Below are 57,671 nucleotides of genomic sequence, written 5' to 3' on the forward strand. Positions count from 1 at the left end.
CCCCCAAACAACACCGCCCGCACAATATCCCCAGCTCCCAAACAATACCGCTTACGTAACAGCCCTAGCATCCAAACAACACCGCTTACGCCACAGCCCCCGCCCCAAACAACACCACGCACACAATATCCCCAGCCTCAAGCAACATCGCCCAAGCAACAGCCCCTACCCTGCATCGGATCGACCCGCATTTTGTAGATAGCACAGAAAATAGTGTTTGAAGGCATAATCAATGTTCGAAGAATACAAAATTTACTTTGCATGGAAACAAATGTTCGATATAATATAAATATAGGAACTAACGTTCGTTCGCGTTTGGGGGTATATCCGTGAATTTATATGTTTTTGAATCTGTGGTGGACTCTTTCGTAACTGAGGAAGATTGTGAGCGATTTTTGATGAAAAAACGTTGGGAAGATGGCTTTTGCTGTCCGAAATGCGACCATCATTTATTTTATAAAGTAAAAACTCGAAATTTATTGGAGTGTAAAGAATGCCGTACTCAAATATCTCTAACGGCTGGGACCGTTATGCACAAGTCCAAATTGCCCTTGATGCTGTGGTTTAAAGCTATACGAGCACTAATTCAAGCAGAAGAGACTTATACTATTGGATCGTTTGCGAGCCTGTTGAACGTAAATTATCGGACTGCTAAGTTAATGTTGGAGAAAATCCATCAAGCATTAACTAAGGAGTATAGACGTATAAGTACAGTTCAAGAAAGTTCGAGCAAAAAAATCACGAGTTTCTGCAAATTTATTTTCGTAAATTCGAAGAACATCAAGTATGATGAGGAAATTTTGTTTAGGAAGTGGATGAATGCTTTCTTATCCGTATATTTATATCCCGTATATTTAAGGTACTACCAATTGTTCTAGTACAGATTTAAAAATGCCTTACCGCGGGATTGCGCGATAAGGCATTGAATGAAAGTTTTCGTTACTCAACAATCAAAGTTGATTTCATATTTGCATGGCCACTTCCGCACATGATTGAGCATGTAATAGGAAATGAGCCCGTTTTGTCTGGGGTAAAAGTAAACGTTTTGTTGCTGTTATCCAGCTTTACATTGAATTCTTTGATCGATGCACCGTGAACGCCTTGAGAGTTATCAAGTGTAATTGTAACAGGCTGACCTTTTTTAACGCGGTATTCAGCTTGATCAAATTTGAAGTTAGTTGCTTTCAAAGCAATATTTTGACCATCGGCAGCTTGTGTTGTTGTGGCAGGAGCCGTTGTTTCTGCGGGTTTTGCTTCTTTGCTTCCGCATGCTGTAATCGCAATGACTATGGCAACTCCCATTAATAGAATGAGTAGTTTTCTCATGCTTAGGATACCCTCCGATATATAAAATGTATTTGTTTTCCTCTTAATTGTACATTACTCATTTAGAAAAATCAGTGACAAACTAGTGAAAGAGGTTTCAATGTTGCGAACAAAGAAAAGATCGGCCCGGCGAATGGATACGCAGCAGACCGATCTTTTTTGGGCTTTATCATGGATATCAGGGGGAAGACTGATAAGGTTATCGACGTTCTTCTCTTCCTGTGATCCCTTGTTCAAAAGGGGTTTTCACAGGGATGAACAAGTCGATTATTCCAATGACTAAAGCGGCTAAAATCGCACCTATAACACTCGTCGATACATTGCTTACGACAAACTGGGCCGCCCAAATAACTAGTGCGCTTACCAGAAAGCCTACGATTCCTCTGCCAAAGGGAGTGATCTGTTTGCCGAAAACTCCTTCGATGATCCAAGCAGCAACGGCAATGACCAATGCAAGGAAAAACGCACTCCAGAATCCTCCGACCCGAAAGCCTGGAACTAACCAGCTCACAAACATTAATACCAAAGCAGATACAATAAACCTAACCAGATGTCCTAGAAGATGCATTCAAGAACCTCCTTTTTCTGCTATGAGAATAGTTCTCTCACAACTAGAAAGATGATTTTTTGTTGAATTTTGCTTGGTGTGTTATACATTTATTTCGATTCCTTTGGCAGAAGGAACAGGTGCACAACTTAGTGTATCCACCTGTCGAACAGATTATGGTAGGTAGCATCTTCCATATAACAATTGTCTCCGTAGCTAATCATACCTGATTTGGTTTATAATAAGGGGTAGAAATGAGGTTGGGACAGTTGAACAAGAAAATAATTAAAACTCTAGAATACGAAAAGATTTTACATAAACTAGCTCATCATGCGGCTACTTCCCTTGGCAAGGATGCTGCTCAGAAGCTTGAACCAAACGGCGACTTTGAACTTGTTAAGCTTCGTCTCCAAGCAACCGATGAAGCAGTCAATGTGGAACGTTTAAAGGGTAACGCACCATTTGGCGGTATAAGGGATATAAGAGCAGCTTTGCACCGTGCCAGAATTGGAGGCATGTTAAATCCGACGGAATTGTTGGATATTTCCACGACGATGTTTGGAACCCGCAGGCTCAAACGATTTGTTTTAGCCGTTCACGAAGAGTATTCGATTCCGATGCTCAAGGAACAGGTTGAATTGCTTACAGAGAATAAGCCATTAGAAGATAGAATTAATAGCTGCATCGATGAGAATGCAGTTGTAATTGACAGCGCCAGCCCTGAACTTGGACGTGTGCGCAGCGAACTGCGTACAGGTGAAAGCAGGGTGCGCGAGCGTCTCGAGCAAATGCTCCGCAATTCGTCCGTGCAGAAAATGCTTCAGGATGTGTTGATCACTATTCGCAACGACCGGTATGTAATTCCTGTTAAAGCCGAATACCGGTCGAATTTTGGCGGGATGATTCATGACCAATCGGCTTCGGGTGCTACGCTGTATATTGAACCGGATGCCATTGTACAACTGAATAATAAGATTCGTGAGCTTAAGTTTAAGGAAGAAGCTGAAATTGAGAAGATTTTGCGTGCTCTCACCGAGCTTGTCGCTGAGCAGGTAGATGTTCTTGTTTATGATGTGGATCAGTTGGCTGACTTGGATTTTACGTTTGCCAAAGCAGGGCTGGCCAGGGAACTGAAAGCTACAATGCCTAGGCTGAATGACCGCGGATTCATTAAAATTAAACGAGGCCGGCATCCGCTTATCGCGGCGGATATTGTTGTGCCGCTGGATTTGGAATTAGGTAATGATTTCTCGCAAATCATTGTGACGGGACCGAATACGGGAGGCAAAACAGTGTCTCTCAAAACGGTAGGTCTTTTAAGTTTGATGGCCATGTCAGGCTTGTTTGTTCCCGCGGAAGAAGGCAGTCAGCTATGTGTATTTGATGCCATTTATGCGGATATTGGGGATGAGCAGAGCATTGAGCAAAATTTAAGTACGTTTTCAAGTCATATGACGAATATCATCAGCATATTACGGGATATGACGCCTAAGAGCTTAGTTCTGCTTGATGAACTCGGTGCAGGTACGGATCCTGCCGAAGGATCAGCTTTGGCGATCTCCATACTGGACTATATCCATCAAATAGGTTGCCGAATCATTGCAACAACCCATTATTCAGAACTCAAGGCTTATGCATACCAAACGCGAGGCACAATTAACGCGAGTATGGAATTTGATATACAAACGCTAAGTCCCACCTACCGTTTGCTTGTTGGTGTACCCGGACGAAGCAATGCATTTGCTATTGCGGAAAGACTTGGTCTGTCACGCCGCATTATTGAGCATGCGCGCACGCAAGTAGGCGAAGAAGAAAAACGCGTGGAATCGATGATCGCGTCTCTCGAAGAGAACCGATTGGTCGCCGAAGCGGAACGCGAGAGCGCCGAGAGGCTGCGGCGCGAGGCGGAAGCGATGCGCAAAGCCCTGGAGGCGCAGCAACTCAAGTTCGACGAGCAGCGCGATAAGCTGCTCGAGAAAGCCGAGCGCGACGCGCGCGAGGCTGTCACCAAGGCGCGGCGCGAGGCGGACGAAGTCATCGCTGAATTGCGGCGCATGGCGCAGGAAGAAGCCGGCGGGGTCAAGGACCACCGGCTGGTTGAAGCGAAGCGCCGCCTCGATCAGGCGGCGCCTGAACTGCGCGAGAAGCAGGTTCGCGCAGCGAAGAAACGGCCAGAGCGAATCGAGGCCGGGGATGAAGTGCGTGTCGTGAGCCTTGGTCAGAAGGGTCACGTTGTTGAGATCGTTAGCTCCACGGAAGCAACCGTGCAGCTTGGGATTATGAAAATGAAGGTCGAGTTGTCCAATCTCGAGAAAATCGGCAGCCCTGCTCAGAAAAAGTCTGTCCATCAAGTGGCGACTACCGTCAAACGGACAAGGGATGACAGCGTTCGGATGGAACTGGATATGCGCGGGCTGAACATGGAGGAAGCGTTAGTTGAGGCAGACCGCTTCCTTGACGAATCTTTCCTGAGCAATTTGGGCCAAGTGTATTTGATTCATGGCAAAGGAACAGGTGTGCTGCGCACAGGCATGCAGGAATATTTGCGCCGTCACAAACACGTGAAAAGTTACCGGATGGGGAACTACAACGAAGGCGGAGCCGGGGTTACCGTTGTCGAATTGAAATGACTTCTAATTTTTTTTCAAAATTTTTGAAACTCAAGCTTGGGGTTTGCGTATTTAATGAGTGTAAGCACCGGTGATTAGAAAAGAAAACGCAACACCAATTATAAAAAAAAGTTAAATTTTGGGAGGATTTCAAAATGGGAATTTTTAAAAGACTTCGTGACATGACAATGGCTTCGATTAATGATCTGCTGGACAAAGCGGAAGACCCGGTTAAAATGTTAAATCAGTTTTTGCGTGACATGGAAGAAGATATTTTGGAAGCAGAATCTGCCGTAGCTAAGCAAATTGCCATCGAGAAGAAATTCAAGCTTCAGGTTGAAGAAGCGGAAGAAATGGTGACCAAACGCACAGAGCAAGCGATGAAAGCTCTTGAAGCAGGCAATGAAGATTTGGCCCGCCGCGCGTTGGAAGATAAGAAAGAGCACCAAGGCCGTTATGATGAATTGAAACGCCAATATGATCTTGCCAAAACAAATGCGGATCAGCTTCGCGGTCAATTGTCCGAGATGAAAGACGAATTCAACAAAATGAAAAACAAGAAAGATTTGTTGATTGCGCGCGCGGAAACGGCGAAAGCACAAAAGCAAATCAATCAAGCGATGTCTGGTTTTGGTACGGACAATGCAGCTAAGGGCTTTGACCGCATGAGCGAGAAAGTGCTTCAAATGGAAGCAGAAGCGCAAGCAAGCGGTGAGATTCGCGCTAAGAACCGCAGCTTGGACGACGAACTTGACGGACTTGGTGCTGGTAAAAGCGCCATTGACGATGAATTGGCAGCGATGAAAGCAAAGCTTGCTGAAAAAAAACAATCTTAATGATATACTAATAGCACCTGCGAGAGACTGAGCCAACTCAGTCTCTTCTACCGTATATAGGGATCTTTAAACGATGTTTAATTTCTCTGAATGGAAGGAAGGCAGGAGACGATATGAATGAAGAGGTGGATGTGTTGCTGAGTAATCCGTATTTATCGACGCTTGCTTTTTTTGCCGTTGCGGTCATCGCGCTTGTGGTCTTTTTAACGATTTTTGAAATGGTCACTAAATATGATGATTGGGCTGAGATCAAAAAAGGCAACCTCTCTGTCGCCATGGCGACAGGCGGGAAGATTTTTGGGATTTGTAACTTGTTCCGGTTTGCTATTTTGAACAATGACACCATGATTCATTCTCTCATTTGGGCAGGCTTCGGATTTTTGTTGCTGCTGGTTGCCTACTTTATTTTTGAGTTTTTGACGCCTTATTTTAAAATTGATGATGAAATCAAAAAAGATAACCGCGCTGTAGGTTTCCTGTCCATGATGCTATCCGGCTCCCTTTCTTATGTAGTGGGCGCTTGTGTAACTTAGAATCATACATATTTCTTGGAGGCTTGAACATGAAATACCTGTGGGGCACCTTGTTTGCCATTGCATTTGTATTTATGGCGGCAGGGATATATTATTTAATGAAATTTGCTTGAATGCGATAGATGGAGGATTATGTAATGAGTGCGAACGAAGAAGTTGTTTGTCCTTGGTGTCAAACGGAAATTGTATGGGATCCTGAGATTGGACCTGAGGATGAATGTCCACATTGCTTTAACGAGTTGAATGATTATCGCAGTATTGACTTGAAGGTGAAGCTGACAGGTCAGCCGCTGCGCTTCCAAGACCAGGAATATCCCGATGCCGATGAAGATCTGTCTTTAGCATGGGATGACTCGGATGAGCCGCTTGATAAGTACGGGGAAAAGGTGCAGCATATCACTGACGAGCAGGAAGAAGCGCCTGAGTGTTCCAGCTGTCATGAATTGCTGCTGCTTGCCGGGAATGAGGTCGTGAGCGAGAGCTCCTTCACGCCGAAAATCCCCAAAACGTTGGGAAGTGCCTTCCTGACAGGCCCTTTCACGGTGAATGTGTATGTTTGTCCTTCCTGTTTTAAAGTTGAGAAAATCTTATCGGATACAGACCGTTTACTTATGGTCGAACGCATTAAATCGGAGTAAGCAGACAACCGAGTCCTTAAGGGATTCGGTTTTTTGTATGGAAAAACCTCATATTTTCACTCGATTGGGGAAGCTTAACTAGAGCTATTTCTTATCCACGGGGAAAGGCGAGGAGAAGTATGCAAAACGATCATCATATGCAGGGAACGCATCCCGGTAAAGCAAGTGAGAGCAAGAGAAGCAATTATTTTGAAGGCCGCGGTAAACAACCTGTTCAGGACAGCAAGTCGCATAAAAAAGGCCGTTTGGATGCACAGGCGATTCTTTTGCTTATCGTTCATACGCTATTTGGCAGCGCTAATGCCTTATCGGGGACTTTCGTCGGGGTTTATTTGTGGAAGGCGAAAAATGACTACGCTTTAATCGGGTGGTTTACATTAGCAACCCATTTAACGATGGCCGTCACCTTCTGGTTAGCAGGGAAATGGGTGAAGGAGCATAATAAAATGAATTGTCTGCGCATAGGTGTCGCCGTTTCGGCACTTTTTTATATGCTGGTTTTGTGGCTGGGCGCAAATAGTTTTCATTATTTCGTTTGGCTGGGCATCGTGCAAGGAATTTCTGCAGGGTTGTTCTGGGTTGCCTTTAATGTTGTTTATTTTGAAGTTACGGACCCTGACAATCGCGATCGATTCAACGGCTCTGTAGGACTGCTCGGATCAGGCGCAGGCATCATCGCCCCATGGATTTCGGGGCTGCTTATCGTTAGCTTGGGGGATGTTGCAGGCTACCGATTGATCTTTTCAATCTCGCTAGGGATCTTTCTGTTAGGTGTTATCATAAGCTTTTTTTTGAAAAAGAGAAAAGTTCAAGGGAAGTACGAGTGGATGTTCCCCATTCGAAGCCTTCGGCAAGCGGAAACACCATGGAAGCGCGTAAGCTTGGCTTTGGTCTTTCAAGGAGTACGGGAAGGCGTCTTCGGCTTTATGATTGCGCTGCTCGTCTATATTTCCACTTCGAGCGAAGCGAGCTTAGGAAATTTTGTGCTGATGACCTCGGCCGTGTCGCTTGTCAGTTTTTGGGCAGCAGGCCGGTTTATTAAGCCGCGTTTTCGCAATGTTAGTATGTTGATCGGTGCGGCTATGGTGGTGGCGATTATTGTTCCTTTTTTCTGGAAGATGAGTTACAGCACTTTGCTTATTTTTGGTTTAGGGTCTGCACTCTTCTTCCCGATGTACTCCGTGCCTATGGTTTCAGCCGTATTCGATCTGATTGGCTCGACGGAAGAAAGCGCCAAGCAAAGGGAGGAGTATATCGTGCTCCGTGAGCTTGCTTTGAATGTTGGCAGGGTCTGCGGCGTTCTTTTGTTTATTATTGTGATTTCTTGGAGCAAGGCGCCATGGGTTATTAATATGCTTTTGTTGTTGATTGGCAGCTCCACGCTTTTTAGTTGGTATTTTATGAAAAGGCAGCTCTCCGTATTTAAATCTTGACATCTCAGGATCTTCCCGATAAAAATGTGAATAGAGTTTGTAATGGGAAGAGGAGGGGGCAACCCTTGATGCATAAAAAAATGGTGAACAGCATCACAGAGCTGATCGGCGATACGCCTGCGGTACGTATTAACCGCCTGGTTGAGCCTGGCGATGCGGAATTGTATGTGAAGCTTGAGTATTTTAACCCAAGCGGCAGTGTGAAAGACCGTGCAGCATTTAATTTAATCGAGCAGGCGGAGAAAGACGGGCAGCTCCGCCCCGGGGCGACGATTATTGAGCCGACGAGCGGCAATACAGGGATTGGCTTGGCGATGAATGCCGCAGCCAAAGGCTATAAAGCGATTCTCATCATGCCGGATAATATGACGAAAGAACGAATCAATCTGCTCAAGGCTTATGGGGCAGAGGTCGTGCTTACTCCAGCCGCACTGCGGATGCCTGGCGCTATCGCCAAAGCGAAAGAGCTGAGGGATCAAATCCCGAACAGCTATATCCCTCAGCAGTTCGAGAATCCGGCGAATCCGAGCATTCACCGGGTCACGACGGCTCCTGAGATTTTGGAGCAAATGGAAGGTCGTCTGGATGCCTTCGTCGCAACCTCAGGCACCGGCGGAACGATCACCGGAACGGGCGAGGCGCTCCGTGAGAAGCTGCCGGATATTCAGATTTATGTGGTGGAGCCTAAAGGTTCTCCTGTATTATCCGGAGGAAGTCCAGGCCCTCACAAGCTTGTGGGGACGAGCCCGGGCTTCGTGCCGGCTATTTTGAACACAAGTGTCTACGATCATATCGTTCAGGTGGCCGATGACGATGCCATTCGAACAATGAGGGACTTGGCCAGCAAAGAAGGCATCCTCGTGGGCCCTTCTGCCGGCGCGTCGGTTTGGACGGGGCTGCAGGTTGCCCGCAAGCTGGGAGCGGGGAAAAGGGTGCTCTGCATCGCACCGGATACAGGTGAAAGATATTTGAGTATGGACCTTTTTGAGTAATTGACATGCTGGAAATACGGCCAATGGGATGTAATCATCCTTGATGCCGTATTTTTTTCTGTTTTACAAGAAAAATGTTGAATAAAAATTCATGGTTGAGTATAATTATAGAAGTAATAACACGTGTTTAGAAAGGTGGATTATCTTGAAATTAGCTTATATTAATGCATATCCGGAAAATGAACAATTACATGAGTTTATACAAACATATACAAATGAATGCATAAAAACCGGAGCGAAAAACCAAGTGAACTGGGACAGTCTCCAAACCCAATATGTGATTTCAGTTTACGATGAAGATACGCTCGTCGGAATCGGCTGCTTGGCCATGGAGCCCAGCATTCATGTGCGTCCTGCGTATGAACATCGTGAAATCGAGCATATGGTGTCCAAATTGTTGAAAGCCGAATCCAAGTTTGGTATCGTTCACGCGCAATCCTAACCCGTTACATTTATGAAGCTGCCTCGTCTCAGGCGGCTTTTTTGGTTTTTTCGCGGGAAACTTCGATTATACACAAATTATCTGAAAATTAGGTGAGCGGAGTAATTGAATTAGGACAGCAATTCATTGTAAGATTAAAGGATGAACGAATACGATTACAGAAAGGTTGGTTAACCATGGATGCTTTGAAGCTTAAAATTCTCGAACTACTGAAAGAAGACGCCCGCCGGAGTGCGGAACTCATCGCCACAATGCTAGGAACGGCGGAGGACGAGGTGGCGCGAGCGATAAGCGAGATGGAAGCGGATAAGGTCATCGTCAAGTACGCCACAGTCGTAAATTGGAGCAAAGTGGATGACGAAAAGGTTACTGCCCTGATTGAAGTGCAAATTACGCCTGAACGCGGACGCGGGTTCGACGCAATTGCGGAACGGATTTACTTATATCCAGAGGTCAAGTCCGTGTATCTTATGTCGGGCGCATATGATTTACTTGTTGAAGTGGAAGGCCATTCCCTTAAACAAGTCGCTTCTTTCGTATCTAACAAACTATCGCCGATTGATCGCGTGCTTTCAACCAAAACGAATTTTATCTTAAAAAAATACAAACAAGACGGCATCATTTTCGAGGATCAAGCAGATGATCATCGGATGCTGGTCTCTCCGTAAGGAAGAGGTATCGCCATGATCAAAAATGAGACAATTATAGAGCCGAGCAAAGTAAAATCGATGCAGGAGTATCTTGCACCTGCCGTACGTGAAATGAAGCCTTCAGGCATTCGGAAGTTTTTTGATTTGGTAAACAACAGCAAGGATGATATTATTTCTCTCGGCGTTGGCGAACCGGACTTCTCTACCCCGTGGCACGTCCGTGAGGCTGCGGTGTATTCCTTGGAGCGTGGCAGAACCAAATATACGCCAAACTCAGGTATTCCTGAGCTTCGTGAAGCCATTGCCGAATATTTGCATACGTCATTTAAGGTGAAATATGAGCCGTCGAACGAAGTCTTAGTGACCGTCGGGGGCAGCGAAGCGATTGACTTGGCCCTGCGTGCCTTGGTCACTCAGGGAGACGAGATTTTGATTCCGGAGCCTTGCTATATTTCATACTCGCCAATTACAAGTATTAGCGGAGGTGTTCCCGTCGGAATCGAAACCTTCGCTAAGGATCAATTCAAGCTAACGGAGAAGGCGCTTCGCGATGCGATTACGCCGCGTTCCAAAATTTTAATTCTGTGCTATCCGAGCAATCCGACAGGCGGTATCATGACTTATGAGGACTGGCTGCCGATTGCTAAAGTGGTGGAAGAGAACGATCTTATCGTCATTTCGGATGAAATTTATGCGGAATTGACTTATGGCCAGAAACATGTGAGCTTTGCGGCTGTTCCCGGTATGAAGGACCGTACGATTTTGGTTAGCGGGTTCTCCAAAGCTTTTGCGATGACAGGCTGGAGAATGGGCTATGCCTGCGGTCATCAAGAAATTATTTCGGCTATGACCAAAATCCATCAATATACCGTCATGTGCGCACCGGTTATGGGTCAGGTTGCCGCGCATGAAGCTTTGACGAATGGTTTGGAAGAGAAAGACCGCATGATAGAGTCTTATAATCAACGGAGACGTTTGGTGGTCAAGGGTTTTCGCGACATCGGACTTGAGTGTCATGAACCACAAGGAGCTTTCTATGCATTCCCAAGTATTAGCGCTACAGGGCTAACTTCAGATGAATTTGCCCAGAGGCTTTTGTTCGAAGCTAAAGTCGCTGCCGTACCGGGAGATGTCTTTGGATTAGGCGGAGAAGGCTTCCTGCGCTGCTCTTATGCCTACAGCGTTTCTCAACTGAATGAAGCACTGGAGAGAATCGGAAAATTTCTGAGAAAATTGTAATTCTACTCTAAAAATCTATGTTCATTATGGCTGAAAGCTGGTATTCTTGTAGTAAGGAGGGATGAGCATGGCTTTTTTGGAATACCAACTATCTACCTATCGAAAACATATGCAAATTAATGAACAAGATTTCGGACAACGTTGGTTGACTAAGCATGCTAAGAGACGTAACTCCCTGAACTTACTGGAAGAAGAGATACATTCTCTGCGGCGCAGGCTGGAGCAGATGGTTCTTGACGGGGAAGAAATGACATCGGATTCCGTCGTAGAACTCAGTACGATACTTGATCTCAAAATAAATGAATATATGAATGATGGAAAGAAAAGTCGGTGAAAACCGGCTTTTCTCGCGACTATCGATATATTTAGATCATACGGAGGTACTTTTACAACATGAAATTGAAATTGCTGTTGGTAATGCTGATGTCGACGCTTATGGTGCTGCTGGCGGGGTGCGGCGGACCGAAGCCGGATGTGTCTATATTTGTTATGGGTCAAAATGGTTTCCCGAGCGACGCAGGAGAGAAGCTTGAGGCGTCGTTAAAATCGAAGATCGGTGAGACTCCTACCATCAAGCTGAATACATCGCCTATTTTCTCTATGGAGAAAATGATCGTCGAGCTGGCGGCAGGAGGCAACGGCATCTTTATTTTGGCGGACGAGCAGTTCAAGGGATTGAGCAGCCAAGCTGGATTCGTTTCTTTGGACGAAACGATCAAGCCTGAGGATTACCCGGACGGGGTCATCGAAATTGCAGAAGAGGGCAAGCCTGCAGAGAAGCATCTGTATGGAATTCCGCTCGCAGGAAACAAGTGGATGAAGGAACAAGGCTTTGAAGGCAAAGGGCTTGTTGCTTTCATTCCTGTCAATGCGCCGAAGCTGGAAGAAGCAAAGCAAGTGCTTAAAGTGATTGCACAAAAGTAGCAAGACGTCTATAATCGACAAATAGATTGAGTGTCCAATATACAGCCATTGGTGCCGGCAAACGAATTCAGCAAACGCGCGAGTGTTTCGAACCATTTGCCGCTTAAAAGGGAAGCCGGTTAAAGTCCGGCGCGGTCCCGCCACTGTAATCCGGAAGGTCAAATTTTGCCGGAAAGTCAGGATACCTGCCATGGTGCCGTTACGACATCCTTCGAGGAAAAGGATCGCGTTAAATCAGGAAGTGACCGGCAGGTTGCTGAACGCCGCGATTTATCGTCCCCTTTGTTCCTTAGGAGCAGAGGGGCTTTTTATTAGGATCAATCGAAATAAAATACGGTGAGAGAGAGGCTGCATCATGCAAATGCAAAAAAAATGGATGAAGAAAGCACTAATCCTGACGGTCGCCTTAACAACAGCCGTCAGCTTAGCGGCATGCGGTAAGAAAGAAGCGGAGATTACGAATCCGTCCAAGCTTGGCGGAGAGGGGACGAAAGCGCCTAGCGCAACAACAGCGCCTGCTCCTGCAAAAAAGACGGCCTATCCGTTGAAAGTTAAGGATGCAACAGGCAAAGAGTTCACTTTTGACAAAGCGCCAGAGCGGATTGCGTCTGTTTCCCCGGCAGAAACGGAAGCTTTGTTTGCCCTTGGATTAGATGCTAATATCGTAGGCGTATCTGATTTTGACGATTATCCCGAAGCAGCGAAGTCGAAGCCGAAACTAGGCAGTATCACAAAGCCTAACCAGGAAGCTTTAATCGCCACCAATGCAAGTATCGTATTCACAGGTGTCTCGATGAAAGCTGACACGGTGGAGAAGCTGCGTCAAATGAATATCAACGTGTTTAAAGTGGAGCCCAAAACGTTGGATGACGCAATGGCGAACATTGAAACGTACGGTTTAATTACAGATCGTCAGGAACAAGCGGAGAAAGTGGTCGCTAAGATGAAGGCGGACCGCCAGAAAGTTGTTAATGCGGTGAAAGACGTGAGGCAGGAAAATAAGAAAAAAGTTTATATTGAATTCAGCCCGGGCTGGACGGTCGGCAGCGGCGAATTCATGGATGAGTTGATCAAGTTATCCGGGGGCATTAATGTAGCAGGCGACGGAAAAGGCTGGTACCAAATCAGCGAAGAGAAAATCATTGCGCAAAACCCGGCTGTCATTCTGTTCGCGAACGGAGTTGTCGATAGCAAAAGCAAGAAGCCGCTGGATGAAATCATTCGTACAAGAAGCGGTTGGGATGCTATTGATGCTGTGAAAAATAAGCAGGTGGTCGGCTTAGATCAGAACATGCTCAGCCGTCCTGGACCGAGACTGACGGATGGACTGCTGGAAATGGCGAAAGGCATTTATCCCGAACTGGTGAAATAAATGAAAAGAAAACTAATGCTGTGGGGAGGAGTAGGAGGTATACTCCTTCTTCTTTCTATTTTGGCAAGTTTATCGGTGGGGACAGCCAATCTCCCAGTTCTTCAAATTGCGGGCATTCTGGGTAAACATATACCATGGATAGGTGACTATATCGATGCCAGTTGGCAGCAATCGGCGGAGCAGATCATCAATAAAGTGCGTTTCCCGCGCGTGCTGCTCGGAATTCTCGTAGGGGCGTCCCTCTCTGTGGCGGGTGCTGCCTTCCAGGGCGTTCTGCGGAATCCGCTTGCTGATCCTTATGCACTCGGTGTTTCTTCCGGCGCATCGGTTGGAGCGGCATTTTTAATCTATTTCGGACTGCAGATGGCTTGGTTTGGCCAGTGGTCTATTCCGATTGTTGCGTTTGTCACGGGACTCCTGTCACTGTTCTTGGTTCTTAGGCTGGCTCAAATCGACGGAAAGTTGAAGATGGAGACGCTTATTTTGTCAGGTGTCGTCATGCAGGCTTTTCTTGGCGCGATCGTATCCTTCATGGTGTCCATTTCCAAACAAGTCATCAATGAAATTATTTTTTGGCTAATGGGCAGCTTGGCCATGCGGGGATGGCCGTACATCACGATTATTTCGCCTTACTTGATTATAGGCTTAGTTGTACTGCTTAGTTATGCACGATCTTTGAATTTACTGGCGCTGGGAGAGCGGCAGGCCGCCCATCTTGGGGTGAATGTAGAACGAACAAAGTTGATAGTGCTCATTGTCGCTACCTTCATCACGGCAGCAGCTGTATCCGTAGCCGGGGTCATCGGTTTTGTCGGACTTATCGTTCCGCATTTGGTGCGTCTGCTGGTGGGTCCGGATTATCGTCTTATTATTCCGTTATCTGCGATTGGCGGCGGTATCTATGTTTTGTGGGCGGATACGCTTGCTCGTACGCTGCTTAGTCCGACGGAGATTCCCCTCGGTGTCATAACGGCGTTTTTGGGCGCTCCGTTCTTTGCTTATTTGCTTCATAAGGATAAGAAAACGTTAAGAGGTTGAACAAGATGATTAAAGTGGAGCAGCTTTCTCAAAGTTTTCATGAACGTCAAGTACTTGATAATTTGAGCTTTGAGGTCAAACACGGTGAGTTTTTTGGCATTATAGGGCCTAATGGAAGCGGGAAATCGACGCTGCTTCGCCTTCTTTCCGGGATTGATGCGGTAAAAAGAGGATCGGTCCTGCTGGATGACCGGCCTGCATCTTCCTATTCGCGAAAAGAACTGGCTAGATGGCTGGCTGTTCTGCAGCAAGATGCTTTGCCGCCAGTTGGCTTTACCATTCGTGAAGTTGTGGAAATGGGCCGCTACCCCTTCCAGAATTGGCTTGGCGAGGATACGGCCGAGGCTGAGCAATTAATTGAGGGGATCATCCGGAAGCTGCATTTGGAACCGCTCGTGGAACGTACGATTGAGCGTCTCAGCGGCGGAGAGCGGCAGCGGGTAGCGCTTGCTAAAGTGATGGCTCAGCAGCCGCGCTTGCTGATGCTGGATGAGCCTACGACTTTTCTGGACATCGGATATCAAGTGCAAATGATGGACTACATTCGGGAATGGCAGCGCGAATCGCAGCTAACGGTTGTAGCTGTCCTGCACGATTTGAATTTGGCAGCCCAATATTGCACCAGACTGATGGTGGTACATAACGGTATGCTGGCAGCGATAGGAACGCCCCATGAGATCATTACCAGCAAGCTGATTACAGAGGTCTACGGAACAGAGCCTATTGTTCTGCAACACCCTGTCAACCAAGCGCCACAAATTTTATTGCAGCCTGAAAAGTACGAATAAGCAATGGAGGAATGAAATGTGAGCAACTTGCAAGCTATAATTGACGCTATCGAACCCATTCATGCAGAGAAGGTAAATGAAGCGAACCATCATTTGAATCAATTAACCAAACCTCAGGGCAGCCTAGGGAAATTGGAAGATATTGCGCGTCAAGTTGCCGGGATTACCGGAGAGGTCAAGCCTGTTTTTGATAAAAAAGCGGTCATTGTGATGGCTGGCGACCATGGCGTTTGCGAAGAAGGCATCAGCGCGTTCCCGGCGGAAGTTACGCCGCAGATGGTGCTGAACTTCCTTCATGGCGGTGCGGCGGTTAACGTACTTGCCAGACACGCGGGAGCAGACGTAGTATGCGTGGACATGGGAGTCAATGCAGATTTGGAACACACGCATCTGGTGTCGCGCAAGGTCAGGAAAGGATCTCGCAACATGGCGCGTGAAGCGGCATTGACGCTGGAAGAAGCGGTACAAGCCATAGAAACGGGCGTGCAAATTGTGGATGAGCTGGCGGAGAAGGGGTACCGTCTCTTCGCTACCGGCGAGATGGGGATTGGCAATACAACGGCCAGCGCAGCCATGTTATGCGCGCTGGCAGGCGTAGACGCCGAAATATCCGTAGGCCGCGGAACAGGCATTGACGATGCCAAGATGCTGCACAAGCAAGCGGTCGTCAACAGGGCATTGGACGTGAACGGGCTGCGCCCGGCGAAGGACAATGCGGCGGACCGCTCAAGCGGAGACTACGCGCTTGAGGTATTGAGCAAAGTCGGCGGATTGGAGATCGCCGGACTGGTAGGCGTGATTCTTGGCGCAGCGAAGAATCGTTGCCCGGTTGTCGTCGACGGCTACATCTCGTCGGCGGCGGCGCTCGTGGCGAGCCGGTTGGCGCCGCTAAGCGCGCCGTACATGCTCGCCTCGCACTTATCGCAGGAGCAGGGGCATGTGAAGATGCTCGAGGCTGTCGGCCTCTCTGCGATGCTGCAGATGGATATGCGCCTGGGCGAAGGAACAGGCGCGGTGCTTGTCTTTAACTTGATCGAGGCCGCAGGCAAGATCATGAGAGAGATGGCGACATTCGAAAGCGCAGGCGTGTCGCGAGAGTAGGCAGCAGGGAAGGAGGCGAAGGCGCCATGGCGGTTTTGGTAACGGGCGGCGCGCGCAGCGGCAAAAGTTCGTTCGCCGAGAAGCTTGCGATGCAGAGCAGCGAGCGGGGGATTTATATCGCGACCTCCCACATCTACGATGAGGAAATGAGGGAGCGGGTTGGTCTGCACCGGCAGACGAGGCTCAACTCCGGGTATCCGTGGGATACCCGGGAGGAGCCGTTCCGGCTGTGCGGGCTCTTGAACCAACTGGACGAGAGCGGCGAGGAGGCCGTTGTGTTGGTCGATTGCTTAACGCTCTGGTTAAGCAACTGGCTGCTCCGGTATGAAGGAGAAGAGAATGCTTCAGCGCTGGTTATGGATTGTGTCGAGGAGCTGGTAGATACCGTCTCCCGCTACCGCGGACAGCTCATTCTGGTGACGAATGAGGTCGGAGACGGCATTGTGCCGGAATATCCGCTTGGCCGCAGGTTCCGCGACTTGGCGGGGCGGATGAATCAGCGTTTAGCCGAAGTGTGCGAGAGAGTGTTTCTCGTAACGGTCGGTATCCCCATCGAGTTAAAAAGCATTGCATACCGGCTCGGTGAAGGCAAAGGCGAAGGCAAAGTCGGAGGCAAGCAGTCTTAGAAGCATGGAACGGTGATGACTATGTGGATTTATTCCTGGCAGGAGATCGTCAGTATGACGGCTGCTGCCATTGTATTAGATTGGATCATTGGCGATCCGAAATGGCCGACACATCCGGTTATTCTCGTCGGCCGCTGGATACGCTGGATGGAAGGCGCGCTGCGCAAAGAAGGCGATAGCCCGAAAAGGTTGAAGATAAAAGGCGTTCTGCTTGCAACTACTACTGTGATGGTAAGCTTCTGCTGTGTGCTTGTCATCATTCTGGCAGCGCGTGCGGTCAACGAATGGTTGGGCTACGCGGTCAGTACGTGGCTGATTTCAACGACGATTGCCATTAAGGGACTGAAGGATGCCGCTTATCTCGTGTACAATCCGCTGCGCAAAGGCGAACTTGCCGATGCCCGGAAGTACACGGGCTACATCGTTGGCCGTGATACGGATGCGCTCGGCGAAGAAGAACTGACACGCGCGGTCGTCGAGACCGTGGCGGAGAATATCGTGGACGCGGTGATTTCGCCGCTCTTCTACGCGCTGATCGGCGGAGCTCCGCTCGCTATGCTGTACCGGGCATCGAATACGCTGGATTCGATGGTCGGCTACCGAAATGACCGTTACCGTCATTTCGGTTGGGCGTCGGCCCGCTGGGACGACGCTATGAACTGGATTCCGGCCCGGCTGACCGGCCTCCTGCTGATCCTCGTCGCCCTGCTGCAGCGGGGCCTCTCGGCGAAGCGCGCAGCGGCGGCGATTCGCCGCTTCGCGCACCTGCACCCCAGCCCGAACAGCGGAATTCCGGAGTCGGCGGTCGCCGGGGCACTCGGAATTGAGCTTGGCGGGCTGAACGTCTATGGCGGCGTCGCAAGCGAACGCGCCCGTCTGGGCTGGCCGCTGCGTCCGCGGACGCAGCAGGATATCGTCTACGCCGTCAGGATGCTCTACGGCGTCAGCTTTGTAGTGATGGGAGGATTGCTGTGCCTACTGCTCGTATTGTTCTAGATTGGCTGCGTGCTTGCATCGCAGCCTTTCAATTTCTAACCCGTTTGCCGATTCCCGTGCAAATTAATTATACAAACCTAGTCTTCCGGCGCAGCGTGATTTTCTACCCGTTAGCCGGCAGCGTGATCGGTCTTCTGCTGCTCCTGGCAGGAGAAGGGCTGAGCCTGTTTCTGCCCGCACTGCCGGCAGCGGTGCTGCTTCTTGGGCTTTGGATCGTTGCAACAGGCGGCCTGCATCTGGATGGGCTCATGGATACGGCTGACGGTATTCTTAGCCACCGGTCCCGCGAACAAATGCTTGAAATTATGAAGGACAGCCGAGTAGGAGCGATGGGCGTCATCATTGCTGTCCTTCACCTGCTGCTCAAGTTTTCGCTCCTTTATACCTTATTGGAGTTGAAGAACACGGGTGAATCCGATAACGGTCTTATTTTGTTAGCCATCGTTCCGATCTGGAGCCGGTGGTTTATGACAGCGGCTATTCAGCGCTGGCCCTATGCCCGGAAAGAATCGGGGCTGGGCAGCTTTTTCCAAGGCGTGAGCAGAGGACATGTGATCACTTCATTTTTAGTCGCCCTGTTTACAACTACTATTTTCGCTGGATTCGCTTTTACAGGGATCGGCTCGGTTATTTGGCCTGTACTGATCTGTTTTTCCAGCATCACATGGATAGCAGGTTGGTTCATGGCGGCTTACATGAGCCGCAAATTAGGGGGACTTACCGGCGATACGTACGGCGCTTTGAATGAGCTGCTGGAAGCTGTGCTGCTGCTCGGCGTCGTTGTGTTTGCAACACATTTTGCAACTTAGTAAAGAAGGGAGAGGAATTCATGCTAGAACGCTATGGACATGGAGGCGATCTCTGGACCGCAGAAGAAGCATTCGGCCGGCCCAAGGACGAATTTCTCGATTTTAGCTCGAATATGAACCCGCTGGGTCCTCCTTCTGCTGTTCAGCAAATCTTGACGGACGCATGGCGGGATATCGTCAAATATCCAGACCCAGCTGTGCGCGAATTGCGCAGCAAGCTTGCGCGCAAATATGATATCCCGATGGAGAGCATATTGGTTGGCAACGGGGCGGCAGAGTTGATCGATTTGACTGCGAGAGTGCTGAGACCTTCCATGACTGGATTAGTGAGACCGTCTTTTAGCGAGTACGAGGAAGCGATTCATAAATCAGGCGGCGGCATTTACAATATCCCGCTGCGATCCGCTTGCCAATTTGAGCTGCAGCAGCACGATGTAGAAGCCGCTTTGCCGGCTGTGGATCTCTTTTTTCTGGGACATCCGAATAATCCGACAGGCAAGCTGATTCCCCGTCATATCGTGGATCAACTTGTGAAGAGCGGGCGCAAATGCGTGATCGACGAGGCTTTCATGGATTTTGTGCCAAATGAGCAGGAGCACTCGCTCTTGAAATTGGCTTCGACGAGCCGGCAGCTTTTCGTTATTCGCTCGATGACGAAATTTTACTCCATCCCGGGGATTCGGTTAGGTTTTATGGTGGCGCATCCGGATGCGATTCGGGAGATAAGCCGGCAGCAAGTGCAGTGGAGCGTTAATTATTTGGCTCAACGCATCGGTGCGGCTGTGCTGGAGGACGAAGCGTTTGAGCGAAACAGCCGGCTTTGGCTGCAGGAAGAGAAAGCCTGGCTCATCGGACAGCTGAGGCAATTGGGCTTGGATGCGGTGACCACCGAAGTGAATTTTGCGCTATTTTCCTTTCCTGAGGGGATGGGCATAACCGTGAAGCAGGCGCAAAAGCATATGGGGCAGCAGGGCATTTTGATCAGGGACGCCTCCCTCTTTGAGGGCTTGAATGAACGATACTGCCGTGTTGCCATTCGGCTTCGCGGGGATAATGAGCGGTTAATCGAGGGGCTGCGTCTCATGCTGGCAGCTCTGGCGCAGAATCGAGGACAATATGAGGACTAGAACGGCGGCACGGGCAGCAACGCTGATGATTCAAGGGACAGCTTCGGATGTCGGTAAAAGTATTCTAACGGCAGCGCTATGCCGTATTCTCGTTCAGGACGGCTGGCATACTGCGCCATTCAAGTCGCAAAATATGTCTCTCAATTCTTACGTTACCTTCGACGGCAAGGAGATCGGACGGGCGCAAGGGGTTCAGGCGGACGCCTGCCGGATTTTAGCGACAACGGATATGAATCCGATTTTGCTGAAGCCCAAACAGGACATGGTCGCCCAGGTTGTCGTACACGGCAAGCCATACTCCGATTTAGATGCAAGAACCTACCGGGAATCGTACCTGCCGCAGGCGGAAGTCATTGTTAAAGACGCGTTAGGCCGGCTGCGCAGCGAATATGAGATTGTGGTGCTGGAGGGCGCAGGGAGCCCGGCGGAGGTGAATCTCAAGGATCGCGACATCGTGAATATGCGCTTAGCCGGATGGGCGGAGGCGCCTGTTATTCTCGTGGCTGATATTGATAAAGGCGGCGTGTTTGCTTCGATCGTCGGGACGCTGGAAATTTTGACGCCGGAGGAAAGAGACCGGGTGCAGGGTTTCATTATCAACAAGTTCCGTGGCGACGTTAGTCTGCTGCAGCCGGGCCTAGACTGGCTGGAGGAGCGGACAGGGAAGCCCGTACTAGGGGTTATTCCTTATTTGCCTCAGCTGGGCATTGAAGATGAAGACTCCGCTTCCTTAGATTCAAAACGCATGCAGAAAAGGGCGCAGAGTGCGCCCGAGAAATCAAAAGACCAATTGGATGTTGCGGTGATTCGCTTGCCACGCCTGTCTAACTTCACGGACTTTGATCCGCTTCAGGAAGAAAAGGATGTGCATTTCCGGTATATTGAGCACCTCTCCGATTGGGGCGATCCGGATGTCGTTGTGCTCCCGGGAAGCAAGAATACGATGGACGATCTGCGGTACTTGAACGAGTCCGGTTTGGCAGCGCGCATTCAAGCTTTCGCACGGGCCGACAACGGATGGGTCGCCGGTATTTGCGCCGGGTATCAGATGCTTGGCGTTAGGCTGCTTGATCCGCACGGTTACGAATCCGACCATCCGGAGCTCGAGGGATTAAGCCTTTTGCCGACTGAGACGGTGTTTACGTCCAGCAAACGTACGGTTCAGGTGCAGGGAAAGGCTTCGCTTTTTACGGAGGAAGACGGTCAAGAGCTGATGATAGACGGGTATGAAATCCATATGGGGCGGACTAGGTTTCTGGAAGAAGTTGTCATGCCTTTTCAAATCAAGGCGTATACCAATGATGTAGCCTATGCTTCGGACAACGAATCGCATGGAGACGGGGCGGCAGTGGAGCAGGGACGTATCTGGGGGACCTATGTGCACGGGATTTTGCATAACGATGATTTCCGAAGAGCTTGGTTAAACCGCATCCGGCAAGTGAAAGGGCTGGCCCCTGTTGCTGGAGGTTTGCGCTTCAAGGAGCGCAGAGAGGCCGCATTCGACAGGCTGGCTGACCATGTTAGAAGTCACTTGGATATGCAGCGCGTTTATGAGATGATGAAGGTATCACAGCCTTGTCAAAGGGAGGACGTTACAGAATGAAAATTTATACGCGTACCGGGGATGCCGGACAGACAGGCGTAATTGGCGGCCGTGTGGATAAAGACGATGCTCGTGTTGAAGCATACGGCACGACGGATGAACTGAATTGTTATGTAGGTCAGGCGATGAGCTTCATGGACCCGGCCAAATATCCGGACTTGCTGGCGGATTTGCTGCAAGTGCAGCATGAGCTGTTCGATTGCGGCTCGGATCTTGCCCTTTTGAAGCAGGAGCTGCGCCCATACAAAGTTACAGCGGAGATGGTGGATGCGCTTGAGGCTTGGATCGATAAATACGATGCCGAAACACCGGATATTACGCGGTTTATTTTGCCCGGCGGGGGAAGCGTTTCTTCTACGCTTCATGTCTGCCGCACCGTTTGCCGCAGGGCGGAACGCCGGGTCGTTACGCTGGCCCGAACGCAAGAAATTAATCCGGAAGTGCGCAGGTATTTGAACCGGCTGTCCGATTTGTTCTTTACGATTGCTCGTACGGCGAATCACCGCGAAGGGATTGCCGATGTGGAATATGTGCGCAGTGCAGAGGTGTTTAGACGTAAATCATGAGCTACTATGAACCGTTAGTATATATCGTGCCGCCCGAGGAAGAAGGCTTTATTCTGAAGACGGTGCTGCAAAAAAGATTGATGGTCTCCCGCAAGCTGCTGTCCCGCATTAAATTGACGGAACAGGGGATTACGGTCAATGGGATCAGGCAATATATCAACATCAAAGTGAAAGCCGGCGACCGCGTGGAGATCCGGATGGAGGAGGAAGCGTCGGAGGATATTTTGCCTCAAGACCTTCCTCTGCACATTCTTCATGAAGACGAGCATCTGCTGATTGTGGCCAAAGATGCAGGCATGATTGTGCATCCTACGCACGGGCATTACGTGAATACGATAGCCAACGGCGTTGTGCATCACTGGCAGCAGGCCGGCATCACCTGCCGTTTCCGCCCTGTGCACCGGCTGGATCAAGAAACATCGGGCGTATTGGCCATCGCAAAGACGCCCTACGTTCACCAGCAAATATCGGAGCAGATGATTCAGCACCAGGTAAAAAAAGAATATTTGGCCTTTGTATGGGGGCGCTTAACAGATACCACAGGAACGATTAACGAACCCATCGACCGGGATCCGGAGCAGCCGCATGTGCGCATCGTCACTCCAGAGGGGTACTCGGCAGTAACTCATTACGAGGTCGTGGAACAATATGCGCAGGCCGCCTTAGTCCGCATTTGGCTCGAAACGGGGAGAACGCACCAAATACGCGTGCATATGCGGCATTTAGGCCATCCGCTGCTCGGGGACAAGATGTATACATTGCCTGAATTTGAGGGAAGCCCTGCGGCAGAGGCTGGTGAGCGGCTGACCCGCCAGGCGCTGCATGCTTTTAAACTGGGCTTTGTTCATCCTGGAACGAGGGCTTGGACGGAGTTTAACGCTCCGCTTCCTGCGGATTTAGCCGCTTTGCAAGCTTGGTTACAAAAAAATGACTAGTTTTACGAAAACCATCCAAATTTTAGGATGGTTTTTATTTCGAATAACTTGACTTTCTGTATAAATTAGCCCAAAATTTTAATTAATTATCAAAATAAGCTTTACACTTACATAAAGGAGTTCTTACATCATGGGAGTAAAAGTATATGGTTACGATAAATGCGGGACATGCCGGGCTACTTTGAAGTGGCTGAAAGCTCACGACGTCGACGTGACAGAGAACGTACCGTTATTCGAGACGCCGCCGTCTGCGAAAGAATTGGCCAAGCTGTTAAGCGATAGCGGACTCGGCATCAAAAAGTTTTTTAACACATCCGGTGAAGTGTACAAGGAAATGAATTTGAAAGACAAGCTCCCCGGCATGACGCAGGAACAAATGCTGGAGCTGCTGGCTTCCAACGGCAGGTTGATCAAACGCCCCATTGTGACGGACGGCACGAAGGTTACGGTCGGCTTTAAGGAAGCAGAGTTCGAGGAAGCATGGGCAAAGGGGTGATGTGAGGTTGGAGGAGAAGCAGAAACCATCACGCAAAAAGTCGCCCCTAGCCATAGGCGGTTTCCTGGCTGTCTTGCTATCGCAAGGAAAGCTGCTTTTGACATTTTTAAAAGTTGGCAAGGTCGGCGGAGCTGTCATCTCGATGTTTATTACGGTTTGGGCATACGCCCAATTGGCTCCGCTTTCTTCTGCCATCGGGATTGTGGTCATGATTCTGATTCATGAACTCGGTCATGTTCTTGCGGCAAGGTTGAAAGGACTGCCCGTCTCGGCGCCTGTCTTTATCCCGTTTCTTGGCGCATTAATCATGATGAAAAAGAATCCGGCCGATGCAGCAACGGAAGCTTTCATCGGTATTGGAGGACCCGTTTTGGGGACTCTGGGAGGCGTTGCCGCATTTGCTTTAGGCGTATATACCGATTCACCTGTCATTGTTTCTATAGCGTATGCTGCGTTTTATTTAAATTTAATTAATTTGCTGCCGATTCATCCGCTCGATGGCGGGAGAATCGCAACCGCAGTAACCCGATGGTTATGGATTTTGGGCCTAATTGGTGGTTTAGTTTTTATTTTTTATTTGGATCACTACGTCAATCAGCTTATTTTCTTCGTCATCTGGGCGATGTTTGCCTGGGATTTGTATAAGAAATATGTGAAATACAGAAAGAGAGAGCAGCTAGTTTCTGTTTCCACCCGCTTTGAATTTGCCGCCGATCATTTACTCCAGCAAGGATACATCATCCCAGGAGAAAATCATACGCGCGAGCTGGATTTTACGACATATTCAGATTTACAGGGCGCAGGCGACGGACGGCAAACGATCGTCATGTACTGGCAGGGGATTGGCTTTGAGGGTCATGCCTATTTGCCGCAGCAATCGTTGATTCGTAGAGTGCAGCTTGTCAAGGTAGACCGCCTGCAGAAAGAAAGCGGATTTTATTTGGGACTGCAGGTTCAAGTCGACTTCTCGCCTATGGATAATGGGGATCGTTACTATGAGGTTCCGGCCAAAACCCGCTGGAAATTCGGTGCGGCCTATTTAGGGCTCGTTTTATTTCTGCTTTATATGATAAGACTTGTTCATCAAGCAGGAATTATGGATTAACTGTTCAATATAACTTAATGAGGATAACTACCATGTCATTTACAGGATCAAAACGGCTTAGTCAGTTAGGATCGGCTATTTTTTCGGAAGTGGCAGATTGGAAGAGAGAGGTTATGAACCAAGGGGTAGACGTCATAGATTTAGGTATAGGAAGTCCTGATCTCCCCCCGTCCGAACGCATTTTGAATGCCATCGCTGAGGCTGTGCGCAACCCTGCGCACTATGGATACCCGACATCGGAAGGAAGCTTAGCCTTTCGGGAAGCCGTGGCCAGATGGTACCAGTACCGATTCGGTGTAGAGCTTAATCCTGAGAATGAAATTTTAACGTTAATGGGCTCACAAGATGGTCTTGCTCACTTGGCGCTTTCACTCTGTGATCCTGGGGACATCGCCATTGTTCCTGATCCAGGTTACCCCATATATTCGGCAAGTCTTGTGCTGGCAGGAGTTGAGCCGTACTTGCTCCCCTTGCGCGCATCCAATGATTTTTTACCACAATTAGATGACATTCCAGTAGACGTGGCTGCCAAAGCGAAGTTCATCCTGTTAAACTATCCGAGCAATCCGCTGTCTGCTGTTGCAGATCGTGCTTTTTTTGAGCATTTGATTGCCTATGCCAAAAAGCATGAGTTGCTTGTCGTACACGATCTAGCCTACTCTGAAATGGCTTTTGACGGCTACAAGCCGATCAGCATTTTGGAGATCGAAGGCGCTAAGGAGGTTGCTGTCGAGTTTCATTCTCTGTCCAAAAGCTTTAACATGGCAGGTTGTCGGATCGCTTTCCTCACCGGTAATGAGGCTGCTGTAAAGGCTCTGCGAACGCTCAAATCAAATATTGATTATGGCGTATTCGGTGCTATTCAAGCGGCTGGAATTGCAGCACTAGAGGAAGATATGGAACACGATCATTCTGTTGCCGACGTTTATGAGAAGAGACGCAATACATTTATTTCGGCTTTAAAGGATGCGGGTTGGATCATACCGCCACCCAAGGCAACCATGTTCATCTGGGCACCCATTCCAAAAGGATGGACATCTCGACAAATTTCCCGGGAAATGCTGTATCGTGCAGGTGTAGCCGTTATACCTGGAGACGCTTTCGGAGCAGAAGGAGAAGGGTTTGTGCGAATTGCTTTGGTGCAAGATGAAGTCAGATTGCTTGAGGCGGCAAGGCGCATAGGAGATTGGCTTCGAACCGTAGAATGAAAGTTAGAGATTTTGGTAAAAATAGGAGAATGAGAGATATATGAAATCGTTTTTGAGTAACATTACACCTTAATAGTTGAAAGGGGCAAGCATATGGACGCCATTTCCTCATTGTCAGAGCTTTTAGCTGAGCAGAAGCCATCATCGTTTGTAGAAATTCCAGGAGTCCTGGGCCAGACGTTTGGGCAAGCGACAATTGCAGCTACATTACCTATGAGCAAGTTGTTTTCACTCTATGAAGTTGATTTAGAAGTGCAGCGTGCGATTATTCCACGCAATCTTTCTAAATTAATCGATTATGTCAATTTGTATTTAGAAAATCGCCAGCCGATCTATTTCCCTGGAATCATTTTCTCGGCAAGAGGCGCAGGCCAATATGATGAAGAGCAGCAAGCGCTTCGACTGCAGCCAATTGAAAAATTGTACGTAGTGGACGGCCAACACAGGCTGGCAGCGTTCCAGCGTATTATGGAAACACTGCAAAGCCAAATGGCACGCGCCAAAGACCGCCGGGAATATGACAAAATGGAAGAAATTACAGAGAAGCTGCGCCGGTTGTACGCATTCCCGATTTCAACCATGACGTATTTGGACATTAACGCCCGTCAAGAGCGTCAGCTGTTCTCTGATATTAACAAGCTTCCGCGGAAGCTGGGCGGCAACCTCGCCGTGCTTCGCGACCAACGCAGATTTTATCACGTGGCTGCAACGGAGCTTGCTGCCAAAGCGCCAGCCATGCAAAAGCTGACGGTTGACATGTTCTCCGAACGCGGCAAGTCGCCGGAGTATCTGTTCTCCTACCACTTGCTGATTGAAATTTTGGTTGCTTTGTTTGAAGGCAGAATGAAATCCGCAGCGCGAAACAACGGTTATCAGTATGAGGATAAAGATCTGCAGGATCTGGTATCCTTGGCGGGGACCTACTTCAACGGCCTGTTGAATTATTTGGAGGCGCCAGCTAAAGGCGAACTAGTTTGGACGGAAAATATCCAAATCGCACTAGCCTTGTTTATTCATGAAGAAGCTACAAAAACAGGGAAATTCAATCGTTATGCGCTTGAACATGCTTTGAAAATACTTCCTCATGTGAACTGGAACGGGATCTACGCGGGAGACGAGAAGGATCGTTTGCCTAGACGTACCCGTATTATGAAAGCCTATAATTTCATCAAAAACTTTTATCAAGAACAGAATGCATTCTTGATCAGCGATAAGGAGGACGTGAGCTAATGGAAGGATTACGCCTTAAAATGACGATTCATCCGTTTTGCGAAAAATTCGGACTTTCCACCGTTGCCTTGCGCGTGCAGGATTTGCTCAATTATACGATGATCGACCCGATGGTGCAGCGGAAGCTTAGCAACATGCAAAGACGCAAAATCTCTACGTATCTGCAAGAACGCGAGCTGGATCATGTTTTCTTCGGACCGGTTACGCTTTCGCTTCGCGAAGTGAATCAATTGTCCAAGGGTGAGAAGGAGTTCCTGCTGAGACACGGCTCGAAACTTTCTATTTTGGATGGGCAGCACCGGATTCTTGCGCTTGGTTATGTGAACGAGCAAATGCAGAAGGAAGTAAGACGCTATGAGAAGAAGCTTGTGCTTCTGAAAATCAAACAGCGTAAAATGCCGCAGGATGCGGATATTAAGCAAGAAGTTGAAGAAACGGAAGGCACGATTAATCAACTGGAGAGCAGACGTCTCGATTTAATGGAGACACAGCTTGCTGTGCAGATCTACATCGGCTTAACGGAGGAAGAAGAGCAGCAGCTGTTCGGGGACATCAACTCCAAAGTACAGCTGGTGAGCAAGGAGCTTGGACACTCTTTCGATTCCATTGATCCGCTTAATTTGGTGATTCAGCAAGTCGTTGATCACAACGTGTATCTCAAAGCTGTCGGCGTGGAGAGACGCAGCAATTTGACATCATTCAACCGGAATTTCACGTGCTTCAGCTGGTTATACGCGACAGCCACGATGTTGTTCTCAGGCAGAATGCAGCCGTCTTATGAGCTTCAGCGTAAAATTCGCCACGATCCTTCGACGTATGTTGAAATTCTGCACCAATTTTTCAATACGTTATTGCCGATGATGCCGGAGCAGCCGGGTCTGGCGCAATATACGTCAGCGAATCGTGTTATTCAGGAAAGTATCGCGCTTTATTCAAACCGTTTCTTATTCCCGAATGGGCAGTACAACGAGGATTGGACAGATTGCCTCCAAATTCTTGAAGGCTTTGACTGGTCGCATGAGAATGAGGAATTGATCTATGTCTTCGGCGCTTTGGATAATGGCAAAATCAACTTGATTCACGAGAAATCATTGAAAAAGCACGTGAAGCTTGTTCAATTTTTCCTCGAAGGTACGGATGCAGAACGTGCGTCTGAGGAAGAAGAATCTACTGCATAAATCTACCGAAACTAGCAGCCTTTCACTCTTAACGAATGTTAAGCGTGAGGGGCTTTTTTTGCTTTTTTCGGAGATATGACGATGCATGCGGATGCTAGATTTGGACGAAATATATGAATTTCTTCTAGCATTCGTCTATATCAGAAATAGATCGCTAGAATACTATATACTATAAAGCTTGAAAGGAGGAGAAAACGATGAGTTGCTCCGTATTAGCTACTTTAAACCGCATCAGCCTTGGCACTGTCATCACTATTCATGCCGGCACTACTCCGAACCACACAGGTAAATTCCTTGGTATTGAACACGGTAATGTTGTACTTGCAAGTACTAGCGGTACTATCTTCTTCTTCCCAATCGATAAAATCGCCGTAATCCACATTCCTTAATAAAAAGAGCTGCGAAGAGGCTGTCTTGAATGGTCAGAAATGATCTGATGGATGGTCTCTTTTTTTGTTAAGCTAAGCGAAAATGACTATTGCTGAAGTGCTGTTTTCAGGATACACTTAATACCAATTCGGTTGTGAAGAACACGCCGCTTCGATACTTTGTATCGGGGCGGCTTTTTGTTTTTATTTTGTCTAAAGAGGAGTGAGGCGGAGTGCCAAGATTTGATCAAAAATATGAGGAATGGATGCAGCTGAATATTAGGCAGGAGACCAATCCAAGAAGGCGTGAATTGCTTGAGAAAGGATTAGGTCATGGGACTATGGAATTTCTGCGAACGATCTGGTTTCCGACAGTGAGAAATTTTGACCATCTGTATCCCGAATGGGAGGTGCGTGATTTTAACAATGGATACCGCTATGTGGATCTGGCCTACAGACCTGGCGGCATGAAGGGCGGTATTGAAATTCAAGGCTACGGACCTCATGCCAGAGATCTGGATGTAAGTCGATTTAAGGATTTATGTTGGCGGCATAGTTTATTGGCGCTTGATGGGTGGACATTTTTGCCTATCGCTTATCTTTCCATTAAAGATGAGCCTTGGCGATGCCAGCAGCTCGTTCTTTCTTTCATCGGAACGTTCCTTTCGACAGATGTATCCGCTGAATTGAATTGCTTTGAGGCCGAAGCCGTTCGCTATTCCCGTCGCTTGCTGCGGCCATTTACGCCGTTAGAGCTGGCGGACCACCTACGGATTACGGACCGTCATGCTCGGCGAATCTTGCATAACTTAGTCAAACGGGAGTTGTTGGTGGTGCAGAGTGGGCAGAAGAGGTACCGAACGTATTGCTTACGGACAGAGTAGTCCTTATTTGGAGGTAGAGAGGTGTTTGCAATTCTAATGGACTCCGAAGCAGTTATTCACCTTATCGGCATGAAAAATGGCTGTCTATTTGACTAGTAACGTCTCTTGAGTCCGTTATTTATGGGATAAAGGCCTATTATTGAAAATAACGGCAATGAGGTCCATACGATAATGAATCACAATGCATCGCAAGAGGAGGCTCCCTTCAAGGTTCTAGCTCGACAGGGTTATACCTGTCAGGTATTATGCCGGAGTGCAGACTTTACTGTTTCAGTCTCGCCAACTTTGTCCATACTGCATAATGTTAGCAACTTACGAAGCAGGAGGGTCTTGAAACCATGTTGGCCGTTCATCAACGCATGGCGGAGTTATGGACATTGCGCAGAGCGCGGGAGTTGACGCGAGCAGAGCAGGATGAGTTAATGCTGTGCATGGAAGCTAACGCGACATATGTATGGAACCGATTAAAACTAGAAAATTTATCGCTTTGTGCATCGCTTACAGGAGACTATGATTGGCTTCATGAAATTTGCGAGCGCATCGAAAAGATTGAACCGAAGCACTGAACCGAAAGGGTCGGTGCTTTTTTCCTTTTCTGCTAGAGAGTGGACGGGTATAATGGTAGTAGTCTATTTCTAAGGAGATGCCGCATGGTAAGCTGGTTCAAGCAAGTGGGCGAAAGGCCTCATAAATTCTTACTTCTGGGTTTACTGCTACTGACAGCGCTATTACTAAGACTATATCTTGCACCGATCTGGGTGGGCTACGATACCGATGTCCGAACCTTCCTGGCGTGGGCGGACCGGGCCTATACCGTGGGGTTGTCCGGCATGTATACCAATGCTAAGGATTATTTTCTGGATTATCCGCCTGGCTATATGTATGTCCTGTATGTCGTCGGTATGCTGCACCACAAGCTGTCTATTCCATGGGAGAGCGGACAGTCGCTGCTGCTGCTTAAACTTCCTGCCATTCTGGCAGATATCGTAACCGTATACGTATTGTTTTGTCTGGCCTCCAGCCGGAAAGGCGGAGCACGCACATGGCTGCAAGCCATAGGCATTGCTGCGTTGTTTGCTTTTAACCCTGCGATTTGGTCGAATTCGGCGATATGGGGACAGGTCGACTCGTTTTTCATGCTGTTTATTGCAGCGACATTGCTGCTGCAGCAGCGCGGGAAGCTTCCTCAGGCGTCCGTGTTTATCGCGCTGGCTCTTTTGCTGAAACCGCAGGCGCTTCTTTTCGGTATTTTTCTGCTTATTGACGTAATACGCAAACGCAATCTGATGGTATTCCTGCTGAGTGTGCTCAGCGGTATGGCGACGATCGCGGTCGTTTCGCTGCCTTTTGCCATAGGAAGAGGTTATGGGTGGTTGGTCGGGCTGTACTCAGGCACTTTATCCTCATACCCTTACGCTTCCTTAAACGCTTTTAATCTTATGGCGCTGCTTGGCGGCAATTTCATTGATATGAAGACGAGCTTCCTATATCTTTCCTACGATAGATTGGGTGTAGTGCTCATGGTCCTTTCCGTTCTGTACACCTGCTATTTGTATATTCGCAGCAAAGGCCGGCGCGGTGCTGTTTTATATGTAGCCTTCTTATTTATTACAGCCGTTTTTATGTGCATGACCAAAATGCATGAGCGCTATTTGCATTATGGCTTGCTGCTGGCTCTTACGAGTTTTATTTATATCAGGGATCGCCGGATTCTAGGCCTGTTTATTGGGTTCAGCTTGACACATTTCATCAATATCGCGGATGTGCTGCTGCGCAGCTTTCATCAAGACTACCATATTCCGCGTTATGATTCTTTGATGCTGGTTGTTTCTGCGATCAATGTTATACTATTTATTTACGCTTGTACTTTGGGATGGAGGCTTTTCGTGCAATCACAACAAGAACAGAAACGACAGGATGAAACCACTGCGCTTCCGCTTCCAAAAGCTCCGGCGGCGGACAAATGGAGCGAGCGCTGGAACGCTATTTTCAAACCTAGCGGGGATGGCGTAGAAAGAAGCCCGAAGGGACGTTTTTTCTCGAAAAAAGATATGCTGTATCTCGGCTTGCTGGTGGTCATTTACACGATCATCGCTTTATTCCATCTGGGCGGGCACAAAGCGCCTACAACGTTTTGGAAGCCGACGAATGCAGGAGAAGCGGTTATCGCCGACTTGGGCAGCTCTCATAACATTACAAGAATTAACACCTTTGCCGGTGTCGGGGAGGGCTCTTACTCCTTCTGGTTTTCCCAGGATGGCCAGCAGTGGCAGGATCAAATCGCCGTGAAATCGGATCATACCAAGGTCTTCACCTGGAACACGGTGGAACCGAATAAGGACGCTCGTTACGTCAAAGTGGTGATTGACGGGCAGGAGAGCGCACCGCTGCATCTGCATGAAATCGGTATTTTCGGAGATGGCTCCTCGGCTATTTTGCCGATTAAGGAAGTTAAGGAACAAGATATTAACTTGGCGGACGAAGGGAAACCAGCGAATCTATTTGATGAATCCAGTGTAGTACCGTATACGCCTACATATATGAACGGGACTTATTTTGATGAGATTTATCACGCAAGGACGGCCTATGAGCATATTCACAAAATAGAGCCTTACGAAAGCACGCATCCGCCGCTCGGTAAGGTGCTCATGGCTATCGGCATTTACATTTTCGGACTTAATCCGTTCGGCTGGCGTATTGTCGGAACGCTGTTTGGCGTCGGCATGATTCCCGTGATCTATGTGTTTGCGAAGCGGATGTTTGGCCGGTCCGAATATGCTTTTATCGCCGCCTTCCTCTTAACGTTTGATTTTATGCACTTTGCGCAAACGCGTATAGCGACCATCGATGTATACGGCGTATTCTTTATCATGCTGATGTTCTATTTCATGTACCGCTACACGACGCTCAGCTTTTATCGCGAAAAGCTATGGACTACGCTGATCCCATTAGGGCTGTCCGGTCTTTTCTTCGGAATCGGAGCCGCCTCCAAGTGGATCGTGATCTATGGCGGAGCAGGCCTTGCGTTGCTGCTGCTCTTATCTTTGATCGAACGGTTCAGCGAATACCGGTTCGCCCGGCGGCTGCTGCAGGAGGAGACTTCTCCTCCAACATCGCCACCGCTCGAGCCGGACAACGAGGAATCGGAGTCGAAACCGACGCTCACAGAGCCGGAGAGAAGCCGCCTGATGCTTGTGCAGAAGCTTTTTGCAAGAAATACGATTCTTACGCTGCTGTGGTGTGTACTGATGTTTGTCATCGTCCCATTAGGCATCTATACGTTGTCTTATATTCCATTCATGATGGTTCCGGGACCGGGACACCAGTTGAAGGACGTTGTCACCTATCAGGTGCACATGTACAAATATCATAAAGATTTGGTAGCGACGCATCCGTTCTCCTCGCCATGGTGGGAGTGGCCGATGATGCTTCGGCCTATCTGGTATTATCAAGCCAAGTTTATGCCGCAAGGCATGCTGTCGAGCATCGTCTCGTTCGGCAATCCGCTCGTGTGGTGGCCTGGTTTCATAGCTGTCCTTGTATCGTTCTACGTGGCAATTAAGAGGAAAAATAAGCTGCTGCGCATGCTGCTCATCGCTTATTGCTCGCAGTATTTGCCATGGATGCTGGTGCCTAGGCTGACCTTCATCTATCATTATTTTGCCATGGTGCCTTTCCTCGTGCTCATTTTGACTTACTATATCAAAGAGTATTTGGAAGTGGGGCCGCTGCACAAAAGAAGATGGGTCTACGGCTATTTAGCCGGCGTATTTGTATTATTCGCTCTGTTCTATCCGATTCTTTCGGGGATGATCATTCCATCGACCTATTCCTTCTTCCTCCGGTGGCTGCCGGGGTGGAATTTCTTTTAAAGAAAAGTATTGACGTTCCCAAAAAGCAATGGTAGTATAATCCCAAGTGATTTACTATGAATTAAACTGTCGACCGAACAGCAGGAGACTCCCACCTTTTATCGAACAAAGGAAGCGGGGTCTCTTTTTATCATCAAAAACTTAATGGAGAGTGAATGAAATGGCGAAAGTCGTGATTATCTCAGGCAGTCCAACCCCTACATCCCGCTTGCACGGGGTTATTGAACAAGCAAAGAGCGAACTCGTACAAGCCGGACTTGCGGTGGACTGGATTAAAGTACGGGATATCCCTGCTGAGGACTTGTTATATGCCAAGTTTGACAGCGAAGCCATCGTGAACGCGAATGCGCTTGTTGCTGCAGCGGATGCTGTTCTCGTAGCAACGCCCATCTACAAAGCTTCCTATACCGGTGTGCTGAAAGCATTCCTCGATCTCCTCCCGCAAAAAGGGTTGGAACGCAAAATTGTGCTTCCGCTTGCCGTAGGGGGAACGATTTCCCACTTGCTCGCAATCGACTATGCCCTCAAGCCGGTGCTGTCCGCATTAGGCGCGCAAAATATTTTGCAAGGCGTCTACGTGCTTGATAAACAAGTTACTTGGGGCGATCAAGGCCAGGCCATTTTGGATGATGAAATCTCCACGCGTTTGCAGGAGTCTTTGGCGCAGTTTGTACAAGAAATCAACTGGCATACCAGCCGCTAAAAGAAAATAAATATGACGCAGCCGCCATTGGTAACATTTGCTGATGGCGGTTTTTTGCGTGCCGGGAGGAGCGCTCTCGTGCTATACTGAACTTATCTTTATTTTGATAGGAGCGATTATGTTGTCAGAGAATTCATCCGGTTCAGTGCTGCTTGTAGACGGCATGGCCTTATTATTTCGCGGTTATTATGCGACTTCATCCAGCGGTTACATTATGAGAACAGAAACCGGCGTGCCGATTAACGGCGTTTACGGTTTTCTAAAATATTTGCTCGATGCGATTCAAACCTTCAAGCCTACCCACGTGGTATGCTGCTGGGATATGGGGAGCACAACGTTCCGCACGGAGAAATTCGAAGCGTACAAAGCGAATCGCGGACCTGCGCCCGAGGAGTTAATTCCCCAGTTCGATTTGGTGAAAGACGTTACAGCAAGCTTTAACATCCCGAATATCGGTGTTCCCGGCTATGAAGCAGACGATTGTATCGGAACACTGGCCCGTACATACAGCCCATTGACCAAGGTGCAAATTTTAACCGGAGATCATGATATGCTCCAGCTTGTGGATGAGAATACCGAAGTCATTATTATGAAAAAAGGTCATTCCAACTATATGGTGTATACGCTGGAAACGTTGATGGAAGAGAAAAGTCTGACGCCTGCGCAGATTATCGATCTGAAGGGCCTGACCGGCGATACGGCGGATAATTATCCGGGGGTCAAAGGCATCGGCGAGAAAACAGCGACCAAACTGCTGCTCGAATATCAGGATATCGGAGGCATTTTGGAAAATTTGGCGGCGCTGCCGAAAGGCGTTCGCGCCAAAATCGAAGCAGAGCTCGAGATGCTGCATTTATCGCGCGATTTGGCGACGATTCGCTTGGATGCGCCCGTTGCTTGCGCGCTGGAGGACTGCGGTTGGGCGATGGAGCGGGATAAGGTTATCGCGAAGTTCGAGGAAATTGCCTATAAAGGTTTAATCAAGTTGATCGGATAGAAGATGAATCAGTAAAGAAATAGACCTAGCGGATGATGGGATCCACTGGGTCTATTTTGTTTAGCGTTTTGGCGAGAAATGTGCGACCTGCTTCAGGATCTCCTCAATTTGTTCCAATGTTTCAGACGCAAGCTGTATGTCTACGGCTTTCACATTCTCTTCGATCTGTTCAGGTTTGGTCGCTCCGATGAGAGCGGTACTCACACCCGGTTGACGGAGTACCCAAGCCAGCGCCAGCTGTGCCAGGGAGATATCAAGTCCGCGAGCAACATGCTCTAACTCTTGAACAACTTGGAGCACCTGATCGTTCAAATAGCTGGTGATGATGCTGTTAACGGAATTGTTGGCTGCCCGGCTATCGGACGGCAATGGTGCTCCAGGCTTGTATTTGCCGGTAAGAATGCCTTGAGCAAGGGGAGAGAATACCACTTGTCCCAATCCTTTACTCGCCGAGACAGGCAGCACTTCCCGCTCAATATAGCGCTCAAACATATTGTAAATCGGCTGATTGGAGATCAGTGGGCGCAGATTCAAGCGCTCGGCGATCCCTGCCGCTTCGGTAATTTGAGCACCGGTCCACTCGCTGACAGCGGCATATAGAATTTTGCCTTGAGCTGTCAGGTCATCCAAGGCGCGAAGCGTTTCTTCCAGCGGTGTTTGAGTGTCATACCGGTGACAGAAGTACAAGTCGATATAATCGACGCCCAGACGTTTCAAGCTGGCATCGCATTGCTCGAAGATATGTTTCCGCGAAAGACCGCGATCGTTCGGACCGTCGCCCATCGGGAAGAAAACCTTGGTCGACAGGACATAGGATGAGCGCGCATACGGCTTCAGCGCCGCCCCCATCGCTTTCTCGCCTTCTCCCCGATTGTAGGCATTCGCCGTATCGAAAAAATTGATACCGCTTTCGAAAGCTTTTTCAATACAAGCATCGGCGGCTTTTTGCTCAGCGGCTGTGCCGTATGTAAGCCAGCTTCCGAGTGCAATTTCACTCACTTTTAACCCGCTATGGCCAACGTTTCTATATTTCATCGTACTCATCCTCTCGTTCTGCTGCTTACTGTCATTATAAGAGAGGGGGCAGATAGCTGACAATGACGCACAATTTATTCACTTAGTTACATATAGTTAAGTAACTGCCGTTTGCCGCCGGTAGCGAAGGGGAGTCGTTCGGGCAATCTGTCGAAAGACACGGCCGAATTGAACTAAGGAGCCGAAGCCGACTTGTTCGGCAACCGCAATGACTTTCATTTTGGTCTCGGTCAGCAGCCTCTGCGCCTCCTGCACGCGAACAAGATTCACATATTCGACGAGTGAGAATCCCGTAATCTCCTTGAACATCCGGCTCAAATAAGCCGGGCTGATTTCAAACCGCTCCGCAAGCTCCTCTAGCCGCATGGGTTCGGCAAAATGCGTATTGATATAACGCACGATCGTCGATATTTTCCGGTGTAATGGAGAAACGTGCTCAGGCGAGGTGACAGGATGCAGGCGGACAAAGCGTGCGGTGAAGAGCAGCAGTTCGATCAGATGATGACGCAAAGCGAATGTTTGCCCGAGATGGGTTTCTTTCGCTTCAGCCATCATTTTGCCAAGAATGTCTTCGACAAATCGCCGGGTTGGCAGATCCAGCCGCAATACCGGCGTCGCATGCGTGAAGGCATCGAGCAGGAAAGGGGCATCCTCTTTCACACTCTCCAAGAAGCCCTCGCTGAAATTCATAACGACACGCGCATGGCCAAGCTTATCGGAATCGGATGTGGCGTGAAGCTCACGCCGGTTAATCAGCACTAAATCCCCCGGAAGGATGAGATACGAGCGGTCCCGAATGAAATACATGCGCTCTCCTTCGTACAAATAATAGAGCTCGTACATGTCGTGCATGTGCTGAGTCCTCTCGAACGAACCGGAACGATGAATATGCTGAATATAAAATGGGCCTTCATCTTCATTGCCGAAGGTGACGGTGCTGGGCATGGGAGTACTCCTTTATTTCTCAACGTTGTACAGGAAGTATACCATATATGAAGTGAAAAATATGAATAGTTTCCGTTAAAAATAGGAATAGATGATGAGAAAACGCTCCTAACTTGCGATATGATAAAGCTATAGGAATTTAGCAAACGTTTGCAAAATAAGGGAGGATCACACAATGAAAGAGCTTATAGACGCAATTAAATCCGGCAATACATCGGCGCTAGCGGCGCCTGGCGTTAAAGTATATCCATCATCTTTTACACAAGTTGGAAACACTTCGCTTCTGATGGTACGTACGGAGGCTGGAAAACAGCTGCTCGCGGTTGGCGAAAGCGATTTGTACGATCAATTGAAGGGGGAAATCGTTGAGGGCGCTAAGTTTGCCCCGTTATCCCACGAAAACCGTTTGACGCTAAATCAATATCTGCCTTACACGGCACCGCAGGCATTTGGCACGCAGGTTGCTACGATGGGTCTGGGCGACCGTCTCGGCATTGCAAGCCCAGGACATATCCAAACGATCCGCGGCAAAGACATTCGTCCGGTGCTGGCACAGCAAAGCATTCGCGAGCTCGCGCTTACAGGCCGAACGTATGAGGACGTCTTGGATGCAGCGGCATTTGCCGTGTTCCAAGAAGGCTACAAAGATGGCTATGGCGCAGACGGCGACCATTTGAAGAAAGAAGAAGACATCGAGTATGCGCTGCGTCTTGGCTTCACGATGTTGACGCTCGATTGCTCCGAAAATATCGACAATACGATTGAAACGTTGTCCGCAGCTGAAATTGCAGCGAAATATGCAGAGCTGCCTGCCAGCTTGCGCGAGCACTATGAGAAGCGCTACTTGGATGCGCCGGCTAACGTTCCTGGTGCGGAACTGAACTATACGCGCGAAGCGCTCCAAAAGGATGTGCTGATCTACGACGCGGCGATTAATTTCATGGAAGCGATTTTCCGCAAATATATCGCGACGCTGGATCGTGCGGTCGATTTCGAAATTTCCATCGATGAAACAGCAACACCGACTTCGCCTGAGGCTCATTATTTGGTTGCGAACGAGCTTCGTGACCGCGGAGTTACGATTTTCAGCATGGCGCCACGCTTCTGCGGCGAATTCCAAAAAGGGATTGACTACATTGGAGATATCGCGCAATTTGAGCGTGAGCTGGCAAGCCATGCGGCGATTGCTGTGCATTTTGAATATAAGCTGAGCATTCACTCCGGCAGTGACAAATTCAGTGTGTTCCCACTGATCGGTCAATACACCAACGGTCTGTTCCATATCAAAACAGCGGGTACGAATTGGCTTGAAGCGGTACGCGTTGTGGCTAAAGTGAACCCATCCCTTTACCGCCGCATGCATCAGTTCGCGTTGGATCATTTCACAGAGGCGACAGCCTACTATCATGTGACGACAGACATTGGGGCTATCGCTCCGCTGGCTGAAGTTGCCGATGCGCAGCTGCCTGACTACATGGAAGAGAACAATGCCCGGCAATTGCTGCACATTACGTACGGTCTCCTGCTGCAAGCAAAAAATGACGACGGCAGCAAAGTTTTCGCTGACGAGTTTTTCCAAACGATGACGGAGCAGGAAGAAGCCTTTGCAGACGGTCTTCGCCATCATATCGGCAGACATTTGGAGCTGCTGGGTAAATAGAAATAGGAAAGCCGATCTCCGGTGTAGGAGGTCGGCTTTTTTGCTGTTAGATACCGTATAGGAGAGCTTGGCGGAGAGGGAACTATAGTCCGTTATTCCTGCTTAAAACAGCCATTTGGCACATGAAAGGGAACTCTGATCCTCTAATTTGATGATGTTGGTCCCGATGACAGTATCCGTGGGCAAATAAGTCCCTGTAGTTCTGTCTTGCTCATGGAAGTGGCTGATTTGGCATAAATAGCGCTCTCTAGTTCCCTTCCGTCGAAATCTCACTCTTGATTCAATGGTTCATTCCGAGAATCGTCTGCGCCCGGATAATCCCGTTTGATGCCTTCATGCAGCTCATGATTCTCATAGGAGAAACGGTTCGGCGGGCGTTGATCCTTCCGCCACGGGGAGCTTTTCCCGAGCGATTCCGTATTTAGGCTGGTGCCGTAGGGACCTTCGGGAAATTCCTCGGGAATCAGGTCATTTCGCTGAGACTCGACCGTTTCCAAATCGGTGTACGCATCTCGATGCTCAGAAATAAAACCTTCTGTTTCGGTATACTGGTCATTCGGGGATTCATGACTCATGAAAAAAGCCTCCTCGTCTAGGTTGCATGCTTTTTCCAGTGTCCCCCTTCGCCACGCTAAATATCCGTAAAATGAATGGAACCGATAATTTGCGATAGGAATTCATTAAGCTCTTGGGCTTGTTCCTCATTGAGCTTGAATGCGTATTCCAGGTATCCTTCTTCATTCAAGTCATCGGGACCAATAACAGCGCTGCGTCCTGACTGTAGGTCAATGACAAGCTTCTTGCCGTAATAACGGGTAGTTGTCATAATTGCAAGGTCAAAACGGTGCAGAGCTTGACCGACGAAGCACACAAAGCGCGTTGTCGTTTCTTCTTGATGGTCGTATAAAAAGTCATAATCAGACATAAGGGCCCTCTTTTCATTCTGGTATGTCTTTCATTATAACCGAAATGCGCTTGTCTACAAAACATAGGTTGCGCCTATCTGACAAACATGGTATGATTTGGATATCGAAAAAAGGGAAGCACCTTTTCAGCGTGGCTGAAGAGGTGCTTTTTCGTTTTTTCCGACACTATTTTAAGTTACAGTCTGGAGGAGGACGCATGAACATTGTATTTCTAAACACACTGGAGAAAGAAACGGGGGAGCATCGCGTAGTATCGGCGCAGGTGTCGATTGCCGAGGAGCAGGGCATTTGGAATGTTTTCTGGAATGAACCCGATAGCGCAGGGAAGCCGGAGCAAGCTCATTGGTATCAAGGTATGAGCTGGGATGAGATGCTCAGTACGTTCCGCCAAGGCTTGAAAGAGAAGATACGCGGCGGTTTCCGCCCGATCGTGAGTTCGGATCTGGAGTCTGCGCAAGCCCTTTCCGGGAAAGCCCGGATAACCCAGATGCTCACTTATTACTGCGAGGAGCATCCCAACGAAGAGGTGTTCGAGAAGCTGCGTACTTGGAGACGCGAACAAGCAGCGCGCGAAGGGAAGGCGCCGTACATACTCGCCACGAATCGGGTGCTGCGCATGATCTCCGTCTTTTTGCCCCAAAGAAAGGAGGAGCTGCAGCAGATCCCCGGCTTTGGCGAGCAGAAGACCGGTATGTATGCCGGGGATGTGCTTAAGCTAACCGCGGAGAGCACGCGCACGAACAGCTTTCCGTTAGATTGGGTTCCTAAGAACGTCGATGTAGTTAAGTTCGAAGCATGGCTCTTGGCGCAAAAGGAACAGAAACTGCGCATGGAGCTGGACCGTGAGGCCAGCAAGCGCAAGCTGCTGGAGATTGCCTCCCGGGGAGGGAGCCTGGCTGATCTCCAAGCTGATTTAACGATGCCCCGCAGAGAGCTCCTGCTTTGGGTGGAGGAATTGGACCGGGAAGGGTACGATTTGGATCCGCTGGTCGAAGCGGAGCTTGTTTCGATCCCGGAGGAGGAACAGATCAAAGCCTGGAACGCCTTCGAATCGGAAGGCGACCGCTACTTGAAGCCCGTGCTGCAGCGCATGGGCGGCACAGAGGAGCTGAAAGGCAAAGAGCTTGACCGCGCCTATGAATGGCTGCGCTTGCTCCGGCTGCGTTACCGCAAGGAGAAGGAAAGCGTAAATACTCAAGCCGCAAGCTAGTATTGACAGCGTTTAGGCAGATATGATTAAATGGTCAATAATCTAAATAGCAAAGAAAGCGATGACGAACTGAGGGGAATCCCTAAGTAGGAGTAATGCCGCTGCTGCAGAGAGTCGGTGGAAGGTGCAAACCGATGCATGTATGGCTCCGAATTACCGTTCCGAGTTGGATAAGGGAACATGCTCCCGTAAGAGCATCAGTAGCTTATACCCGGCCTACCTGTGCCGTTATGTAAACGAAGTGAAAGAGAAAGGCTGCGAATGAGAGTCGCAGGCTCCCTCTCTTTAATTAGGGTGGTACCGCGAGACAACCGTCTCGTCCCTTGTGGACGATGAGGTTGTCTTTTTGCGTTGTTCTAACCATGTTTTCACACAATAAGGAGGGATAGCAGATGAAGTGGAATGAGTTAACGGATGCACAGCAGCAGGAAGTAGAGCGCCAGCTGCAAATCATGAAGCGCGGAGCGGCTGAGATTATTCCGGAAGACGCCCTCAAGCAGAAAGTCATTCAAGCGGTAGCAACGGGAAAACCGTTAAAGGTGAAGCTGGGCCTGGATCCGTCCGCACCGGATATTCACATCGGACATACGGTTGTTTTGCAGAAGCTGCGTCAATTCCAAGATCTGGGCCACGAAGTGCAGCTTATCATCGGAGATTTTACAGGGCGTATCGGCGATCCGACCGGGAAGTCCGAAACGCGCAAGCAGCTGACAGAAGAAGATGTAGAGCGGAATGCGCAAACGTATCAGACACAGCTATCCAAAATTTTGGATTTCACCAAAACGACCTTTTTCTACAATTCAAGCTGGCTGGGAGCTTTGAAATTCGATGATGTGTTGAAGCTGGCTGGAAAGGTGACGGTTGCGCGCATGCTGGAACGGGACGATTTCGCCAAAAGATACGCAGCGAATCAGCCGATTCATGTGCATGAATTTTTCTACCCGCTCATGCAGGGCTACGACTCCGTATCCCTCGAAAGCGATATTGAGCTTGGGGGCACGGACCAGACCTTTAATATTTTGATGGGGCGTACACTGCAAAGCGCATACGAGGCGAAAGAGGGGCAAGTGGCTATTCTGATGCCGCTGCTGGAAGGGCTGGATGGCGTACAGAAGATGAGCAAAAGCTTGAAAAATTACATTGGGATCGACGAAGCGCCGAATGACATTTTCGGCAAAACGATGTCTATTCCGGATGGACTTATGCTCAAATACTATGAGCTGACGACGGCCATTTCCGGCGAGGCTCTTGAGGAGCTGAGGGAGGGACTGGCGGCCGGTTCCATCCATCCAAGGGATGCCAAGCTCAGACTGGCTAAGGAATACGTCCAAATGTACCATGGTGCGGAAGCGGCTGAAGAGGCTGAACAGCATTTTATAACCGTTTTTCAAAAACGGGCCTTGCCAGACGATATCGAAGAAATACTGTTAAACGGCAACCTGCTGGAAGCGGGCCAAATCTCGATCATAAAGCTGCTTGTATCTCTGGGACTGCAGACATCCAACGGAGAGGCAAGACGCAGTATCGAGCAAGGCGCCGTGAAAATCAGTGAAGTGAAAATGACGAATATCCATGAGTCGCTCCGTCCGCAGGATGGCGACATCATTCAGGTGGGGAAACGCAAATTTGTGAAAATTAAGCTGGGCTAGAATCAGAAAAAGGGCTTCCCGATCAGCAGTCAACTGATGCAAGAAGCCCTTTCTATTAGGATTACAGCCATTCTTTTTTACGGAACAAAATATACATCGCAACGCCTAACAGTCCCATGAGGGCTAATACGTACTCATCTCCGTGCGGGATCTGAAGCCCGAGAATGTTATCGAAGTTCATTCCGAATACACCGGTAATGAACGTCAGCGGCATGAATATCGTGGTCAGTGCGGTAAAGACACGCATGATATCATTCGCCCGGTTCGCGAGGCTGGATTGATAAGCTTCTCGTAAGTTCCCCATGAGATCGCGGAGCGTATCGAACGTATCGACAATTTTCACGGCATTCTCATAAATGTCGCCAAAATATTTCTGGAGCTGATGATCGATCAGCCTAAGATCCTTCTTGCCGAGCGTGCCGATGACATCGCGCTGAGGAACGAGCACTTTTTTGAGCCAGAGAATTTCCGAACGAAGTCCGATAATTTCATTTAGATGCGTTTTTTTGGTTGCGACCAAAATATCTTCTTCCAGCTTTTCAATCTTGGCCTCGATACGGTCACCAACCGCAACATAATTATCGACGACAAGATCGACTAGATGGTATAGGAAACGATCGGCGCTGTTGACCTCTTCCTCCCAGAGGAAAGGCTTTAAGGCGCGCAGCTCATTAATTTTTTGTCTGGTAACGGTAATAATGACATGCTTGCTTAGAAATAGATTAAGTGCGCGAAGAAAAATTTCTTCATCATCGAAACGAATGCTATTAATAACGATAAAATAATGCGAATCATAAAATTCAATCTTAGGACGCTGTTCCTCTTCGCTCAAGCAGTCCTCCACGGCCAAATCATGCAGATGGAACATAGGTTGAAGAAGTTCTAAATCCTCGATCCCAGCATCAATCCAATAAAAGCCTTTTTCTGGAGGTGTAAGTGCGACAGACACGTCATCGACCAGTGTAAATATGCCATTCTGAACCCATCGTGTTTTCATCTGATCCACCCCTTTGCATGGAATCAGCCGGGTTCAGTTCATCAATTGCGCGAGGCTACGGATGATGGAATAACCGACTGCATTCCTACACTATATACACTATTTAATTTACAAACTTTGCAGGTGCTACTCCTCGGTTCCCCGTCCAAACGTATGCCCCCCTTTTGCGTCCGTGTCGAATAATACTTGTCTAGTATAACCCTTCATATACCCCGTTTCAAGCCAAAAAGTTTGACGAAACAAGCGGAAAATACGCTTAAGATACTGTATGGAATAACGACTGGGCAGGTGCCAAAAAAAACCGCCATGAAGTTACATGGCGGCGTCTAAGATCTTTCCTTTTATTTCTGTATACAACTCAATCAATTCTGGATCCCCGCGGAGCAGCAGATCCTCTTCGCTTTCAGCACCGTAGACTCGATATAACAAGGCTGCAGCTTCCTCTGCTTGCTGCAATGTCGGTTTTGAGTTTTCGATTAAAGCGAAATACCGGTTCAACGAAGCGAAAGCAGAGAAACTATCCGAGGACGGAGCGGACATAATAGACCTCCTTTTATTAGGCAAGTATGTAACCTCTTGATATCTTTTTAACCCGTTTTCAGGTTGTTTTAAACATCAAAATAGGATACATTTCGTATCGATGTTATCACAGGTGGGACACTTTATGCAATTTCTTCGTTTTGGGCTTGTTAAGGTATGGTTAATGTCTTGACTTTACTTTATTTTATAGTATGATGATTTTAATCGCATACGTTTCATTTTCTTATCAAGAGTAGGTGGAGGGACTAGCCCTATGACACCCGGCAACCGACAAACCTTTGCAAGCAAAGGGATGCACGGTGCTAATTCTTGCGGAACCGCTGTAATAAGCGAATCTGGGAGATAAGAGAAGGACATTGACAGTGACTTTCCATGGCCTTTCTCTGATTCCAGAGAAGGTCATTTTTGTTTTTATTTACACGAAAATAATCGATGAAGAGGAGTGAACAGGATGCCGATCAAGATTCCTGACAACCTGCCTGCCAAAGAAATTTTAAACCAAGAGAACATCTTCACCATGGACGAATCTGTCGCGTATCACCAGGATATTCGTCCACTTCGCATTGCTTTGCTAAATTTAATGCCAACGAAAGAAACGACCGAGACGCAGCTGCTGCGCCTGATCGGGAATACGCCGCTGCAAGTGGAGTTCGTTCTGCTGCATCCGAAGACGCACACGTCCAAGAATACGTCCGCTGAACATCTGGAATTGTTCTATAAAACATTTGACGACATCAAAGAAGAAAAGCTCGATGGCATGATTATTACCGGCGCACCGGTTGAGCAGATGGAATTTGAAGATGTGACTTACTGGGAAGAGTTGACGCAAATCCTTAATTGGAGCAAAGAAAACGTCACTTCCACATTGCATATTTGTTGGGCAGCCCAAGCGGGCTTGTATCATCACTTCGGCGTGCGTAAATTTGGCTTGGACAACAAAATGTTCGGCGTTTTCCCGCACACGGTCGAGGTGCCCAATACGAAGCTTCTCCGCGGCTTTGACGAAGTGTTCCATGTCCCGCAATCGCGTCATACCGACGTTTGCCGTGAAGACATCGAGCGATGTACGGAACTGGAGATTTTGTCCCAATCTGAGGATTCCGGTGTGTACATCGTGGCTACCCGCGACGGGAAACATATTTTCGTAACGGGTCATTCGGAGTATGATGCAAACTCATTGAAATGGGAGTACGATCGGGATGTGAGCAAAGGACTTCCGATTGAAATTCCCAAAAATTATTATCCCAACAATGATCCAAGCAGACAGCCATATAACACTTGGAGAGCCCATGCAAATCTGCTGTTTTCCAATTGGTTGAACTACTATGTATATCAGGAAACACCTTTTGAGTTTAACACGAACATCAACGAAAGCTTGGCAAGCGCGCAATTGTAATGGAATTCGAACCTAAATCTTGAGGAGGAACCCCCTTTGTTGAAAATCGAAAGTCGTCTCGCCCAAATTGGCTCTATTGAAGAACCTGTTACAGGAGCAGTCTCCTTCCCTGTGTACCAAGCAACAGCTTTCCGTCATCCGAAGCTCGGTCAAAGCACTGGCTTTGATTATGCGCGCACCAAAAGCCCGACTCGTAAAGTGCTTGAAGATGCGATCGCACAGCTGGAATCCGGAGATGCCGGTTTCGCTTGCTCGTCCGGGATGGCCGCGCTGCAAACGGTTTTTGCATACTTCAGCCAAGGGGATCATTTGATTGTTTCTTTGGATCTATATGGCGGTACATACCGTCTGCTTGAGAAAATCATGTCACGTTTCGGCGTAACTGCGACGTATGTAGACACCAACGATTTGGACGGTTTGGAGTCTGCCTGCCAACCGAACACCAAAGGGCTGATCATCGAGACGCCGACGAATCCGCTCATGATGATTACAGATATCGAGCTTGTCTGTACATGGGCCCGCAAGAAAGGCATCGTGTCCATTGTCGATAATACGCTCTTGACGCCTTATCTGCAGCGTCCGATTGAACTGGGGGCGGATATTGTCGTTCACAGTGCAACCAAATATTTGGGGGGCCACAACGACGTTCTTGCCGGACTTATCGTGACCAAGGGCAAGGAGCTTTCGGAACAAATGGCGTTCCTCCACAATTCCATCGGAGCCGTGCTGGGGCCTCAAGACAGCTGGCTGCTAATGAGAGGCATGAAGACGTTGGCGCTTCGCATGGAGCGTCATGAGCAGAATGCAACCGCAATTGCGAACTTCCTGCTGGAGCACCCGCTGATCTCTGACGTATACTACCCGGCGTTGGAATCGCACCCTGGCCATGCGGTTCAAAATAAACAATCCAGCGGGAACACAGGAATTTTCTCCTTCAAGGTAAAAGATGCAAGGCTCATTGAGCCGATTCTGCGCCATATTCAACTGATTGCCTTTGCTGAGAGCTTAGGCGGCGTTGAGTCTTTGATGACTTACCCGGCTGTGCAAACCCATGCGGATATCCCGCTTGAAATTCGCCAGCAAATCGGGGTGGATGACCGCCTGCTGCGCTTCTCTGTCGGAATTGAGCATCAGGATGACCTTATCGCAGATTTAGCGAATGCGCTCAGCCAAGCACAAGCAGAAATAGAAGGAGAATCCCTGTAATGAGCCATTCACATAAAGAAAAACGCAAGCCGCACGGCCAATTCGCTACGAAGCTCATTCACTTCGGCGGCGAGATCGATGAAGTGACAGGTGCGTCCAGCGTACCTCTGTATCAGGCTTCAACCTTCCATCAAGCCGATTTGGAGGTTTCTCCGGAGTATGACTATACGCGTTCCGGCAACCCGACCCGTCAAGCTTTGGAAGACTACATCACTGTTCTCGAAGGGGGAACCCGGGGCTTCGCCTTTGCTTCCGGCATGGCCGCGATTTCATCGGCTTTCATGCTCCTTTCTCAAGGAGATCATGTCATTGTAACGGAAGACGTCTATGGCGGTACATACCGCTTGCTTACGACAATTATGAACCGGATGGGTGTCGAGTCCACGTTCGTCGATATGACGGACATTGCTCAAGTCCGTGCAGCGCTGCGTTCTAACACCAAAGCGGTCTTCCTTGAAACCCCGTCGAATCCGACGCTGAAAATTACAGACATCGCAGAAGTGGCTGCTTTTGCCAAAGAGCACGATTTGCTGACGATGCTGGACAATACATTCATGACGCCGTATCACCAACGCCCAATCGAACTGGGAATTGACATTGTGCTTCACAGCGCCACCAAATTCCTGGGTGGCCACAGTGACGTTCTGGCTGGACTGGCCGTAGTTGCGAATGACAGTCTGGGACGCAGAATGAAGCAAATCCAGAATGGGTTGGGGAACGTCCTGGGCATTCAAGATTCTTGGCTGCTCATTCGCGGCATGAAAACGTTGAAGGCCCGTATGGAAGCGTCTGAGATCAGCGCGCGGCGCTTGGCGCAGTGGCTGTCTGAGCAGCCGGACATCGATGTTGTTTACTACCCGGGCCTGCCGAACCATCCTCGCAAAGACATTCACGAGAAGCAGTCTCTCGGCTATGGAGCCGTTGTCTCGTTCGATGTTGGCTCCGGCGAGAAAGCGAAAAACTTGTTAAGCAAAGTACGCATTCCACTCGTTGCTGTCTCTCTTGGTGCCGTTGAAAGCATTTTATCTTATCCGGCGATGATGTCTCATGCCGCGATGCCAAAGGAAGTTCGTTTGCAGCGAGGGATCACAGACGGTCTTGTCCGGTATTCGGTAGGTCTTGAGGATATTGAAGATATTAGTGAAGATTTGGAACAAGCGCTCCGCGGATAAACCGTGATGGAATTCCCAGAATAGTCATATTTGCAGAAGGATCTTCAGGATGAAAAGCAGCATTTTGCTGCTTTTTTGGCATGAGTATGGTACGATAAATGGATACGAGCTATCAGAAATTAAAGGAGTGAAGAGCTGTGAAACCGATCGATCGTATTTTAAATAAAGCACAATCAGGCGGGCGAATTGATGTAGAAGAATGCATTACACTGTTCGAATCCGATCAAATAGAGAAAATTGGCGATACTGCAAACCAGATTATGAAGAAGTGGCATCCGGACCCGATTACAACGTTTGTTATTGGCCGGAATATCAACTATACGAATATATGTGATGTCTACTGCCGATTCTGCGCGTTTTATCGTGCACCGGGTTCGGCGGAAGGCTACGTACTGCCGGACGAAACCATTTTCCAGAAGATTCAAGAGACTTTGGATGTGCATGGAACTGAAATTCTGATGCAGGGCGGAACGAACCCGAACCTGCCGTTTAGCTATTACACGAATATTCTTCGTGAGATTAAGAAGCGTTTTGACATTACGATGCACTCTTTCTCACCGGCTGAAATTATGAAAATGAAAGACGTCTCCGACGGCTTGTCGCTGGAAGAAGTCATTCGCCAACTGCATGAAGCAGGTCTGGATTCTTTGCCTGGCGGCGGCGCCGAAATTTTGGATGACCGGACCCGGCGCAAAATCAGCAAGCTCAAAGGCTCCTGGCGCGACTGGATGGACGTGATGCAAACGGCTCACAAAATCGGTATGCATACTACGGGCACTATGGTTATTGGCTTCGGCGAATCGATGGAAGAGCGTGCGCTTCACATGCTGCGCATTCGTGACGCTCAAGACGATGTGTTGATGCAGAAGCTGAACACGCCAGGATTCCTTGCTTTCATTCCGTGGACGTTCCAGCCGGACAATACGAACATGAAGGCGGAGAAAGTAACGCCGGAAGAATATTTGAAAACACTCGCGATTAGCCGAATCATGCTGGACAACGTGCCTAACTTCCAATCTTCCTGGGTTACAATGGGACCTGAGGTCGGCAAGCAGACGCTCAGCTACGGCTGCAACGATTTCGGTTCTACGATGATCGAAGAGAACGTGGTTTCCGCGGCGGGCACGACGCACAAAGTCAACGTGAGTTCGACGCTGGACATCATTCGCCAAGCCGGCAAAATTCCGGCGCAGCGGAATACGAAGTATCAGATTTTGCGCGTTTTTGATGATGAGAATGTCAAAGTCGATAAAGATTTTGTGATGCAGAACTAGGGGTATTTGTTTATAATAAAAGCCTTCATACCACATTGACCGTGGATGGAGGCTTTTCTGCGTAATAAAGTTTAGTTCGCTTCCTTGAGAGGAGCGGTGTGGATGACGGTTTTATTTTTACCTGTTTTCTTGGCTGTATATAAGGATTGATCGGCGCCGGCGAATAGCAGTTCTTTGGAGGTGCCCGGCAAATACTCGCAGAGGCCGATTGAGATAGTGACCGAATGTTCGTTCAGTTCGGCATGTTTCGCTTGGGAAATTTGCCAGCGGATCCGTTCTAGCAAATCAAACACTTCTTCTGTGTTTTTCTCTGTGAAAATGATGGCAAACTCTTCCCCGCCGTATCTGGCTACGAAATCATTGAGACCAACGTGGAGTTTCAATGTGCTGCTCACATTTTTCAGGACAGCGTCACCGGCTCTGTGGCCGTAAGTATCATTGATTTTTTTGAAATTGTCGATGTCGAGCAAAGCGATATGGATGCGGAAATGACCTAAGGCATTCTGCTCGATAAGTTCGTCCATGTATTCATGAAAAGTCATGTGATTATATAGATCGGTTAGCGCATCCGTTTTGGATAGCTTATCCATGATAATATTTTTGATCAGCAGTTCTTGTTTTAGTTCGGTCGTGGTCCGTAAATTGTCCAGAATTTCAACGCCGCGTTTCATTATTCCGGATACGATGATCGTAATGATACTGAGTACAGGTAGAATGGTCAGCAGATCCGCTAACGTATAGTCCGAGAGTACGCTCCATCTTACGATAAAAAGAATGAAAAAGGACAGCAGGGTTAAGACTACGGAATAAACGATTTTGGAAAGTTGATGATAAAAGATAGAAACGAAAATCGGGAGTAAAATATAGAGGACAACCAAATCAACTTCATAGTTGAAGTAAATAATGGTAAAAGACAAGATCGCGCCGCCGCTAATGATTTGGTAGTCGAGCAGTTTTTTATAATACCTATTAGTCGTTTCTAGCAGAATGAGGATGAGGATCATGATAAGGACAGAAGAGGCCAAATGGCGCAGTATGCTGGGGAGGTCCCGTTTTGCTGTGAAAGAGTAGAGAAACTCGAAAGGCAGCTGAAGCATCACTAGAAACCAGTACGTGTTCAGTAATTTACGATTCCAAGCATGTCTGTGCAATTGGTATACGTCAATTTGCATGGATACTCACTCCAAATATGCGACTAAAGCACTATAATAAATATCATAGCATGAAAACTTACGGGATTGGAATAACCTTACATAAAGATTTGATAAAGAAAGCTGAAAGTAAATGGTAATTTGTTCGTCGTATATCTCCTACCTATCGACCATATACTCTTAAGAGGAGGATGTATAGATGGAAGGAGTGAGGGCATGGAACTGTTTGCTATCGTGATTATGAAGGTTGATGAACTATATGTGCGCTCGCTAAGCGCTCAGATAGAACGTGAGCTGCAGCTTTTACATAACGTTGAAAATGGATGGACAGTCGGGTACGAATGGACGGAATCACATGCATCTGTTCGTCTGGAAGCCATGCTGACGGAGTTGGCGGCTCCGCTGATCCGGAATCAAGTGATGCCGATCTTGGCCGGTAGTTTGGCTGACCACATCATCGCGGATAAGGAATCAAGCATCTTGCGGAATTTGCTTATCAAGGAATTTAAGTATGATGCCCAAGAAGACCTGGAGGCCATTGAAGGGTACTGCAAGCAGTCGCTATATACGGAATCCGGGATGGAGGAAACCGGCAATAGCTTTGGGCTGCAGCGCCGCAAACAAATATTAGTCGAACAGCTGATGTTGGCGTTTGAGGAGACATCAAGGCTAAGCTTGGATGGCTTTCTTCATTTCCGGCTGCAGGAATATACGGACGAGCTGCGGGAAGTAGCGGAATATGCCATTGATGAATATATGATGGACCGCCAGTATCAGGAATTTATTTCCCTTTTGCAATATTTTGTGTATATTCAGGAGGCCAAAATCCCGGTTGTTCACCTCATTCATAAAGGCGGGCATGAGTTTGTTATTTTGAACGATCGGTTGGAGCTTATTGATGCGAATGAATTCGATGCTACGTTCAAATTGGAAGTGCTGGAGAAGGATATCAACTTCGAGGATATGATCGTGAGCACCCTCATAACGGTATCCCCTGCGAACATCTACATTCACACAAGAGATCCGGACATGACGGTTATCAAGACGATTAGGCAAATCTTTGAGGATCGAACAACGGTGTGTTCCTACTGCCGTACTTGCGACATCTATTTAGGGGAATCCAAGAAACAAGATCAACTCTCCCCTTGACCTTGAACGAAGAGCCAATTATAATAATGATCGAAGGCGTTAAGATCAAAGACAAGAACTTTCTGCAAGAACTGCTCAGAGAGAGGAGACTAGGCTGCAATCTCCTTCAGCGATTCAGATTGTTTACCCCTTTGTAGCCGTGTTGTGGAATGCAGCCTGATTGGCAGGCTTGTTAGTATACAGCACCGGAGTCATTCCCGTTATCGAATGCTGATGAGGATTCGCCATAGCCTGTGGTTATGCAGTGAATCGAACTAGGGTGGAACCACGAGCTGAGCGCACTCGTCCCTTATGGGATGCAGTGTGCTTTTTTGCGTTCAATCACATATATACAGGAGGAACGAAGATGGTTGTACAAGTGAAATTACCAGATGGCGCAGTGAGAGAGTACGCAGTTGGAACGACCATTGAGCAGGTGGCGGAGTCCATTTCTTCCGGGTTGAAGAAAAATGCCGTAGGCGGCAAAGTGAACGGAAAATCAGTCGATTTGTCATTCTCATTGGAAAACGATGCAGACGTTGAAATTTTGACGCTTGATAATGAAGCGGGTCTAGAAATGTATCGTCACAGTACGGCACATTTGATGGCTCAAGCGATTAAACGAATTTATGGCGACAAAGCTGTAAAATTGGGGATCGGGCCTGTCATTGAAGATGGATTCTATTATGACATCGATTTGGAAACACCGCTGAATCCCGAGGATTTGGTGAAAATCGAGAAGGAAATGGAACGCATCTCTAATGAGAACTTGGCGATTACCCGCCGCGTCGTTTCCCGTGAAGAAGCGATTCGCATTTTCACAGAAATGGAAGATCCGTATAAGCTGGAGTTGATTCGCGATCTGCCAGAAGATGCAGTCCTTACGATTTATGACCAAGGCGAGTTCTTCGATTTGTGCCGCGGGCCGCATTTGCCGTCTACCGGCAAAATTAAGGCTTTCAAATTGCTCAGCGTAGCGGGTGCTTACTGGCGCGGCGACGCTAAAAACAAAATGCTGCAGCGTATCTACGGAACAGCATTCCCTAAAAAAGCTCAGCTGGATGAGCATTTGCACTTGCTTGAAGAAGCGAAAAAGCGTGACCACCGCAAGCTGGGCAGAGAGCTGAAAATGTTCGCTTTCTCCCGCGAAGTAGGACAAGGGTTGCCCCTATGGCTACCGAACGGTGCCAAACTAAGACGCACCATGGAACGTTACATCGTGGACTTGGAAGAGCGTTTGGGCTACCAGCACGTGTACACTCCGGTGCTTGCTAACGTAGAGCTGTACAAAACTTCCGGTCACTGGGATCACTACCATGAGGACATGTTCCCTAAAATGGTGATGGACAACGAAGAGCTTGTCCTTCGTCCGATGAACTGCCCGCATCACATGATGGTCTACAAGAGCGATATGCGCAGCTACCGCGATCTGCCGGTCCGGATTGCTGAGCTTGGCACGATGCATCGTTACGAAATGTCCGGTGCTCTAACCGGTCTTCACCGTGTTCGTGCTATGACACTCAATGATGCGCACATCTTCTGCCGTTTGGATCAGATCAAAGAAGAGTTCTCCCGCGTTGTCACTTTGATTCGTCAAGTATATGCGGATTTCGGAATTACTGACTATCGTTTCCGTTTGTCCTACCGGGATCCTAAGGATACTGAGAAGTATTTCCAAGACGATCAAATGTGGGAGACTTCCCAACGCATGCTGCGTGAAGTAGTTGAAGAATTGGGACTTCCGTTCTACGAAGCTGAGGGTGAAGCGGCATTCTATGGTCCTAAGCTTGACGTTCAGATCAAAACAGCACTGAAGAAAGAAGAAACGCTTTCCACTGCGCAAATCGACTTCTTGCTGCCGGAACGTTTCCAACTGGAATACACAGGGGAAGACGGTCAAAAACATCGCCCTGTCGTTATTCACAGAGGGATCATCTCCACTATGGAACGTATGACGGCTTTCTTGCTTGAGAATTTCGCAGGTGCGCTGCCGACTTGGTTGATGCCGGTGCAAGCTAAAGTTATTCCAGTATCGCCTGCATTTGAGGAATTCTCGAACAAGGTGACTGAGCGCTTATTGGCTGCAGGCATCCGTGTTGAAGCGGACAACCGCAATGAGAAGCTGGGCTACAAGATTCGCGAAGCGCAGCTCGAGAAAATTCCATTCATGCTAGTTGTCGGTGAAAACGAAGTGACGAACGAAAGTCTCTCCGTCCGCAAACGGGGGCAAGGAGATTTGGGTACTCACCCGATTGAGCAAGTCATTGGCATGATCAACGAAGAGATAAGCAAAAAACTGTAAGTCAATTTTCATATAAAAGAAGCAGAGAAGACGACGTCTTCTCTGCTTTTTTTTGTGTACATATAACGATTCCTTATGATTTTGGTTTGGTATGTATAAGGGGACGTAAAGGGGGCACTTTAAACAGTGAATATGCATATGGAGGTTTAATTCTGGAATGAACTGGACAACCTGCAATAGTAGGGGGAGGTTTCACAACGATGTTTGCTGACTTATTCACTAAGCCCAAATGGCTTGGCGCATGGGTGATTATGAATGTTTTGATTGCGCTTTTGGGACAAGAAACAAGGAACACGGCCGACACCGTAAGCCATATACAAGTGCCGCATCAAATGGATATTCCGGAGAAAACGGAACCTGTTTCGGTGCCGGTAGCACAAGATCGCGGGCAGCAAATCAATTACCGCTATGTTCCGAGGCTGGATTCAGATTTGTCGAAACTGAAAGCTGTTGAAGTGACGGCCACCGGGTATTACGCAGGCAAAGAATCCACGGGCAAGAATCCGGATCATCCTGAGTACGGGATTACGTTTTCGGGAATTAAAGTGAAGCGGGACGATAAAGCTTTATCGACCATTGCCGCTGATACGAAAGTTTTCCCGCTGGGTACGGTCTTATTTATCCCGGGTTATGGCTATGGGGTCGTTGCTGACACGGGAAGTGCGATTAAAGGGAAGAAAATCGATTTATATTTTGACACGAAAGATCAGGTCTACAAAGAATGGGGTAAAAAAACCGTCAAAGTCTTTATCGTCAAGCAGGGGAATGGCAAGGTCACGGAGCTTATTTGGAATCAGTTGAAGGATGAGATTTTATCTCCGACTAAATCGTTGTAAAGTTTGTTTTGGCTAAACATTTCCATCATAAAAAATCCTGTTTGGGGAACGATATACATACAGGAGGTGATTGAACATGGCTAAGAACAAGAACAACAAAAACAACAACTTGAACTCGAGAGCAGCTCAAGACGTAGAATTTGCTACGGAATCTGCGGTATCTAACAAGCAGCAACAAAACAACAATCAAAACCAAAATCAAAACAAATAACGAATAAATACTTAGAGGAAAAAGAAGCAGGGACCCGGAAGGGTCTCTGTTTTGTTTGTGCTTATGCGGTGCAAAAGGATCTCCTCGAGCATGGGACGGACACCAGCGCTGTTATTTGCTCGCAAGGGGGCTGATTTCGCCCCGAGATGGGCCAATAAGGGTTCTGGCGTCCGTTAGCAGAGAGACACGATGCTTTTCGCGAAGATAACGGCCGCTGTGTCCGAAGTGTAACGAGGCATAGGACTCTTTCGACCGAATCGAACGTTGGCCTGGCCGGAGAACCCTCATTTCGTAGGAGTACATGTCAGCTATTTCGAAGAAATCGTGCATTCACTTATCCTAAAGCGATAATAGATGACACGGAAACCTCTGTCGGTGTCGTGAGCATCGATTTATTCTTGAAATAATGGTTCTCAAATCCATTGCTTTAGTGTAAAATAAGATTACTGTGATGAATGTTGACATGGGGAGATAGGTGAGTGACTATGCTGAGTGCTATGCGATTGGACGGGGATTCTCAAAGGACACCGAGGAAAGCCGCGGAGGTATTTCCTTTCTTAGAAGCTTACATTGCCCGCAAGGAGCAGCAGGCTTTAGAGATTGAGCAAGTGGTGGAGCGTTACGAGAGGAAGAGAATGAAGGAAGAGCGAGCTTATCAGGCGATGTCTTCACTGCGCCGCATGTTCATGGGGAAGAAACCCGACCATCATCTTGCTGTAGAGTATATCCACTATGTGAAGAAGCCGATGGAGCAAGTGAATAAGCTGCGCGCCGAGATTGCGCGTGCCAGACAGATTCTGAATGAATCCAAGCCAGGCGACGATATCACCATTCCGGAAGAATTTGAAGAACTGCTTCCTTAACGAGTGCCATATATAAGATCCGAACGGTAGAAATAAGTGAATAGTTGAATATCAAAGGAGCTAAGCGCTTGTATGTGCTTAGCTCCTTTGTTTTTGGTGCTTGCTTCTTTCTTGAGTTTCTCCATGAAAAGCCCCTATTCCGGCAGAATGCGCAAAATAGGGGATCGTAGTTCTCTCTATCCTTTTTTCAATTGCTCCAAATCCAGAAAACCGTCTTCCTGGCTGTAAGCCGGAACGCCGTGAATCCCTACATCCAAGCCCACGAGTTCTTCGTCTCTGCTTACACGCAAAGGAACAATGAGATTAATAAGTTTCATAACGCCCCAAGTGAGGGCGAAGCCCCAAATACAAACCGTAACAAGGCCTAACGCTTGAACGCCGAGCAGACCGAATCCGCCGCCATACAATAACCCGGCGGTTCCTTCGCGAATGGCGTCAGGCTGTGCGAATAAGCCTACAGCCAACGTCCCGATGCTGCCGCTGATGCCATGAACCGGAAACGCGCCGACGGGATCGTCGATTTGTCTGGCTTCCAGCATCTCGGTCGCGTAGACCATCGCAATTCCGCACACGGCTCCGATGAAAATGGCGGCGGCGTCGCTGACAAAAGCACAGCCGGCGGTAATGCCGACCAATCCTGCCAGTGCGCCGTTGATGACCATCGGCGGATCGGCTTTGCGGTAGCGCAGCATAGTAAATAAAATGCAAGTTGCACTGCCTGCTGCTGCTGCCAACATCGTCGTTACGGCAATATGGCCAATCGATGTATTGGTGGCGCTGAGCGTACTGCCGGAGTTGAAGCCGAACCAGCCAAACCAAAGAATGAAGGCCCCTACCGAGGCAAGCGGTAAATTAGAGGGAGGAACGATGTTGGCAGAACCGTTTGCAGAAAATTTGCCGATTCGGGGACCGATGATCATGGCAGCCGCGAGTGCCGAGAAGCCGCCCAGGCCGTGAATGACAGCCGATCCGGCGAAATCAACCATGCCTAATTTCCCCAGCCAGCCACCCGCGGCCCATACCCAGTGACCGGCAATCGGATAGATTAAACCTGTCATGGCAATCGTGTAGAGGATGTAAGCCCGGAAATTGATGCGCTCGGCAACGGCCCCGGAAACGATGGAAATAACAGCGATAACGAAAGCGCATTGGAACAGCCAGTAGGTTTCATGTGAGATATTCAAAACGATATGTGTCAAATCTCCTCCCATGAAGAAACCCGTCGTTCCTATGATCCCTCCAAGGTCTTTGCCATACATAAGCGCAAAACCGATAAAATAGAAAATAAGTGCTCCGAAAGCGATATCAACAAACACTTTCATAATAATGCTTACGGCATTTTTCTGTCTGACAAAGCCTGCTTCCAGTAACGCGAAGCCCCCCTCCATCAATAAAATCATGGCAGCGGTCAGAACCACCCATATGGTATCTAGACCGCTGGAAAGCTGTTGGATTTGATCCATTTGTAATCTCTCCTTATATTCGACGCGTTCTAATGGAACAATTATACGGTTCTGATGATAAGGATGTCAACGAAATACGTAAGAATACATGACATAAAACGAGAAATGTTCGTATCCTTTGAAAATCATGTCAGTTATTCTGTTTACGGCTTGCTGAAAACTCGGTCTCTAGACCGAGGGAGCCTTCAATCCCTCGTCTCTTTTCAATCTTGCTTGTATCTTATAGACTAGAAGTATCTTAACAACGATGTACACAAATGGAGGCAGAACGTATGAATCCGCATATGTTTCAACGCATGATTTGGGGGCTTGTCCTCGTGACGGCTGGTGTCCTTTTTTTACTTAATCAACTGGGTTTTATCCATGTTGATCTTGCCTATATGTTTTCCACGTATTGGCCTGTCATTCTCATCTTTTATGGCCTCGTTGGATTCCTGTGGCAGCGGAAGTATCATTGGGGGGGCTCGATATGGAGTTTGCTCGTCGCCGGTGTCGGAACGATCTTCCTTCTAAAGAATTTGAACTTGACCGATCGT

At 48.4% G+C, this 57,671-nt stretch carries 57 protein-coding genes, 2 riboswitches and 1 other annotated feature (1 of these 60 running past the window's edge); of the genes, 47 read left to right on the forward strand and 10 right to left on the reverse strand.

Annotated elements, in window-relative coordinates; genetic code table 11:
* Positions 1-356: 356 nt before the first annotated feature.
* On the forward strand, positions 357-878 hold the full coding sequence (locus tag AC3WRW_RS10125; protein WP_492546299.1) for a transposase: 522 nt from the start codon (positions 357-359) through the stop codon (positions 876-878).
* A 61-nt stretch (positions 879-939) separates the two neighbouring features.
* Here the strand turns inward: AC3WRW_RS10125 and AC3WRW_RS10130 are convergent, their stop codons facing one another.
* Together AC3WRW_RS10130 and AC3WRW_RS10135 are read right to left on the reverse strand one after the other, a co-directional pair.
* A complete protein-coding gene (locus AC3WRW_RS10130) occupies positions 940-1,326 on the reverse strand; it encodes a cupredoxin domain-containing protein (protein WP_492546197.1) in 387 nt (128 codons plus the stop codon).
* A gap of 199 nt (positions 1,327-1,525) precedes the next feature.
* A complete protein-coding gene (locus AC3WRW_RS10135; protein WP_492546198.1) occupies positions 1,526-1,894 on the reverse strand; it encodes a phage holin family protein in 369 nt (122 codons plus the stop codon).
* Positions 1,895-2,142: 248 nt separating this feature from the next.
* Here AC3WRW_RS10135 and AC3WRW_RS10140 point away from each other — a divergent pair, with 248 nt between their 5' ends.
* The 33 genes from AC3WRW_RS10140 to AC3WRW_RS10300 all read left to right on the forward strand — a co-directional run bounded on the left by AC3WRW_RS10140 (position 2,143) and on the right by AC3WRW_RS10300 (position 35,171).
* Positions 2,143-4,503, forward strand: a complete 2,361-nt coding sequence (locus AC3WRW_RS10140) for an endonuclease MutS2 (protein ID WP_492546199.1) — start codon at positions 2,143-2,145, stop codon at positions 4,501-4,503.
* A gap of 134 nt (positions 4,504-4,637) precedes the next feature.
* On the forward strand, positions 4,638-5,318 hold the full coding sequence (locus tag AC3WRW_RS10145) for a PspA/IM30 family protein (RefSeq protein WP_492546200.1): 681 nt from the start codon (positions 4,638-4,640) through the stop codon (positions 5,316-5,318).
* 113 nt (positions 5,319-5,431) lie between these two features.
* On the forward strand, positions 5,432-5,851 hold the full coding sequence (locus AC3WRW_RS10150; protein WP_492546201.1) for a DUF350 domain-containing protein: 420 nt from the start codon (positions 5,432-5,434) through the stop codon (positions 5,849-5,851).
* A gap of 137 nt (positions 5,852-5,988) precedes the next feature.
* Positions 5,989-6,489, forward strand: a complete 501-nt coding sequence (locus AC3WRW_RS10155; protein WP_492546202.1) for a hypothetical protein — start codon at positions 5,989-5,991, stop codon at positions 6,487-6,489.
* Positions 6,490-6,608: 119 nt separating this feature from the next.
* Positions 6,609-7,922 carry an MFS transporter gene (locus tag AC3WRW_RS10160; RefSeq protein ID WP_492546203.1) on the forward strand — a complete coding sequence of 438 codons (1,314 nt, stop codon included), beginning with the start codon at positions 6,609-6,611 and terminating at the stop codon, positions 7,920-7,922.
* A 68-nt stretch (positions 7,923-7,990) separates the two neighbouring features.
* A complete protein-coding gene (cysK, locus tag AC3WRW_RS10165) occupies positions 7,991-8,914 on the forward strand; it encodes a cysteine synthase A (RefSeq protein ID WP_492546300.1) in 924 nt (307 codons plus the stop codon).
* Positions 8,915-9,059: 145 nt separating this feature from the next.
* Positions 9,060-9,356, forward strand: a complete 297-nt coding sequence (locus AC3WRW_RS10170; protein ID WP_492546204.1) for a hypothetical protein — start codon at positions 9,060-9,062, stop codon at positions 9,354-9,356.
* A gap of 176 nt (positions 9,357-9,532) precedes the next feature.
* Positions 9,533-10,024, forward strand: coding sequence for an Lrp/AsnC family transcriptional regulator (locus tag AC3WRW_RS10175; protein WP_127457313.1), 492 nt, complete (start codon positions 9,533-9,535; stop codon positions 10,022-10,024).
* Between the two features lie 15 nt (positions 10,025-10,039).
* Positions 10,040-11,245, forward strand: a complete 1,206-nt coding sequence (locus AC3WRW_RS10180) for an aminotransferase class I/II-fold pyridoxal phosphate-dependent enzyme (protein WP_492546205.1) — start codon at positions 10,040-10,042, stop codon at positions 11,243-11,245.
* 67 nt (positions 11,246-11,312) lie between these two features.
* On the forward strand, positions 11,313-11,579 hold the full coding sequence (locus tag AC3WRW_RS10185; RefSeq protein WP_492546206.1) for an aspartyl-phosphate phosphatase Spo0E family protein: 267 nt from the start codon (positions 11,313-11,315) through the stop codon (positions 11,577-11,579).
* A 59-nt stretch (positions 11,580-11,638) separates the two neighbouring features.
* Positions 11,639-12,169, forward strand: a complete 531-nt coding sequence (locus AC3WRW_RS10190; protein ID WP_492546207.1) for a hypothetical protein — start codon at positions 11,639-11,641, stop codon at positions 12,167-12,169.
* 65 nt (positions 12,170-12,234) lie between these two features.
* Positions 12,235-12,376, forward strand: a riboswitch (cobalamin riboswitch).
* Positions 12,377-12,524: 148 nt separating this feature from the next.
* Positions 12,525-13,541 (forward strand): ABC transporter substrate-binding protein, encoded by a 1,017-nt coding sequence (locus tag AC3WRW_RS10195; RefSeq protein ID WP_492546208.1) that lies wholly within the window; start codon positions 12,525-12,527, stop codon positions 13,539-13,541.
* Positions 13,542-14,579 (forward strand): FecCD family ABC transporter permease, encoded by a 1,038-nt coding sequence (locus AC3WRW_RS10200; RefSeq protein ID WP_492546209.1) that lies wholly within the window; start codon positions 13,542-13,544, stop codon positions 14,577-14,579. It abuts the gene before it with no gap.
* A gap of 5 nt (positions 14,580-14,584) precedes the next feature.
* Positions 14,585-15,367: a heme ABC transporter ATP-binding protein gene (locus AC3WRW_RS10205; RefSeq protein WP_492546210.1), complete on the forward strand. Its 783-nt coding sequence runs from the start codon at positions 14,585-14,587 to the stop codon at positions 15,365-15,367.
* Between the two features lie 18 nt (positions 15,368-15,385).
* Positions 15,386-16,468 (forward strand): nicotinate-nucleotide--dimethylbenzimidazole phosphoribosyltransferase, encoded by a 1,083-nt coding sequence (cobT, locus tag AC3WRW_RS10210; protein WP_492546211.1) that lies wholly within the window; start codon positions 15,386-15,388, stop codon positions 16,466-16,468.
* 26 nt (positions 16,469-16,494) lie between these two features.
* Positions 16,495-17,094: a bifunctional adenosylcobinamide kinase/adenosylcobinamide-phosphate guanylyltransferase gene (gene cobU / locus AC3WRW_RS10215; protein ID WP_492546212.1), complete on the forward strand. Its 600-nt coding sequence runs from the start codon at positions 16,495-16,497 to the stop codon at positions 17,092-17,094.
* 21 nt (positions 17,095-17,115) lie between these two features.
* Entirely contained in the window at positions 17,116-18,090 is a 975-nt protein-coding gene (gene cbiB, locus AC3WRW_RS10220) for an adenosylcobinamide-phosphate synthase CbiB (RefSeq protein WP_492546301.1), read from the forward strand.
* The gene (cobS, locus tag AC3WRW_RS10225) at positions 18,066-18,899 is read left to right on the forward strand and encodes an adenosylcobinamide-GDP ribazoletransferase (RefSeq protein ID WP_492546213.1); all 834 of its coding nucleotides are present in this window, start codon (positions 18,066-18,068) and stop codon (positions 18,897-18,899) included. Before cbiB ends, cobS begins: the two co-directional genes overlap by 25 nt.
* A 20-nt stretch (positions 18,900-18,919) precedes the next feature.
* A complete protein-coding gene (gene cobD / locus AC3WRW_RS10230) occupies positions 18,920-20,026 on the forward strand; it encodes a threonine-phosphate decarboxylase CobD (RefSeq protein WP_492546214.1) in 1,107 nt (368 codons plus the stop codon).
* Positions 20,016-21,629 (forward strand): cobyric acid synthase, encoded by a 1,614-nt coding sequence (locus AC3WRW_RS10235; RefSeq protein ID WP_492546215.1) that lies wholly within the window; start codon positions 20,016-20,018, stop codon positions 21,627-21,629. Before cobD ends, AC3WRW_RS10235 begins: the two co-directional genes overlap by 11 nt.
* Complete coding sequence (locus tag AC3WRW_RS10240) at positions 21,626-22,195, forward strand: cob(I)yrinic acid a,c-diamide adenosyltransferase (protein WP_492546216.1); 570 nt, start codon at positions 21,626-21,628, stop codon at positions 22,193-22,195. The genes AC3WRW_RS10235 and AC3WRW_RS10240 overlap by 4 nt, the downstream gene beginning before the upstream one ends.
* The gene (locus tag AC3WRW_RS10245; protein ID WP_492546217.1) at positions 22,192-23,130 is read left to right on the forward strand and encodes an RluA family pseudouridine synthase; all 939 of its coding nucleotides are present in this window, start codon (positions 22,192-22,194) and stop codon (positions 23,128-23,130) included. Before AC3WRW_RS10240 ends, AC3WRW_RS10245 begins: the two co-directional genes overlap by 4 nt.
* Before the next feature lie 130 nt (positions 23,131-23,260).
* A complete protein-coding gene (locus tag AC3WRW_RS10250) occupies positions 23,261-23,626 on the forward strand; it encodes an arsenate reductase family protein (protein ID WP_492546218.1) in 366 nt (121 codons plus the stop codon).
* Position 23,627: 1 nt separating this feature from the next.
* The gene (locus AC3WRW_RS10255; protein WP_492546219.1) at positions 23,628-24,731 is read left to right on the forward strand and encodes a site-2 protease family protein; all 1,104 of its coding nucleotides are present in this window, start codon (positions 23,628-23,630) and stop codon (positions 24,729-24,731) included.
* A 32-nt stretch (positions 24,732-24,763) separates the two neighbouring features.
* On the forward strand, positions 24,764-25,939 hold the full coding sequence (locus AC3WRW_RS10260) for an aminotransferase class I/II-fold pyridoxal phosphate-dependent enzyme (RefSeq protein ID WP_492546220.1): 1,176 nt from the start codon (positions 24,764-24,766) through the stop codon (positions 25,937-25,939).
* A 93-nt stretch (positions 25,940-26,032) separates the two neighbouring features.
* The gene (locus tag AC3WRW_RS10265) at positions 26,033-27,169 is read left to right on the forward strand and encodes a DNA sulfur modification protein DndB (RefSeq protein WP_492546221.1); all 1,137 of its coding nucleotides are present in this window, start codon (positions 26,033-26,035) and stop codon (positions 27,167-27,169) included.
* Positions 27,169-28,347 (forward strand): DNA sulfur modification protein DndB, encoded by a 1,179-nt coding sequence (locus AC3WRW_RS10270; RefSeq protein ID WP_492546222.1) that lies wholly within the window; start codon positions 27,169-27,171, stop codon positions 28,345-28,347. Before AC3WRW_RS10265 ends, AC3WRW_RS10270 begins: the two co-directional genes overlap by 1 nt.
* Positions 28,348-28,544: 197 nt before the next feature.
* Positions 28,545-28,736 (forward strand): hypothetical protein, encoded by a 192-nt coding sequence (locus AC3WRW_RS10275; RefSeq protein WP_492546223.1) that lies wholly within the window; start codon positions 28,545-28,547, stop codon positions 28,734-28,736.
* Positions 28,737-28,948: 212 nt separating this feature from the next.
* Entirely contained in the window at positions 28,949-29,599 is a 651-nt protein-coding gene (locus AC3WRW_RS10280; RefSeq protein ID WP_492546224.1) for a transcriptional regulator, read from the forward strand.
* A 338-nt stretch (positions 29,600-29,937) separates the two neighbouring features.
* Entirely contained in the window at positions 29,938-30,165 is a 228-nt protein-coding gene (locus tag AC3WRW_RS10285; protein ID WP_167061928.1) for a DUF7667 family protein, read from the forward strand.
* Between the two features lie 84 nt (positions 30,166-30,249).
* On the forward strand, positions 30,250-33,471 hold the full coding sequence (locus AC3WRW_RS10290; RefSeq protein ID WP_492546225.1) for a glycosyltransferase family 39 protein: 3,222 nt from the start codon (positions 30,250-30,252) through the stop codon (positions 33,469-33,471).
* Positions 33,472-33,631: 160 nt separating this feature from the next.
* Entirely contained in the window at positions 33,632-34,174 is a 543-nt protein-coding gene (gene ssuE, locus AC3WRW_RS10295; RefSeq protein ID WP_492546226.1) for an NADPH-dependent FMN reductase, read from the forward strand.
* A 121-nt stretch (positions 34,175-34,295) separates the two neighbouring features.
* A complete protein-coding gene (locus AC3WRW_RS10300) occupies positions 34,296-35,171 on the forward strand; it encodes a 5'-3' exonuclease (RefSeq protein ID WP_492546227.1) in 876 nt (291 codons plus the stop codon).
* 60 nt (positions 35,172-35,231) lie between these two features.
* Here the strand turns inward: AC3WRW_RS10300 and AC3WRW_RS10305 are convergent, their stop codons facing one another.
* The gene (locus tag AC3WRW_RS10305; RefSeq protein ID WP_492546228.1) at positions 35,232-36,206 is read right to left on the reverse strand and encodes an aldo/keto reductase family protein; all 975 of its coding nucleotides are present in this window, start codon (positions 36,204-36,206) and stop codon (positions 35,232-35,234) included.
* A 96-nt stretch (positions 36,207-36,302) separates the two neighbouring features.
* Positions 36,303-37,151 carry an AraC family transcriptional regulator gene (locus AC3WRW_RS10310; RefSeq protein ID WP_492546229.1) on the reverse strand — a complete coding sequence of 283 codons (849 nt, stop codon included), beginning with the start codon at positions 37,149-37,151 and terminating at the stop codon, positions 36,303-36,305.
* Positions 37,152-37,326: 175 nt separating this feature from the next.
* On the opposite strand from AC3WRW_RS10310, the gene AC3WRW_RS10315 reads away from it, so the two are divergent.
* On the forward strand, positions 37,327-38,811 hold the full coding sequence (locus AC3WRW_RS10315; RefSeq protein WP_492546230.1) for a tagaturonate epimerase family protein: 1,485 nt from the start codon (positions 37,327-37,329) through the stop codon (positions 38,809-38,811).
* A 269-nt stretch (positions 38,812-39,080) separates the two neighbouring features.
* Here the strand turns inward: AC3WRW_RS10315 and AC3WRW_RS10320 are convergent, their stop codons facing one another.
* Together AC3WRW_RS10320 and AC3WRW_RS10325 are read right to left on the reverse strand one after the other, a co-directional pair.
* Complete coding sequence (locus tag AC3WRW_RS10320; RefSeq protein WP_492546231.1) at positions 39,081-39,386, reverse strand: hypothetical protein; 306 nt, start codon at positions 39,384-39,386, stop codon at positions 39,081-39,083.
* Positions 39,387-39,442: 56 nt separating this feature from the next.
* Entirely contained in the window at positions 39,443-39,736 is a 294-nt protein-coding gene (locus tag AC3WRW_RS10325; protein WP_492546232.1) for a DUF3055 domain-containing protein, read from the reverse strand.
* A gap of 197 nt (positions 39,737-39,933) precedes the next feature.
* Here AC3WRW_RS10325 and AC3WRW_RS10330 point away from each other — a divergent pair, with 197 nt between their 5' ends.
* The gene (locus AC3WRW_RS10330) at positions 39,934-40,947 is read left to right on the forward strand and encodes an HRDC domain-containing protein (RefSeq protein WP_492546233.1); all 1,014 of its coding nucleotides are present in this window, start codon (positions 39,934-39,936) and stop codon (positions 40,945-40,947) included.
* A 62-nt stretch (positions 40,948-41,009) separates the two neighbouring features.
* Positions 41,010-41,274: a binding site (T-box leader), on the forward strand.
* Positions 41,275-41,339: 65 nt separating this feature from the next.
* The gene (gene tyrS / locus AC3WRW_RS10335; protein WP_492546234.1) at positions 41,340-42,596 is read left to right on the forward strand and encodes a tyrosine--tRNA ligase; all 1,257 of its coding nucleotides are present in this window, start codon (positions 41,340-41,342) and stop codon (positions 42,594-42,596) included.
* A 61-nt stretch (positions 42,597-42,657) separates the two neighbouring features.
* Here the strand turns inward: tyrS and corA are convergent, their stop codons facing one another.
* Both corA and AC3WRW_RS10345 read right to left on the reverse strand, forming a co-directional pair.
* Entirely contained in the window at positions 42,658-43,593 is a 936-nt protein-coding gene (corA, locus tag AC3WRW_RS10340) for a magnesium/cobalt transporter CorA (RefSeq protein WP_492546235.1), read from the reverse strand.
* A gap of 312 nt (positions 43,594-43,905) precedes the next feature.
* Positions 43,906-44,133: a hypothetical protein gene (locus AC3WRW_RS10345; protein WP_492546236.1), complete on the reverse strand. Its 228-nt coding sequence runs from the start codon at positions 44,131-44,133 to the stop codon at positions 43,906-43,908.
* Positions 44,134-44,353: 220 nt separating this feature from the next.
* Positions 44,354-44,482, forward strand: a riboswitch (SAM riboswitch).
* A gap of 102 nt (positions 44,483-44,584) precedes the next feature.
* Here AC3WRW_RS10345 and metA point away from each other — a divergent pair.
* From metA to mqnC, 4 genes are all read left to right on the forward strand, one after another.
* On the forward strand, positions 44,585-45,529 hold the full coding sequence (gene metA / locus AC3WRW_RS10350; protein WP_492546237.1) for a homoserine O-acetyltransferase MetA: 945 nt from the start codon (positions 44,585-44,587) through the stop codon (positions 45,527-45,529).
* 39 nt (positions 45,530-45,568) lie between these two features.
* The gene (locus AC3WRW_RS10355; RefSeq protein ID WP_492546302.1) at positions 45,569-46,735 is read left to right on the forward strand and encodes a PLP-dependent transferase; all 1,167 of its coding nucleotides are present in this window, start codon (positions 45,569-45,571) and stop codon (positions 46,733-46,735) included.
* Positions 46,735-47,907 carry an aminotransferase class V-fold PLP-dependent enzyme gene (locus AC3WRW_RS10360; RefSeq protein ID WP_492546238.1) on the forward strand — a complete coding sequence of 391 codons (1,173 nt, stop codon included), beginning with the start codon at positions 46,735-46,737 and terminating at the stop codon, positions 47,905-47,907. Before AC3WRW_RS10355 ends, AC3WRW_RS10360 begins: the two co-directional genes overlap by 1 nt.
* Positions 47,908-48,044: 137 nt before the next feature.
* Complete coding sequence (gene mqnC, locus AC3WRW_RS10365; protein ID WP_492546239.1) at positions 48,045-49,181, forward strand: cyclic dehypoxanthinyl futalosine synthase; 1,137 nt, start codon at positions 48,045-48,047, stop codon at positions 49,179-49,181.
* A gap of 71 nt (positions 49,182-49,252) precedes the next feature.
* On the opposite strand, the gene AC3WRW_RS10370 is transcribed toward mqnC, so the two are convergent.
* Positions 49,253-50,353, reverse strand: coding sequence for a GGDEF domain-containing protein (locus tag AC3WRW_RS10370; RefSeq protein ID WP_492546240.1), 1,101 nt, complete (start codon positions 50,351-50,353; stop codon positions 49,253-49,255).
* Between the two features lie 195 nt (positions 50,354-50,548).
* Here AC3WRW_RS10370 and AC3WRW_RS10375 point away from each other — a divergent pair, with 195 nt between their 5' ends.
* From AC3WRW_RS10375 to AC3WRW_RS10395, 5 genes are all read left to right on the forward strand, one after another.
* Positions 50,549-51,481 carry a putative sporulation protein YtxC gene (locus AC3WRW_RS10375; protein WP_492546241.1) on the forward strand — a complete coding sequence of 311 codons (933 nt, stop codon included), beginning with the start codon at positions 50,549-50,551 and terminating at the stop codon, positions 51,479-51,481.
* 346 nt (positions 51,482-51,827) lie between these two features.
* Positions 51,828-53,762, forward strand: coding sequence for a threonine--tRNA ligase (thrS, locus tag AC3WRW_RS10380; protein WP_167061886.1), 1,935 nt, complete (start codon positions 51,828-51,830; stop codon positions 53,760-53,762).
* A 200-nt stretch (positions 53,763-53,962) separates the two neighbouring features.
* Positions 53,963-54,598, forward strand: coding sequence for a 3D domain-containing protein (locus AC3WRW_RS10385; protein ID WP_492546242.1), 636 nt, complete (start codon positions 53,963-53,965; stop codon positions 54,596-54,598).
* A 76-nt stretch (positions 54,599-54,674) separates the two neighbouring features.
* Positions 54,675-54,809 carry a hypothetical protein gene (locus tag AC3WRW_RS10390; protein ID WP_492546243.1) on the forward strand — a complete coding sequence of 45 codons (135 nt, stop codon included), beginning with the start codon at positions 54,675-54,677 and terminating at the stop codon, positions 54,807-54,809.
* A 485-nt stretch (positions 54,810-55,294) separates the two neighbouring features.
* Entirely contained in the window at positions 55,295-55,672 is a 378-nt protein-coding gene (locus AC3WRW_RS10395) for a hypothetical protein (protein ID WP_492546303.1), read from the forward strand.
* A 176-nt stretch (positions 55,673-55,848) separates the two neighbouring features.
* On the opposite strand, the gene AC3WRW_RS10400 is transcribed toward AC3WRW_RS10395, so the two are convergent.
* Complete coding sequence (locus tag AC3WRW_RS10400) at positions 55,849-57,135, reverse strand: ammonium transporter (RefSeq protein ID WP_492546244.1); 1,287 nt, start codon at positions 57,133-57,135, stop codon at positions 55,849-55,851.
* 272 nt (positions 57,136-57,407) lie between these two features.
* On the opposite strand from AC3WRW_RS10400, the gene liaF reads away from it, so the two are divergent.
* Positions 57,408-57,671, forward strand: partial view of a cell wall-active antibiotics response protein LiaF gene (gene liaF / locus AC3WRW_RS10405; protein ID WP_492546245.1) — the 5' portion only. It continues 858 nt past the right edge of the window; only the first 264 of its 1,122 coding nucleotides appear in the window; it begins with the start codon at positions 57,408-57,410; its stop codon lies off the right edge, out of view.

It is taken from the genome of Paenibacillus sp. FW126-R14, assembly GCF_058789495.1.

Bases quoted from the DNA above. Each gene is read 5' to 3' on its own strand.
- AC3WRW_RS10130 (WP_492546197.1), bottom strand. From the start codon at position 1,326: ATGAGAAAACTACTCATTCTATTAATGGGAGTTGCCATAGTCATTGCG.
- AC3WRW_RS10135 (WP_492546198.1), bottom strand. From the start codon at position 1,894: ATGCATCTTCTAGGACATCTGGTTAGGTTTATTGTATCTGCTTTGGTA.
- AC3WRW_RS10145 (WP_492546200.1), top strand. From the start codon at position 4,638: ATGGGAATTTTTAAAAGACTTCGTGACATGACAATGGCTTCGATTAAT.
- AC3WRW_RS10150 (WP_492546201.1), top strand. From the start codon at position 5,432: ATGAATGAAGAGGTGGATGTGTTGCTGAGTAATCCGTATTTATCGACG.
- AC3WRW_RS10155 (WP_492546202.1), top strand. From the start codon at position 5,989: ATGAGTGCGAACGAAGAAGTTGTTTGTCCTTGGTGTCAAACGGAAATT.
- AC3WRW_RS10160 (WP_492546203.1), top strand. From the start codon at position 6,609: ATGCAAAACGATCATCATATGCAGGGAACGCATCCCGGTAAAGCAAGT.
- cysK (WP_492546300.1), top strand. From the start codon at position 7,991: ATGCATAAAAAAATGGTGAACAGCATCACAGAGCTGATCGGCGATACG.
- AC3WRW_RS10175 (WP_127457313.1), top strand. From the start codon at position 9,533: ATGGATGCTTTGAAGCTTAAAATTCTCGAACTACTGAAAGAAGACGCC.
- AC3WRW_RS10180 (WP_492546205.1), top strand. From the start codon at position 10,040: ATGATCAAAAATGAGACAATTATAGAGCCGAGCAAAGTAAAATCGATG.
- AC3WRW_RS10185 (WP_492546206.1), top strand. From the start codon at position 11,313: ATGGCTTTTTTGGAATACCAACTATCTACCTATCGAAAACATATGCAA.
- AC3WRW_RS10190 (WP_492546207.1), top strand. From the start codon at position 11,639: ATGAAATTGAAATTGCTGTTGGTAATGCTGATGTCGACGCTTATGGTG.
- AC3WRW_RS10195 (WP_492546208.1), top strand. From the start codon at position 12,525: ATGCAAATGCAAAAAAAATGGATGAAGAAAGCACTAATCCTGACGGTC.
- AC3WRW_RS10200 (WP_492546209.1), top strand. From the start codon at position 13,542: ATGAAAAGAAAACTAATGCTGTGGGGAGGAGTAGGAGGTATACTCCTT.
- AC3WRW_RS10205 (WP_492546210.1), top strand. From the start codon at position 14,585: ATGATTAAAGTGGAGCAGCTTTCTCAAAGTTTTCATGAACGTCAAGTA.
- cobU (WP_492546212.1), top strand. From the start codon at position 16,495: ATGGCGGTTTTGGTAACGGGCGGCGCGCGCAGCGGCAAAAGTTCGTTC.
- cbiB (WP_492546301.1), top strand. From the start codon at position 17,116: ATGTGGATTTATTCCTGGCAGGAGATCGTCAGTATGACGGCTGCTGCC.
- cobD (WP_492546214.1), top strand. From the start codon at position 18,920: ATGCTAGAACGCTATGGACATGGAGGCGATCTCTGGACCGCAGAAGAA.
- AC3WRW_RS10235 (WP_492546215.1), top strand. From the start codon at position 20,016: ATGAGGACTAGAACGGCGGCACGGGCAGCAACGCTGATGATTCAAGGG.
- AC3WRW_RS10240 (WP_492546216.1), top strand. From the start codon at position 21,626: ATGAAAATTTATACGCGTACCGGGGATGCCGGACAGACAGGCGTAATT.
- AC3WRW_RS10245 (WP_492546217.1), top strand. From the start codon at position 22,192: ATGAGCTACTATGAACCGTTAGTATATATCGTGCCGCCCGAGGAAGAA.
- AC3WRW_RS10250 (WP_492546218.1), top strand. From the start codon at position 23,261: ATGGGAGTAAAAGTATATGGTTACGATAAATGCGGGACATGCCGGGCT.
- AC3WRW_RS10260 (WP_492546220.1), top strand. From the start codon at position 24,764: ATGTCATTTACAGGATCAAAACGGCTTAGTCAGTTAGGATCGGCTATT.
- AC3WRW_RS10265 (WP_492546221.1), top strand. From the start codon at position 26,033: ATGGACGCCATTTCCTCATTGTCAGAGCTTTTAGCTGAGCAGAAGCCA.
- AC3WRW_RS10270 (WP_492546222.1), top strand. From the start codon at position 27,169: ATGGAAGGATTACGCCTTAAAATGACGATTCATCCGTTTTGCGAAAAA.
- AC3WRW_RS10275 (WP_492546223.1), top strand. From the start codon at position 28,545: ATGAGTTGCTCCGTATTAGCTACTTTAAACCGCATCAGCCTTGGCACT.
- AC3WRW_RS10285 (WP_167061928.1), top strand. From the start codon at position 29,938: ATGTTGGCCGTTCATCAACGCATGGCGGAGTTATGGACATTGCGCAGA.
- AC3WRW_RS10290 (WP_492546225.1), top strand. From the start codon at position 30,250: ATGGTAAGCTGGTTCAAGCAAGTGGGCGAAAGGCCTCATAAATTCTTA.
- ssuE (WP_492546226.1), top strand. From the start codon at position 33,632: ATGGCGAAAGTCGTGATTATCTCAGGCAGTCCAACCCCTACATCCCGC.
- AC3WRW_RS10305 (WP_492546228.1), bottom strand. From the start codon at position 36,206: ATGAAATATAGAAACGTTGGCCATAGCGGGTTAAAAGTGAGTGAAATT.
- AC3WRW_RS10310 (WP_492546229.1), bottom strand. From the start codon at position 37,151: ATGCCCAGCACCGTCACCTTCGGCAATGAAGATGAAGGCCCATTTTAT.
- AC3WRW_RS10315 (WP_492546230.1), top strand. From the start codon at position 37,327: ATGAAAGAGCTTATAGACGCAATTAAATCCGGCAATACATCGGCGCTA.
- AC3WRW_RS10320 (WP_492546231.1), bottom strand. From the start codon at position 39,386: ATGAGTCATGAATCCCCGAATGACCAGTATACCGAAACAGAAGGTTTT.
- AC3WRW_RS10325 (WP_492546232.1), bottom strand. From the start codon at position 39,736: ATGTCTGATTATGACTTTTTATACGACCATCAAGAAGAAACGACAACG.
- AC3WRW_RS10330 (WP_492546233.1), top strand. From the start codon at position 39,934: ATGAACATTGTATTTCTAAACACACTGGAGAAAGAAACGGGGGAGCAT.
- tyrS (WP_492546234.1), top strand. From the start codon at position 41,340: ATGAAGTGGAATGAGTTAACGGATGCACAGCAGCAGGAAGTAGAGCGC.
- corA (WP_492546235.1), bottom strand. From the start codon at position 43,593: ATGAAAACACGATGGGTTCAGAATGGCATATTTACACTGGTCGATGAC.
- AC3WRW_RS10345 (WP_492546236.1), bottom strand. From the start codon at position 44,133: ATGTCCGCTCCGTCCTCGGATAGTTTCTCTGCTTTCGCTTCGTTGAAC.
- metA (WP_492546237.1), top strand. From the start codon at position 44,585: ATGCCGATCAAGATTCCTGACAACCTGCCTGCCAAAGAAATTTTAAAC.
- AC3WRW_RS10360 (WP_492546238.1), top strand. From the start codon at position 46,735: ATGAGCCATTCACATAAAGAAAAACGCAAGCCGCACGGCCAATTCGCT.
- AC3WRW_RS10370 (WP_492546240.1), bottom strand. From the start codon at position 50,353: ATGCAAATTGACGTATACCAATTGCACAGACATGCTTGGAATCGTAAA.
- AC3WRW_RS10375 (WP_492546241.1), top strand. From the start codon at position 50,549: ATGGAACTGTTTGCTATCGTGATTATGAAGGTTGATGAACTATATGTG.
- thrS (WP_167061886.1), top strand. From the start codon at position 51,828: ATGGTTGTACAAGTGAAATTACCAGATGGCGCAGTGAGAGAGTACGCA.
- AC3WRW_RS10385 (WP_492546242.1), top strand. From the start codon at position 53,963: ATGTTTGCTGACTTATTCACTAAGCCCAAATGGCTTGGCGCATGGGTG.
- AC3WRW_RS10390 (WP_492546243.1), top strand. From the start codon at position 54,675: ATGGCTAAGAACAAGAACAACAAAAACAACAACTTGAACTCGAGAGCA.
- AC3WRW_RS10395 (WP_492546303.1), top strand. From the start codon at position 55,295: ATGCTGAGTGCTATGCGATTGGACGGGGATTCTCAAAGGACACCGAGG.
- AC3WRW_RS10400 (WP_492546244.1), bottom strand. From the start codon at position 57,135: ATGGATCAAATCCAACAGCTTTCCAGCGGTCTAGATACCATATGGGTG.